The 56,615-nt window shown below is 64.5% G+C and carries 52 protein-coding genes and 1 tRNA gene (1 of these 53 running past the window's edge); 26 read left to right on the forward strand and 27 right to left on the reverse strand.

Annotated elements, in window-relative coordinates; translation table 11 throughout:
- The 6 genes from AC1DHL_RS16785 to AC1DHL_RS16810 form a co-directional block, all read right to left on the reverse strand.
- Positions 1-542, reverse strand: a 542-nt coding sequence (locus tag AC1DHL_RS16785; protein WP_478162696.1) for a UxaA family hydrolase, incomplete at its 3' end; no start/stop codon positions are given.
- 12 nt (positions 543-554) lie between these two features.
- Entirely contained in the window at positions 555-1,565 is a 1,011-nt protein-coding gene (locus tag AC1DHL_RS16790; protein ID WP_478162697.1) for a lactonase family protein, read from the reverse strand.
- A gap of 2 nt (positions 1,566-1,567) precedes the next feature.
- On the reverse strand, positions 1,568-2,920 hold the full coding sequence (locus AC1DHL_RS16795; protein ID WP_478105371.1) for a TRAP transporter large permease: 1,353 nt from the start codon (positions 2,918-2,920) through the stop codon (positions 1,568-1,570).
- On the reverse strand, positions 2,911-3,405 hold the full coding sequence (locus tag AC1DHL_RS16800; RefSeq protein WP_478105369.1) for a TRAP transporter small permease: 495 nt from the start codon (positions 3,403-3,405) through the stop codon (positions 2,911-2,913). Before AC1DHL_RS16800 ends, AC1DHL_RS16795 begins: the two co-directional genes overlap by 10 nt.
- 10 nt (positions 3,406-3,415) lie before the next feature.
- Positions 3,416-4,402 (reverse strand): TRAP transporter substrate-binding protein, encoded by a 987-nt coding sequence (locus AC1DHL_RS16805; RefSeq protein WP_478105367.1) that lies wholly within the window; start codon positions 4,400-4,402, stop codon positions 3,416-3,418.
- Between the two features lie 81 nt (positions 4,403-4,483).
- Positions 4,484-5,320 (reverse strand): NAD-dependent epimerase/dehydratase family protein, encoded by an 837-nt coding sequence (locus AC1DHL_RS16810; protein ID WP_478162698.1) that lies wholly within the window; start codon positions 5,318-5,320, stop codon positions 4,484-4,486.
- A 163-nt stretch (positions 5,321-5,483) separates the two neighbouring features.
- Here AC1DHL_RS16810 and AC1DHL_RS16815 point away from each other — a divergent pair, with 163 nt between their 5' ends.
- Positions 5,484-6,335, forward strand: coding sequence for a FadR/GntR family transcriptional regulator (locus AC1DHL_RS16815; RefSeq protein WP_478105363.1), 852 nt, complete (start codon positions 5,484-5,486; stop codon positions 6,333-6,335).
- A 104-nt stretch (positions 6,336-6,439) separates the two neighbouring features.
- On the opposite strand, the gene AC1DHL_RS16820 is transcribed toward AC1DHL_RS16815, so the two are convergent.
- Together AC1DHL_RS16820 and AC1DHL_RS16825 are read right to left on the reverse strand one after the other, a co-directional pair.
- Entirely contained in the window at positions 6,440-8,677 is a 2,238-nt protein-coding gene (locus AC1DHL_RS16820) for a glycoside hydrolase family 28 protein (protein ID WP_478162699.1), read from the reverse strand.
- A gap of 104 nt (positions 8,678-8,781) precedes the next feature.
- Positions 8,782-10,791 (reverse strand): glycoside hydrolase family 28 protein, encoded by a 2,010-nt coding sequence (locus tag AC1DHL_RS16825; RefSeq protein ID WP_478162819.1) that lies wholly within the window; start codon positions 10,789-10,791, stop codon positions 8,782-8,784.
- A gap of 519 nt (positions 10,792-11,310) precedes the next feature.
- On the opposite strand from AC1DHL_RS16825, the gene AC1DHL_RS16830 reads away from it, so the two are divergent.
- The 3 genes from AC1DHL_RS16830 to AC1DHL_RS16840 are packed head-to-tail and all read left to right on the forward strand — an operon-like array spanning position 11,311 to position 14,689.
- On the forward strand, positions 11,311-12,285 hold the full coding sequence (locus AC1DHL_RS16830; protein ID WP_478162700.1) for a Bug family tripartite tricarboxylate transporter substrate binding protein: 975 nt from the start codon (positions 11,311-11,313) through the stop codon (positions 12,283-12,285).
- A 32-nt stretch (positions 12,286-12,317) separates the two neighbouring features.
- Positions 12,318-13,229 carry a 5-dehydro-4-deoxyglucarate dehydratase gene (gene kdgD, locus AC1DHL_RS16835; protein WP_478162701.1) on the forward strand — a complete coding sequence of 304 codons (912 nt, stop codon included), beginning with the start codon at positions 12,318-12,320 and terminating at the stop codon, positions 13,227-13,229.
- Positions 13,230-13,252: 23 nt separating this feature from the next.
- Positions 13,253-14,689, forward strand: coding sequence for an aldehyde dehydrogenase family protein (locus AC1DHL_RS16840; RefSeq protein ID WP_478105353.1), 1,437 nt, complete (start codon positions 13,253-13,255; stop codon positions 14,687-14,689).
- On the opposite strand, the gene mog is transcribed toward AC1DHL_RS16840, so the two are convergent.
- Both mog and yjgA read right to left on the reverse strand, forming a co-directional pair.
- Positions 14,674-15,285 (reverse strand): molybdopterin adenylyltransferase, encoded by a 612-nt coding sequence (gene mog / locus AC1DHL_RS16845; protein ID WP_478105351.1) that lies wholly within the window; start codon positions 15,283-15,285, stop codon positions 14,674-14,676. The genes AC1DHL_RS16840 and mog overlap by 16 nt on opposite strands.
- Entirely contained in the window at positions 15,282-15,938 is a 657-nt protein-coding gene (yjgA, locus tag AC1DHL_RS16850; protein ID WP_478105349.1) for a ribosome biogenesis factor YjgA, read from the reverse strand. Before yjgA ends, mog begins: the two co-directional genes overlap by 4 nt.
- Before the next feature lie 58 nt (positions 15,939-15,996).
- Here yjgA and pmbA point away from each other — a divergent pair, with 58 nt between their 5' ends.
- From pmbA to AC1DHL_RS16870, 4 genes are all read left to right on the forward strand, one after another.
- Positions 15,997-17,367 (forward strand): metalloprotease PmbA, encoded by a 1,371-nt coding sequence (gene pmbA, locus AC1DHL_RS16855; RefSeq protein WP_478162702.1) that lies wholly within the window; start codon positions 15,997-15,999, stop codon positions 17,365-17,367.
- 92 nt (positions 17,368-17,459) lie between these two features.
- Entirely contained in the window at positions 17,460-18,119 is a 660-nt protein-coding gene (locus AC1DHL_RS16860; RefSeq protein WP_478105379.1) for an energy-coupling factor ABC transporter ATP-binding protein, read from the forward strand.
- Positions 18,112-18,705 (forward strand): energy-coupling factor transporter transmembrane component T family protein, encoded by a 594-nt coding sequence (locus tag AC1DHL_RS16865; RefSeq protein ID WP_478162703.1) that lies wholly within the window; start codon positions 18,112-18,114, stop codon positions 18,703-18,705. Before AC1DHL_RS16860 ends, AC1DHL_RS16865 begins: the two co-directional genes overlap by 8 nt.
- Before the next feature lie 39 nt (positions 18,706-18,744).
- A complete protein-coding gene (locus tag AC1DHL_RS16870; protein ID WP_478105343.1) occupies positions 18,745-19,338 on the forward strand; it encodes a biotin transporter BioY in 594 nt (197 codons plus the stop codon).
- A 10-nt stretch (positions 19,339-19,348) separates the two neighbouring features.
- On the opposite strand, the gene AC1DHL_RS16875 is transcribed toward AC1DHL_RS16870, so the two are convergent.
- The 10 genes from AC1DHL_RS16875 to nirB form a co-directional block, all read right to left on the reverse strand.
- Positions 19,349-19,813 (reverse strand): DUF6314 family protein, encoded by a 465-nt coding sequence (locus AC1DHL_RS16875; protein WP_478105377.1) that lies wholly within the window; start codon positions 19,811-19,813, stop codon positions 19,349-19,351.
- 1 nt (position 19,814) lies between these two features.
- Positions 19,815-20,270 carry an NUDIX domain-containing protein gene (locus AC1DHL_RS16880; RefSeq protein WP_478105341.1) on the reverse strand — a complete coding sequence of 152 codons (456 nt, stop codon included), beginning with the start codon at positions 20,268-20,270 and terminating at the stop codon, positions 19,815-19,817.
- Positions 20,271-20,272: 2 nt separating this feature from the next.
- Positions 20,273-20,722 (reverse strand): GatB/YqeY domain-containing protein, encoded by a 450-nt coding sequence (locus AC1DHL_RS16885; protein ID WP_478105339.1) that lies wholly within the window; start codon positions 20,720-20,722, stop codon positions 20,273-20,275.
- A gap of 107 nt (positions 20,723-20,829) precedes the next feature.
- On the reverse strand, positions 20,830-21,042 hold the full coding sequence (rpsU, locus tag AC1DHL_RS16890) for a 30S ribosomal protein S21 (RefSeq protein ID WP_007833691.1): 213 nt from the start codon (positions 21,040-21,042) through the stop codon (positions 20,830-20,832).
- Positions 21,043-21,142: 100 nt separating this feature from the next.
- A complete protein-coding gene (locus tag AC1DHL_RS16895; protein ID WP_478162704.1) occupies positions 21,143-22,381 on the reverse strand; it encodes a BaiN/RdsA family NAD(P)/FAD-dependent oxidoreductase in 1,239 nt (412 codons plus the stop codon).
- A 37-nt stretch (positions 22,382-22,418) separates the two neighbouring features.
- Positions 22,419-23,207 (reverse strand): uroporphyrinogen-III C-methyltransferase, encoded by a 789-nt coding sequence (cobA, locus tag AC1DHL_RS16900; RefSeq protein WP_478105335.1) that lies wholly within the window; start codon positions 23,205-23,207, stop codon positions 22,419-22,421.
- Entirely contained in the window at positions 23,204-24,145 is a 942-nt protein-coding gene (gene ybiB, locus AC1DHL_RS16905) for a DNA-binding protein YbiB (protein WP_478162705.1), read from the reverse strand. Before ybiB ends, cobA begins: the two co-directional genes overlap by 4 nt.
- 95 nt (positions 24,146-24,240) lie before the next feature.
- Positions 24,241-27,045, reverse strand: a complete 2,805-nt coding sequence (locus AC1DHL_RS16910; RefSeq protein WP_478162706.1) for a nitrate reductase — start codon at positions 27,043-27,045, stop codon at positions 24,241-24,243.
- A gap of 9 nt (positions 27,046-27,054) precedes the next feature.
- The gene (gene nirD / locus AC1DHL_RS16915; RefSeq protein ID WP_478105329.1) at positions 27,055-27,435 is read right to left on the reverse strand and encodes a nitrite reductase small subunit NirD; all 381 of its coding nucleotides are present in this window, start codon (positions 27,433-27,435) and stop codon (positions 27,055-27,057) included.
- Between the two features lie 13 nt (positions 27,436-27,448).
- Positions 27,449-29,914 carry a nitrite reductase large subunit NirB gene (nirB, locus tag AC1DHL_RS16920; RefSeq protein WP_478162707.1) on the reverse strand — a complete coding sequence of 822 codons (2,466 nt, stop codon included), beginning with the start codon at positions 29,912-29,914 and terminating at the stop codon, positions 27,449-27,451.
- 64 nt (positions 29,915-29,978) lie between these two features.
- On the opposite strand from nirB, the gene AC1DHL_RS16925 reads away from it, so the two are divergent.
- The gene (locus tag AC1DHL_RS16925) at positions 29,979-31,685 is read left to right on the forward strand and encodes a bifunctional protein-serine/threonine kinase/phosphatase (RefSeq protein ID WP_478162708.1); all 1,707 of its coding nucleotides are present in this window, start codon (positions 29,979-29,981) and stop codon (positions 31,683-31,685) included.
- Positions 31,686-31,798: 113 nt separating this feature from the next.
- Here the strand turns inward: AC1DHL_RS16925 and AC1DHL_RS16930 are convergent, their stop codons facing one another.
- A complete protein-coding gene (locus tag AC1DHL_RS16930) occupies positions 31,799-33,076 on the reverse strand; it encodes an MFS transporter (protein WP_478162709.1) in 1,278 nt (425 codons plus the stop codon).
- Positions 33,077-33,330: 254 nt separating this feature from the next.
- On the opposite strand from AC1DHL_RS16930, the gene AC1DHL_RS16935 reads away from it, so the two are divergent.
- Positions 33,331-34,611 carry an ANTAR domain-containing protein gene (locus AC1DHL_RS16935; protein ID WP_478162710.1) on the forward strand — a complete coding sequence of 427 codons (1,281 nt, stop codon included), beginning with the start codon at positions 33,331-33,333 and terminating at the stop codon, positions 34,609-34,611.
- A gap of 32 nt (positions 34,612-34,643) precedes the next feature.
- On the opposite strand, the gene AC1DHL_RS16940 is transcribed toward AC1DHL_RS16935, so the two are convergent.
- From AC1DHL_RS16940 to AC1DHL_RS16955, 4 genes are all read right to left on the reverse strand, one after another.
- Positions 34,644-35,453: an ABC transporter ATP-binding protein gene (locus tag AC1DHL_RS16940; RefSeq protein WP_478162711.1), complete on the reverse strand. Its 810-nt coding sequence runs from the start codon at positions 35,451-35,453 to the stop codon at positions 34,644-34,646.
- On the reverse strand, positions 35,450-36,361 hold the full coding sequence (gene ntrB / locus AC1DHL_RS16945) for a nitrate ABC transporter permease (RefSeq protein ID WP_478162712.1): 912 nt from the start codon (positions 36,359-36,361) through the stop codon (positions 35,450-35,452). The genes AC1DHL_RS16940 and ntrB overlap by 4 nt, the downstream gene beginning before the upstream one ends.
- A gap of 10 nt (positions 36,362-36,371) precedes the next feature.
- Positions 36,372-37,616, reverse strand: coding sequence for a CmpA/NrtA family ABC transporter substrate-binding protein (locus AC1DHL_RS16950; RefSeq protein WP_478162713.1), 1,245 nt, complete (start codon positions 37,614-37,616; stop codon positions 36,372-36,374).
- A 338-nt stretch (positions 37,617-37,954) separates the two neighbouring features.
- On the reverse strand, positions 37,955-39,235 hold the full coding sequence (locus AC1DHL_RS16955) for a nitrate- and nitrite sensing domain-containing protein (protein WP_478162714.1): 1,281 nt from the start codon (positions 39,233-39,235) through the stop codon (positions 37,955-37,957).
- Between the two features lie 57 nt (positions 39,236-39,292).
- On the opposite strand from AC1DHL_RS16955, the gene tsaD reads away from it, so the two are divergent.
- Positions 39,293-40,342 (forward strand): tRNA (adenosine(37)-N6)-threonylcarbamoyltransferase complex transferase subunit TsaD, encoded by a 1,050-nt coding sequence (gene tsaD / locus AC1DHL_RS16960; protein ID WP_478105311.1) that lies wholly within the window; start codon positions 39,293-39,295, stop codon positions 40,340-40,342.
- On the opposite strand, the gene AC1DHL_RS16965 is transcribed toward tsaD, so the two are convergent.
- Both AC1DHL_RS16965 and AC1DHL_RS16970 read right to left on the reverse strand, forming a co-directional pair.
- Entirely contained in the window at positions 40,290-41,027 is a 738-nt protein-coding gene (locus AC1DHL_RS16965; protein ID WP_478162715.1) for an alpha/beta hydrolase, read from the reverse strand. The two genes, tsaD and AC1DHL_RS16965, sit on opposite strands and share 53 nt — an antisense overlap.
- 254 nt (positions 41,028-41,281) lie before the next feature.
- On the reverse strand, positions 41,282-41,653 hold the full coding sequence (locus AC1DHL_RS16970; protein WP_478162716.1) for an Hsp20/alpha crystallin family protein: 372 nt from the start codon (positions 41,651-41,653) through the stop codon (positions 41,282-41,284).
- A gap of 123 nt (positions 41,654-41,776) precedes the next feature.
- On the opposite strand from AC1DHL_RS16970, the gene AC1DHL_RS16975 reads away from it, so the two are divergent.
- From AC1DHL_RS16975 to nuoG, 15 genes are all read left to right on the forward strand, one after another.
- Entirely contained in the window at positions 41,777-43,057 is a 1,281-nt protein-coding gene (locus AC1DHL_RS16975; protein WP_478162717.1) for a branched-chain amino acid ABC transporter substrate-binding protein, read from the forward strand.
- A 107-nt stretch (positions 43,058-43,164) separates the two neighbouring features.
- A complete protein-coding gene (locus AC1DHL_RS16980; protein WP_478162718.1) occupies positions 43,165-44,355 on the forward strand; it encodes a pyridoxal phosphate-dependent aminotransferase in 1,191 nt (396 codons plus the stop codon).
- Between the two features lie 183 nt (positions 44,356-44,538).
- Complete coding sequence (gene rpsO, locus AC1DHL_RS16985; protein ID WP_007837783.1) at positions 44,539-44,805, forward strand: 30S ribosomal protein S15; 267 nt, start codon at positions 44,539-44,541, stop codon at positions 44,803-44,805.
- 219 nt (positions 44,806-45,024) lie between these two features.
- A complete protein-coding gene (gene pnp, locus AC1DHL_RS16990) occupies positions 45,025-47,316 on the forward strand; it encodes a polyribonucleotide nucleotidyltransferase (protein ID WP_478103541.1) in 2,292 nt (763 codons plus the stop codon).
- A gap of 86 nt (positions 47,317-47,402) precedes the next feature.
- A complete protein-coding gene (locus AC1DHL_RS16995) occupies positions 47,403-48,401 on the forward strand; it encodes an NAD(P)H-quinone oxidoreductase (protein ID WP_478103540.1) in 999 nt (332 codons plus the stop codon).
- 11 nt (positions 48,402-48,412) lie between these two features.
- Entirely contained in the window at positions 48,413-49,159 is a 747-nt protein-coding gene (gene tpiA, locus AC1DHL_RS17000) for a triose-phosphate isomerase (RefSeq protein WP_478162719.1), read from the forward strand.
- A gap of 38 nt (positions 49,160-49,197) precedes the next feature.
- Positions 49,198-49,632 (forward strand): preprotein translocase subunit SecG, encoded by a 435-nt coding sequence (gene secG / locus AC1DHL_RS17005; protein WP_478103537.1) that lies wholly within the window; start codon positions 49,198-49,200, stop codon positions 49,630-49,632.
- A 121-nt stretch (positions 49,633-49,753) separates the two neighbouring features.
- Positions 49,754-49,838: transfer RNA gene (locus AC1DHL_RS17010), tRNA-Leu, on the forward strand.
- 58 nt (positions 49,839-49,896) lie between these two features.
- On the forward strand, positions 49,897-50,256 hold the full coding sequence (locus AC1DHL_RS17015) for an NADH-quinone oxidoreductase subunit A (protein ID WP_478103536.1): 360 nt from the start codon (positions 49,897-49,899) through the stop codon (positions 50,254-50,256).
- 15 nt (positions 50,257-50,271) lie between these two features.
- Positions 50,272-50,751, forward strand: a complete 480-nt coding sequence (locus AC1DHL_RS17020) for a NuoB/complex I 20 kDa subunit family protein (protein ID WP_012748606.1) — start codon at positions 50,272-50,274, stop codon at positions 50,749-50,751.
- A gap of 11 nt (positions 50,752-50,762) precedes the next feature.
- Entirely contained in the window at positions 50,763-51,371 is a 609-nt protein-coding gene (locus AC1DHL_RS17025) for an NADH-quinone oxidoreductase subunit C (protein ID WP_478103534.1), read from the forward strand.
- The gene (locus tag AC1DHL_RS17030; RefSeq protein ID WP_478103533.1) at positions 51,371-52,624 is read left to right on the forward strand and encodes an NADH-quinone oxidoreductase subunit D; all 1,254 of its coding nucleotides are present in this window, start codon (positions 51,371-51,373) and stop codon (positions 52,622-52,624) included. The genes AC1DHL_RS17025 and AC1DHL_RS17030 overlap by 1 nt, the downstream gene beginning before the upstream one ends.
- 8 nt (positions 52,625-52,632) lie before the next feature.
- Entirely contained in the window at positions 52,633-53,163 is a 531-nt protein-coding gene (locus tag AC1DHL_RS17035) for an NADH-quinone oxidoreductase subunit NuoE family protein (RefSeq protein ID WP_478103532.1), read from the forward strand.
- The gene (nuoF, locus tag AC1DHL_RS17040; protein ID WP_478162720.1) at positions 53,163-54,503 is read left to right on the forward strand and encodes an NADH-quinone oxidoreductase subunit NuoF; all 1,341 of its coding nucleotides are present in this window, start codon (positions 53,163-53,165) and stop codon (positions 54,501-54,503) included. Before AC1DHL_RS17035 ends, nuoF begins: the two co-directional genes overlap by 1 nt.
- Before the next feature lie 22 nt (positions 54,504-54,525).
- A protein-coding gene (gene nuoG / locus AC1DHL_RS17045; protein ID WP_478162721.1) for an NADH-quinone oxidoreductase subunit NuoG crosses the window boundary here: on the forward strand, positions 54,526-56,615 show its 5' portion. The gene runs 61 nt beyond the window's last position; the window shows 2,090 of its 2,151 coding nt (coding positions 1-2,090); the start codon lies at positions 54,526-54,528; the stop codon falls past the right edge of the window.

A 56,615-nucleotide genomic window follows, 5' to 3' on the forward strand; every position in this document is an offset into this window, starting at 1 on the left:
GCGTCGATGGCCACGCCACAGCCGTAGGTGTGCTCCAGCGCCACGACGTCATCGACGTTGGGAAACTTCGGCAGCAGTTCGGCCTTGATGCGTTGCACCGCGAACTCGGTGACGCCCGCCACGCACTGCACGGTCTGCGTGATCGCGAGGATGTTGCGCGAGCCGACCGAACCGTCCGGATTGCGAAAGCCCTCGAAGGTGTAGCCCTCCAGCGGCGGCATCTCGGGCGGCTTGACGGTCGCGATCGGCAAGCCTTCGAGTTCGCGCGCCGCGGGCATCTTGAGCAGTCGCTCGTGCACCCAACTGCCGGCGGCGATGTCCTTCAGCGCATACCCGATGGTGACGTTGTAGCGACGGACTTCACCACCTTCCGGAATGTCGACGAGCGCGACCTTGTGCGCCTGAGGGACCTTCTCGCGCAGTGTCAGTCCGGAAGGGAAAACGGTGCCGGCGGGCAAGCCGCCGTCATTGGCCACGATCGCGACGTTGTCGCGATCGTGCATGGTGATGTAGAGCGGTGGACGATCGGTCGTGGATGACATGTAGGTTCTCGATCAACTGTCGAGCATGATGCTCTCGACCCAGTTGGGTCCGCGGCCGGCGGGATATTCGGCGAGGGCGTGCAGCGAGCCGGCCTGCGTGTCGATCTCGTACAGGCGCAGTTGGTGCGAACGCTGGCCGGCTGCGATCAGAAAGCGGCCGTCGGGCGTGATGTTGAAGCCGCGCGGCTGCGATTCGGTCGGCACGTGGCCGATGAGCGTGAGCGCACCGCTCGCGGCGTCGACCTTGAAGGCGGCGATCGTGTCGGAGCGTCGTTCGCTGCTGTAGAGAAAGCGGCCGTCGGGCGTGAGGTGCAGGTCGGACGCCCACGGGTCACCGCTGAAGCCGGGCGGCAATGAACTGATGGTCTGCAGCGTGCGCAGCGTGCCGCTGGCCGAATCGAACGCGAGAACGTCGATGGCTGCATCAAGCTCGTTGAGCAGGTAGACGAAGCGCGAGTCGCCGCTGAAGACGAAATGGCGGGGGCTGGCCGACGCATGCGGTTGCAGCGTCGGCGGTGTGTTGGGGGTCAGTTGACCGGTGGCTGCATCGAAGCGAAGCTGCACGACGACACCGGCGCCCAGCGTGCTCGCGAAGACGAAGCGGTTCGACGGATCAGCCTGGATCGCATGCGCGTTCGGGCCGGTCGGCAGCACTTGCTGCGTCGCCTGCACGACGCCGTTCGCGTCGATGGTGTTGACGGCAATCTGGTTGCCGCCGTAAGAGGCGCTGAACAGATAGCGGCCTTCGCGGTCGGTCGCGATGTACGCCATGCTGTGCGGCAGCGCCGCGGCGCCGAGTGACGTGAGCTGGCCACTCTTGGGATCGATCGCGAAACTCAATGCCTCGCGAGGTTCCGATCGCCGCGCCGCATAGAGGCGGCGGCGATCGGGGCTCAATGCGAGCGGCATCACCTCCCCGCCGACCGGCACGTTCTGCACCGGAACGAGCGCCCGTTGGCGCGGGTCCAGGTGCAGCACGCTGATGTCGCCGCTCTCGGCGTTGGAAACGTAGACGCAGAACATCGTCAGAACACCGGGTGGCCGTTGATGATCGCCGGCAGCCAGGTCGAGAACGAAGGCACATACGTGACCAGCGTGATCGCGATGAAGATCGCCAGGTAGTAGGGCCACGCTGTCTTGGTGGCCTCCCCGATGGAGATCTTCCCGATGGCGCAACCGATGAACTGCACGGTGCCCACCGGCGGGTGCACGAGGCCCAGCGCGCAGTTGAGCAGCAGCATCATCCCGAACTGCACCGGGCCCACGCCCATCTGGATGGCCAGCGGCAGGAACAGCGGCGTGGTGATCAGGATGTGCGCGGCCATGTCCAGGAACACACCCAGGAAGATCTGGATGATGTTGATGTACAGCAGCATGATCCACGGCGTCGTGGTCGCAGCCAGCAGCGCGGCTTCGATCGTGTCGGGGATCTCCAGGTACGCCATCTGGTAGCGCAGCATGTTCGACACGCCGATCAGCAGCAGGATCACGCCCGTCGTCTTCGAGGCCTTGGCCAGCGACTTGAGCAGCTTCTGCCTCGTCATCGTGCGATAGACGATGACGGTCAGGATCAGCGAATAGGTCACTGCGATCGCCGCAGCCTCGGTGGCCGTGGTGATGCCCTCCATCACGCAGAACAGGATGATGAAGATCACCATCAGCCCCGGAATCGCCGCGATGAAGGTGCGCACCACGGTGCCCCAGCCCGGAAAGCGCTCGACCATCGTGCTGCCGTCCGCACGCTTCGGATAGCCGTACTTGGCGGCTTGCCAGTAGGCTGCGACCAGCATGCAGACCATGATCCAGAAGACCGGGATCAGACCCGCGAACATCAGGTCGCCGATCGACACGCCCTTGATGACGTGCCCGGCGATCTCGCCCACAGCGGCTTGCGCTGCGAAGGCGTAGATGATCATGTTGTGCGACGTCGGCATCAGCGCGCCCGAGAGCGATGCGTGCGTGGTGACGTTGACCGCGTAGGCAGCGCTGTAGCCCTCCTTCTTCATGACCGGGATCAGCACGCCGCCCATGGCCGAGGTGTCGGCGACCGGCGAGCCCGAGACGCCGCCGAACAGCGTCGACGCCACCACGTTGGCCAGGCCGAGACCACCCTTCCAGTGGCCGACGAGACTGCGCGCGAACGCGACGATCTTGTCCGCGATGCCGCCGTGCAGCATCAGCTCGCCCGAGAAGATGAAGAAGGGGATGGCCAGGAACGAGAACACGTTCATGCCCGAGACCATCATCTGGATCGCCGTCTCGAAGGGCAGGCCCTCGTAGGCAAAGGTCAGGAGGCAGCTCAACCCGATCGCGAAGGCGACGGGCATCCCGAGGACCAGGAACACCAGGAAACCGAGAGACAGCAGCGTCAATGCCATGATGGGACGACCTCGTGGCCGGAAAATTGGGAAACGAGGTGCTCGAGGGAGAACAGCGTGATGAGCACGCCTGCGGCGAGAACCGGCAAGTAGCGAACCGCTTCGGACATGCCGAGCGTGGGAATGGTGGTGTCACGTGTGGACACAGCCATTTCCACGCCGCCGAAGAACAGGGCAACGGCGAAGGCGATGGTCAGGACGTAGACGACGACCTTGCACCAGAACTGCCCCTTGGGGGGCAGGGCCTTCACCAGCGAATCCAGGCCGATGTGCCCGGCGTCCCGCACTCCTGCGGAAGCGCCGAACATGGCGACCGAGACCACCAGCAGCAGTGCCACTTGTTCTACATAAGCGGGTGCGTCATTGAAGGCGTAGCGAAGCACCACGCCGTAGACGACCACGCTCAGCAGGCCCACCAGGCAGATGCACGCGAAGTACATCGCCCAGCGCGACAGCCTCGCGTTCAGTTGGGTTAGCAAGGTCATCGCGGAAACGTCACTTGGTGTCGACGATTTCCTGTACCAGCGCCTTCAGCTCGGGCGTGGTGGCGAACTTGTCCCAGACAGGCTTCTCGACCGCGACAAACCCCTTGCGGTCGATCTCGGATGCCGGGACGATCTTTGCGCCGCCCTTGATGACTGCTGCCTTGGCGTCCTTCTCACGCGGTTCCCAGAGCTTCACGTAGTAGGGGATGGATTCCTTGGCGGCCTTGCGGATCTGGGCTTGCTCTTCCTTCGGCAGGGTGTCCCAGATCTTCTTGGAGAACACCAGCACTTCGGGCGTCATCACGTGCATGGTTTCGGAGTACACGGGAGCGGCCTCGAAGTGCTTGGCCTCTTCGTACGACGGGTAGTTGTTCTCGGCGGCATCCACCAGGCCGGTCTTGAGGCCGGTGTAGACCTCGGCGATCGGCATCGGCGTCGGCGATGCGCCGGTTGCGCTCACCAGGCTCACCATCAGGTCGGAAGGTTGCACGCGAATCTTCACGCCCTTCATGTCGGCCACATTCTTGATCGGCTTCTTGGCATACACAGAGCGCGCCCCGCTCTCGTAGAAGGCGAGGCCGACGAATCCGGCTTTGTCGAAGGCGGCGAGGATCTTGTCGCCGGTCGGGCCGTACATCACCTTGCGGAAATGGTCGATGTCGCGGAACAGGAAGGGCAGCGACGGAATGACCGACTCGGGCACGATGCCGTGGAACGAGGCGCTGCTGACGCGCACCATGTCGAGCGCGCCGATCTTGACCTGTTCAACCGTGTCCTTCTCGGAGCCCAGCGAGCTGTCGGCAAAGATCTTGATCTTGTCCTTGCCGTCGGTTGCTGCCGACAACTGGTCGCTCATGTACTTGACCGCCATGTTGGTCGGGAAATCCTTCGCGTGGACTTCCGCGGAACGGAAATCGCGTGCCTGCGCGTGCACGGCGGCGAGCGAAAGAACGGCGGTGGCGATGACGCTGAGAAGCTTGCGGTTTGGAGTCTTCATGTCTCTTCCTCTGTTTGTGATCAAGGTCTGGAAAAAATGCGAACTTGCGGGTTTCTGGCTTACTGACTTACTTACTCGAAATCAAAAGGGTCCCTGGGCGGTGAAGGCGCCGCCCTGGTAGATGGCGTTCGGATCGGTGGGCGCGACCGGAGGCTGCGCCTCGACCTTGTCGCGGAACACCTCGGAGCTGTCCTTTGGCACGAAGCCGAGCCTTGCGGCTGCAGCGCTGTTGTCCCACCACACGTCACGGTTGGCCGACACGCCGTAGACGACGAGGTGCCCCACGTCAGGCGTGAAGAGCGACTTCTCGATCAGGTTGGTGAGGTCACCGTAGCTGAGCCAGGTGCTCATCATTCGGCGATTGGCGGGTTCCGGGAACGAGGAGCCGATGCGGATGCTCACGGTCTCGATGGCCCAGCGGTCGAAGTAGAACTGCGCCACGTCCTCGCCGAAGGACTTCGACAGGCCGTAGTAGCCGTCGGGCCGGCGCAGTGCGTGCGTGTCGAGGTGCTCGGTCTGCTTGTAGAAGCCGATCACGTGGTTGGAACTGGCGAACACGACGCGCTTCACGCCGTGCTTGCGCGCTGCCTCGTAGATGTGGAAGACACCCTTGATGTTGGCTTCGAGGATCTCCTCGAAAGGCCGCTCGACCGAGACGCCGCCCAGGTGAACGATGGCGTCGCAGCCGGCGACGAGCGCATCGACGGCGGCCTTGTCTGCCAGGTTGCAGGGGACGGTTTCCTCGAAGGAACCTTGCGCGGTTGCGAGCGTAGCGACGTCAGACAAGCGCAGCACGTCGGCATAGGGGCGAAGCCGCTCGCGCAGCACTTTGCCCAGACCGCCGGCGGCGCCTGTCAGCAACAGGCGACCGAGTTTGGGTGAGGGCCTTCTGGATTCAGGGCCGGAATTCGTTTGCATGGAAGCGTCCTCAGCGGATTTGCGTGAATTGAAATCGGGAACGATTACGCGGTAAGCGAGACCGGCACGGGTAGCGCCGGTTGTCGAATTGCGCAATGATCATAGGTTTGAGGAGATGTAACTTATATGTTGTCGTACAACGCAATCGGATTATGATCGTGCCATGCAACCGTTGACTCCGGGTAATCCCTTGGTTCAGGCTTCGCCTGTCACATCGGTCGGCAGTGCGGGCACTGTCTTGCCCGGTGACGCCTTCGTGGGGCGACCACGGCAGCGATCCCGCGGCCTGGCGCACACGCTGGTTGAAGACCTCACGGTGAAGATTCGCGACGGCGCGCTGCGTCCGGGCGACAAGCTTCCGACAGAGTCCGAAATCATGCAGGCCTTCGGCGTCAGTCGCACCGTGGTCCGAGAGGCGTTGTCGAAATTGCAGGCGGCCGGCTTGGTCGAGACCCATCACGGCGTCGGCACCTTCGTGCTGCAGCCGCGTGCGGGCGGGATGTTCCGCCTCGAGCCGGGCGACGTCGCGACTTCGGTGGACGTCCTGGCGGTGCTCGAATTCCGCATCAGTCTCGAGACGGAATCTGCCGGCCTGGCAGCGACACGTCGCACGGATGAGCAACTGCTCGCGATGCGCGAGGCGCTCGACGAATTTCAAACCAACATGGCGCAGGCGGGCAACACCGTCCCGGCTGACTTCCGCTTTCATCTGCAGATCGCGCAGGCGACGGGCAACCCGTACTTCGCGGACATCATGGCGCACCTGGGGACCGCGATCATCCCGCGAACCCGCATCAACGCCATCCGCAAGCATGAGCAGGGCGGGGAATACCTGAGCCGCGTCAATCGGGAGCACGAGGAGATCTACGCAGCGATTGCCCGCCAGGACCCCGACTCTGCACGCGCGGCCATGCGCATCCACCTGACCAACAGCCGAGAGCGCCTGCGCATCGCCCAGGAGGCCGCGAAGAGCGGTGCAGAAGGCGCGCAAGCGGAGAGCCCGGCCCCCCTCTGAATTCCGACACGGCAAGACAAGTTCTTGCCAAGTTGTATGACAACCTGATACGCAAATGGCCGACCGGCGAATGCCGGTCGGCCATTGTCATGGGGCGTTCGCGCTCAGGGTGCCCAGTGGGTCCCGAACGGATTCGATGCGCCGATGGCCGGGAAATCGACAAAGGCCTGGCTGCAGTCGAGCACTTGATCCGGCTTGACCTTTTCCGTGGCTTCACCGTTGAGCACGATCCGGTTGGCGGTCGACGCGAAGATCGGCAGGTTGACGCCGTCCAGCGTCAGGTTGGCGTCCGATGCGGTCACCGCGATCTGCGACGGCGTGTCCGCAACCACATCCTTCATCGTCATGACCAGCGGGTAGGCGGGCAGGTAGCCTGTCGGATAGGCGGTGGTCGGCGTGAAGTAGCCGCCGGTGTTCGCGGCAAAGCCTTGCAGCTTGACGTTCCCTTCGCCGAGGATGCGCACATTGCTCAACTCGATGTCGTGGAAGTTCGGCACCTTCGGGCCGCCGGCCGGAAGCGCCTTGGTGCTGTAGTAGGGCGTGAACAGCAGGGCATTCTGCGCATTCTGGATACAGATGTTCTTGTACGAGATGTTGCTCACCTCGCCGCCGCGTGCGTAGTCGGACTTGATGCGCAGCCCTTCTTCCGAATTCACGAACGAGTTGTCGTAGACCTGGACGTTGGTCACGCCCGCGTTGGTCTCGCTGCCGATCGAGATGCCGTGGCCCCAGTAGATGTGGTTGTGCGCGATGACGATACCGTAGGCGCGATCACTGCGCTTGCCGCGGTTGCCGTCGATGCCGAAGCCCACCGCGTTGGGGTTGTTGCTGCCCTTGAGGGCGATGTCGTCATCCCCGGTGCTGACGTAGTTGTAGGCAAAGACGAAGTTCTTCAGGTAACCGTCGAAGGACATCTTGCTGGCCGATGCGGTCGTGCTTCCCGTCGTCAGGGCGTTCGACTTGGCGCTCGATGCCGAGCCTGGATCGAAGGCATCGGTGTTCTTGACGTTGTCTGCGTTGAAGGTCTGGCCCGTGTACAGCGGATTGCCGTTGCCCGCCGGGTTGGCGAAGGCCGCCAGCGTCGGCGTCTGCACCTTGACGCCCCAGATCGTCAGGCCGTCCACGCCGCTCGGCACCACATGGAAGTTGGCGCTGTTGTTCAGGCTGACCTTGTAGAGCGTCAGGTTCTTCGCGTAGTTGAACACCATCATCCGGAAGTTCGACTGCGAACCGAAACCCGTGGTGCCGTTCTGCACCATGTTGCCAAGGTAGGCCAGGTCCCACCAGGTCATGTTGCGGGTCGACGACTTCGAATCGACAACGGTCCCGCCGTTGTCGCAGGGGGTGCCGTCGGCCGCCTTGGTGCCGGCAGCGAAGTTGACGTAGGTGTTGGAGCAGCTCAGGTCGACCTTCATCAGTGGATAGAGCGGGTTGGATGTCACGATCTCCGCATAAGCGCGGCTGTCGATGCTGCCTTCGCCGACGACGGCCGAGTTGACCGTGTAGTCGCCGCCGATCAGCGGGAGGCAGTTGCCCGAACTGCCCGCCTTCGTTGCGCTGACCGCGGTGTTCGCACAATAGGTGGTAGGCAAGCCGGTCGTTGCGTTCTTGGGCATGTAGGCCATGACGTCGCGCGTCGCGTACAAGGTGGCGCCCTTGTCGATCCACAGCGTCACGCCCGAGGGCAGCGTCAGCGGTCCCGAGATGAAGCCATTGCCGGGGCCGCTCTTGTTGGCGACCAGGCGGACGGCGAACTGGGGTGCCTTGTACTGTGGCTTGGCGAGTTCTTCGCCCGATGCGCCAGCGATATTGATGTTCGGCAGCGCGGCGGCCTTCTGGTCGGCGGTTGCCGTGGCGTCGGCCGCCAGGATGGCGGAGCCGACGGCTGTGTTGACCGCGGCGCCGCAGGCATCGAGGGCGGCCTGGATGCGTGCCTGGTCAGGATTGGCCGTGGCGACGTTGACGGCAACAGCCACGCCCGGGGTGGACGGGTCGGCCTCCGGCGGCAGGGCGCCGTCCGGACGACGGACGAGCGTGTTGCTCGCTTCCAGCGTGGCGCAGACCTGCGCGTCGGTCGGCAGGGTCGGTTCGGCAGGCAGGTCGGAGTCGAAGGTCGTGGTGCCCACCTGGAAGACCTTGGGCTTGGTCGGATTCGCCGATTGCGACGAGTCGACGGATTGAGCGGCCGTGGGCGTGGTCGCGGGGCTGCTCGCCGACGGCAAGAATGCACCGCCGCTGCTGCCGCCTCCGCCGCAGGCCGCAAGCACGGCCGCCGCTGCGAGCGGCAGCATCCAGCGTGTGATCGGCTGCAGGGCGGCCGTCTTTGATTTTTGCAATGTCATGGGGCTACCTTTTTGAAGAAGGCCGGCCTGAGCGCGTTCGGCGGTCCGCGTCGAATCGACGCGGCGCTTCCCGGCACTGACCAGCGGGGACGGAACGCTTTGTCTCAACGCGGGTCGGTGACGGTCGTGTTGTACGCCTTGCCTGCAATCAACGTGTTCGTGAGCGTGATGTCGTGCACGTTGTAGGCGTAGATCGGACCCGGCACGGTGGCACTCGCGGGACCCGCCGCCATGGGGCTGCCGAAATCGCAGTCGACGATGCTCACCCCCTGAATGGCAGGCACGGCAGGCGTCGGAGCGGGGCCGTTGTAGTCGAAGGCCACCGGGCCCTGTGCCACGATGGCCTGGAAGCATGAACCGGTGCTGCCAGCCAGCGTCACGTTCTTCGCGACGACGTTGGAGATGTTGATGTTCTGCAGCAATGCCGGACGCGTGCGGATGGCATCCTTCGACGGCTGGTAGTCGCAGTCGAAAGTGATGATCCCGCCCTGCGAGGCCGAGGGGTTGCTGTTCGCCGGTGTGCTCACCCCGATGGGGACATTGCCGTTGATGGGGCTTCCCGGCAGCAGGCTGCTGCCGTAACCCGCGCCAGTGAGACTGACGCCATTGGGGAGCGTCACGCCGTCCACGTAGAAGTCCTTGACGAAGCCGCCCCGGTTCATGTTGGTCTTGATCCGGATCGCGATGTTGAGCGAGTTCGTGGCCCAGAACTCATTGAGCATGGCGAGATTGCGGCAATAGATCTTCTCGACGCCGCCGCCCATTTCGCTGCCCAGCGTGATGCCGCCGTGGCCGCTGTTCATGGTGCAGTTCTGGATGACGTGGTTTTTCGCGGAGCCGTATTCGTTGTCGAGGTTCTTGCCCGACTTGATCGCGATGCAGTCGTCGCCGGTGTTGAACACGACGTCCTCGCACAGCACGTTGTCGCAGGCGTCGGGATCGAAGCCGTCGTTGTTGGGGCCGATGCTGTTGACGGTGACCTTGCGGATCACCACGTTCGTGCAGTCGGTGGGCTTGTGCTGCCAGAAAGGCGTGTTCTGCGTCTGGTAGCCCTCCATCAGCACGTTGGTGCAGCCCAGGAATTCGACCATGCACGGGCGCAGGTAGTGACCCTTGCCGAAGATCCGCTGCTCGATCGGCACACCGGCTTCCGACAGCGCCGGAAGGTAGTTCTGGTCTTGCTGCCATGGTGTGACCGGATTGGTCAGCAGGGTGTAGAGCGCATCGGAAATGCCCGGCGCCGCGGTGCGGAGGTCGACGTTGAGGGTGTTGTTGCTGGCCTGCGATGGGGTCGTGGTGGCATTGACAAAGCCATAGGCGCCGCTGGTGCCCTTGAAAGTCCACCAGCAGGTGCTGGTGTTGCCTGTGCCCGTGAAGGGCGTCATGGCCTGCCCGTTGAAGACGGACGTGTCGCCTTCGCCGGTGACGGCGATGTTCTTCTCGTTTCGCGCGTAGATGGGTGCGCCGAAGTTCAGGCAATCGTTTGCCTGCCAGCGGCCGTAGAACAGCTTTCCGTTGGTACCGCAATCGATCGGACCGTCCTTGGCATAGTCGGCCGGATCGGGGCTGAAATAGATCGTGCAGTTCTGGCTCAGGTGGAAGTTGACATTGCTCTTCAGCACGATCGGGCCGGCGCAATACCACGTCCCCGATGGAACGACGACGCGGCCACCGCCGGCGGCGTTGCACGCCGCAATGGCGGCCAGGAAGGCCGGTCGCGAATCGAAAGAACTCGGCGCGTGCGTCGTGTCGGCGCCGACGCTGAGCAGCGACTTGGTCGGGTCGGTGTAGGGGCTGGGCGCCGGCACCGTGCTGCACGGCTGCGCGCCGTAGTCGGTGACCAGGAAGTCGCGGCTGGCAAACATCGATTGGTTGACGCCCTTGAGCGAGTCGATGATCTGCGTGCCGAGGCCGGCTGGCCCCCAGATCGGATCGGCTGGTGGCTCGACCGGCGCCGGATTCGTCGGCGGGGTGGTGGTGCCCGTCGGAGTTGATCCCGATGCGGGCGGGAAGAATCCCGTGCCGTTGCCACCGCCGCCGCAGGCGCTCAGCAACGTGGCGCCGGCCGACGCGCTGGCCATTGCGATGAACGCCCGTCGTCCGGGCGATCGCATGCCTTGTGGCGTGGACGCCGGCGCGATCGATTCCGTCAATTCAGTGCGAAGCTTTTTCATGGATCTCCTGTCGTTTCGTGGTGATGCGAGGTGGTGGGGAAGTGCAGCCGCAAGCCGTTCGCTTGAGCGGAAGAAGGAAGCTGACGGGGAAACGGAGGCGGCCGGCTATCGGCGGCAGGGGCCGAGAGGTGGCGATCTGAGCGGCGCGTGCCGGCTGGCGAGAAGGAATCGGCCCATTGATGTCTCCGTCTGTAGTTATTAGTTATCGGTTGTCCTACAAGTGGAGGCGATTATTTGCACAAGTCAGAAGGCTGTCAACGGGATCGACGACGAGCGGCCTGAGGGCAAACCCGGGTGTGTTTCGGGGGAAGAAGGGAGTATTTGGCGTCCCTTGTGACTTGTCCGACGATTCGGAGGGCTGGACACGGCCTTCAACAAGTTATACGATAACCGATGACGACCGGAATGACGGCTTCGCCATCGCGTCGCTCGCATCCATTCCCACCGGAGACATAAGACATGGCCCTGAATCGACGTGATCTCATGATCGGCGCCCTCGGCGGCGGCCTGATGGCCGCCGGCGGCGCGCAGGCCGCTGATACCTGGCCCTCAAAGCCCATCCGCATCGTCGTTCCCTACCCGCCGGGGGGGTCGTCGGACATCATTGCCCGCTCCGTCAGCCAGCCCCTGTCCGTGGCGCTGAAGCAGTCGGTCATCGTCGAGAACAGGGCAGGCGCCAACGGCAACCTGGGCGCCGACCTGGTCGCGAAAGCGCCCGGCGACGGCTACACGCTGCTGCTGTGCGATGTGGGGGCGCTGGCGATCAGTCCCTCGGTCTACACGAAGCTGTCCTTCGACCCGTCGAAGGACCTGCGCGGCGTGACCATGCTCGCCTATTCGCCGCACCTGCTCGTGGTGCATCCCTCGGTGCCGGCCAACAACCTCAAGGAACTGGTCGCGCTGTCGAAGAAGACGGAACTGAATTTCGCCGTGACCGCCACCGGCAGTGCGCCGCACCTCGCCGGCGTAGCGCTCGAACGCGCAAGCGGCGCGCGCTGGCAGTACGTGCCTTACAAGGGCGGCGTACAGGCCGTGCAGGACACAGTCGGCGGCCAGACCCAGGTGCTGATGAACGGCATGCTCGCGACGCTGCCTCATGTGCAGAGCGGCAAGCTCAAGGTGCTGGGCGTCTCCAAGGCGACGCGCATGCCGCTGATCGGCGAAGTACCGACCATCGCCGAGCAGGGCGTGCCCGGCTTCGAATCCGGCACCTGGCAGGGCGTGCTCGCCCCGCGCGGCACACCGGATGCGCTGGTACAGCGTCTCAACAAGGAACTGATCACGATCATCCGTTCCGCCGACATCCGCTCACGCCTGGCCGCACAAGGCGCGGAAGTCGTGACCATGACCCCTGCCGAGCAGGAGCAGTTCTTCGAAAAAGAGCGCTCGCGCTGGGCCACGGTCGTTTCTGCAGCCCAGATCAAGCTCGACTGATCGGGATTTCTTTTTCCTCCCACCTCACTCACATGAACCCCCAAGAACTCAAATCCATCATGGGCTCCGGCCTGCTGTCGTTTCCGCTGACCGACTTCGACGCGAACGGCGATTTCGACAAGAAGGGCTACGTCGAGCGCCTCGAATGGCTGGCGCCCTACGGTGCCAGCGCGCTCTTCGCCGCAGGCGGCACCGGCGAGTTCTTCTCGCTGACAGGCGACGAGTTCCCCGAAATCATCAAGACGGCCGTCGAGACCTGCCGCGGCAAGGTGCCGATCATCGCGGGCGCGGGCGGTCCGACCCGCTTTGCCATCCAGTGCGCGCAGGCGGCCGAGAAGGCCGGTGCGCACGGTGTGCTGCTGCTGCCGCACTACCTCACCGAGGCGGGCCAGGAAGGCCTGGCCGCACACGTCGAAGCCGTGTGCAAGAGCGTGAAGTTCGGCGTGATCGTCTACAACCGCGGCGCCAGCAAGCTCTTTCCCGACACGCTCGAAAAGCTGGCCGAACGTTGCCCGAACCTGGTCGGCTTCAAGGACGGCATCGGCAACATCGAACTCATGAGTTCGATCCATCTGCGCATGGGCGACCGCTTTGCGTATCTGGGTGGTCTACCGACCGCGGAGGTCTACGCCGCGGCCTACAAGGCACTGGGCACGCCGGTGTATTCCTCGGCCGTCTTCAATTTCATTCCGAAGACCGCGATGGCGTTCTACGAGGCGGTTGCAAAGGACGACATGGCGACGCAACATCGCTTGCTCAAGGACTTTTTCATGCCCTACCTCGAGATTCGCAACAAGGGCCAGGGCTACGCCGTGAGCATCGTGAAGGCCGGCGCGAAGATCGTCGGACATGACGCCGGCCCGGTGCGCACGCCGCTGACCGATCTGAAGTCCGACGAATACGAAGCGCTCGCCGCGTTGATCGCAAAGCTCGGCCCGCAGTAAACATAACCATCAAGGTGCCTGCCATGCAGAATTTCGACAACCTCATCAACGGCGAATGGCTGGCCGGCGCCAGCTATAGCGCGAACACCAACCCGAGCAACCTGGCCGACGTGCTGGGCCAGTACACGCAGGGCGACGCGACCCACGTGGACGCTGCGGTCGCGGCTGCCACTGCAGCTTTCCCCGCCTGGTCCACCGGCGGCATCCAGGCGCGCTCCGAAGCGCTCGACAAGATCGGCAACGAGATCCTTGCGCGCAAGGAAGAACTCGGCACCCTGCTCGCCCGCGAAGAAGGCAAGACCAAGGCCGAAGGCATCGGCGAAGCCACCCGTGCCGGCCAGATCTTCAAGTTCTTCGCCGGCGAATGCCTCCGCCTGTCGGGCGAAGTGATTCCCTCGGTGCGCCCCGGCATCGGTGTCGAGATCACACGCGAACCGGTGGGCGTCGTCGGGCTCATCACGCCTTGGAACTTTCCGATCGCGATTCCCGCATGGAAGATCGCCCCGGCGCTGGCCTTCGGCAACTGCGTGGTGCTCAAGCCCGCCGATCTGGTGCCCGGCTGCGCCTGGGCGCTGGCGGAGATCATCAGCCGCTCGGGGATCCCGGCGGGGGTGTTCAATCTGGTGATGGGTCGCGGCAGCGTGATCGGCGATGCGCTGGTCAACCACCCGGGCATCCATGCCATCAGCTTTACCGGTTCGGTCGGCGTCGGCCGTCACATTGCCGTGCAGTGCGCGACAAAGCACAAGAAGGTGCAGTTGGAGATGGGCGGAAAGAACCCGCAGGTCGTGCTGGACGACGCCGACCTGAACCAGGCGGTCGAGCTCAGTGTGCAGAGCGCGTTCTATTCCACTGGCCAACGTTGCACGGCGTCCAGCCGGCTGATCGTCACCGAGGGCATCTATCCCAAGTTCATCGAGGCGATGAAGGCCCGCATGGCGAAGATCAAGGTCGGCGATGCGCTGGCGCAGGGCACCGACATCGGCCCGGTCTCCAGCGAGAGCCAGCTGCGCCAGGACCTGGACTACATCGATATCGGCCAGTCCGAAGGCGCTACGCTCGCCGCGGGCGGTGATCGGCTCAAGCTCGACACCGAAGGCTTCTACATGTCGCCGGCGCTGTTCAGCGAATCTGTGGCGTCGATGCGCATCAACAAGGAAGAGATCTTCGGGCCGGTGGCGAGCGTCATCCGGGTGAAGAACTACGAGGAAGCGCTGGCGACGGCCAACGACACCGAGTTCGGCCTGTCGGCGGGCATCGCGACCACGAGCCTGAAGTACGCGACGCACTTCAAGCGCCACAGCCAGGCGGGGATGGTGATGGTGAACCTGCCGACCGCGGGGGTGGACTACCACGTGCCGTTCGGCGGTCGCAAGGGATCGAGCTACGGCCCGCGCGAGCAGGGCCGCTACGCGCAGGAGTTCTTCACCACGGTGAAGACTGCCTATACGTTGGCCTGACGGGGCGGACGGATTGCGGTCTTGGGGCGGAACGCCTTGCAGACTGCGTCGTTCGTTTCCAGATAGGGGCCGCCGATCAGGTCGACGCAATAGGGCACTGCCGCGAAGATGCCCGGCACTGCCTGCGATCCGTCGGCATTCTTCAGCCCTTCGAGCGTCTCGGCGATCGATTTGGGCTGGCCCGGCAGGTTGATGATCAGGCTCCGGTCGCGGATCACCGCGACCTGCCGGGAAAGAATGGCCGTCGGCACGAAGCGCAGGCTGATCTGACGCATCTGTTCGCCGAAGCCCGGCATTTCCTTGTGGGCCACGGCGAGCGTGGCTTCCGGCGTCACGTCGCGCAGGGCCGGCCCCGTTCCGCCGGTCGTGAGGACCAGCGAACATCCTGCGTCGACCAATTCGATCAGCGCCGCGCTGACGCCGGCTTTTTCGTCGGGAATCAGGCGCGACTCGAAGGTGATGGGGTTGCGCAGCGCGCCCTGCAGCCATTCCTTCAACGCGGGCAGGCCTTTGTCTTCGTAGACGCCGCTCGATGCGCGGTCGCTGATCGAGACGATGCCGATGCGGACCGGGTCGAAAACGGGGGAAGTGGTCACGAATCTTCCTCGCGCACCTGTTCGGCAGCCTCGGCGGCGTGGTCGGCGGTGCCGTGCACGCGCAACTGCTCGCGAACGATCTGGAAGACATCCCGGTAGGCCTTGGCTTGGCGAGGCGCTTCGCCGGGCGGGCCGGCCTTGATGTCCTTGCGCGCCTGGCGCACGAGGGCACGAAGCTGCTGGGCGTCGGTGCCGGGATGGGTTTCGATCCAGCCGCCCAGGGCGTCGTCGTCGGCGATCAGGCGGTCGCGCCAGCGCTCGGCTTCGTGCAGGGCGGCGGTTTCTGCGGCGGGGGCGCGGTTTTGTTCGTCCAGCGCGGCGCGAATCGCGTCGATCGCCGAGGCATCCAGGCCGCGCATCAGCTTGCCGATGAACTGCATCTGGCGACGCTTGCCCTCGAAATTGGTGATTCGCTTGGCATCTTCGACCGCGTCCTTGAGCTTGTCGCTCAAATCAAGCTTGTCGAAGAGACCGGCGCGCAGCGTCAGCAGGTCTTCACCCAGTGCCTGGAGTTCGGCGCTTTCGCGTTTGAGATCGGTCTTGCTCGCCGCGTCGGTGCCTTTGAGCTCGCGCTTGAGCTCGAGGTCGAGTTCGCTGCCTTCGGCGACGAACTGGCCGCGGACGAAGTAGCCTTTTTTGGGTTTGCGGGACATAGATGCAATCGTTGGCCGCACCATGGAGAACGGAGGGCGCAAGTATCATAGCCAACACATGACCACACCATCTTCGCGCGCCGATTCCGGCTTCGCCTATAGCCGCTCCTTCTTCGAAAACCTGGTCGACTCGGCCTTGGCGCACGCCAAGAAGCTCGGGGCGACGGATGCCGGCGCCGAGGCCTCCGAGGGCTGCGGCCTGAGCGTCTCGGTGCGCAAGGGGGAACTCGAAAACGTCGAGCGCAACCGCGACAAGTCGCTGGGCGTCACCGTCTATGTCGGACACCGGCGCGGAAACGCCAGCACTTCCGATTTCTCCGACACGGCCGTGGCGCAGACCGTCCAGGCGGCCTACGACATCGCCCGCTTCACGGCCGAAGACCCCGTCAGCGGGCTGCCTGACGAGGCCGACATCGCCAAGGAACACCCCGACCTCGATCTGTTCCATCCCTGGGACATCACCAGCGAGCGGGCTGCCACGCTTGCGCTGGAGTGCGAAGCCGCCGCCCTGACGACGGACAAGCGCATCACCAACAGCGAAGGGGCGGGCGTCTCGGCGCAGCAGAGCCATTTCTTCAGCGCCCACACGAGGGGATTTCGCGGCGGCTACGCCAGTTCGCGCCATTCGATTTCGGTAGCACCGATCGCCGGCAAGGGCGACGACATGCAGCGTGACGCCTGGTACAGCTCCATGCGTTCCGCCGACGAACTCGCGAGCCCGCAGGCCGTCGGGCGCTATGCCGCCGAACGCGCACTGAGCCGCCTGAAGTCGCGCAAGATCAAAACGACCCAGTGCCCGGTGCTGTTCGAGTCCCCGCTGGCAGCCGGTCTGCTCGGTGGGCTGGTGCAGGCGACCAGCGGCGGTGCGTTGTACCGCAAGAGCACCTTCCTGCTCGATTCGCTGGGCAAGCCCGTGCTGCCCTCGCACATCGATGTTGTCGAGGATCCCCACGTCCTGCGCGGCAAGGGCAGTTCGCCCTTCGACGATGAAGGCGTGATCACGCGCCAGCGCAAGCTGGTCGATGCCGGGCGGTTGGAGGGGTATTTCCTGAGCACCTATTCGGCCCGCAAGCTGGGCATGAAGACCACCGGAAATGCCGGCGGGTCGCACAACCTCACGCTGACGTCCCGACTCACGCAGAAGGAGGACGATCTCGAATCGATGCTCGCCAGACTCGGCACGGGGCTGTTCGTGATCGAACTGATGGGGCAGGGCGTGAACTACGTGACCGGCGACTACTCGCGCGGCGCGAGCGGGTTCTGGGTCGAAAAGGGCAAGATCGCCTTCCCGGTGCAGGAAATCACCATCGCCGGCAACCTCAAGGAAATGTTGATGGGCATCGAGGCCGTCGGTGCCGACGCCTACAACTACGGCGCCAAGACGACCGGTTCGCTGCTCATCAACCGGATGAAGGTGGCGGGGAGCTGAGCTTGGCGCTTGGTGATGCCTGCCCAGCGGGACGGGCGACCCTGTCCGAAGGCGGCGCGAATGGCGGTATCCGCATCGAGGGCGTCACGCTGATGCGTGGCCATCAGCGGGTCTTCGAAGGTCTGACGCTGAACCTCCAGGAATCAAGAATTGGCTTGATCGGCGACAACGGCGCCGGGAAGAGTAGCCTCTTTCGCCTGATCAGCGGGCTCGACCAGCCAAAGCAGGGCCGCGTTGTCGTCCCCGGCCGCGAATCGCCGGGGCACGTCGGGCTGATGTTCCAGAACCCCGACGACCAGATCATCTTTCCGACCGTGGCCGAGGAACTGACCTTCAGCCTCACGGCGCTTGGAGAAACGCGCCAGGCGGCGCGGCAGCGGGTGCTCGACTTCCTTGCCGGGCGTGGGTTGTCGGCCTGGGCCGGGCGCGCCGTCGGCGAACTGAGCCAGGGCCAGCGGCAGCAGGTGTGTCTGCTGGCTCTGCAGATCAGTGAACCGGCCACGCTGCTCCTCGACGAACCCTTCTCGAGCCTCGATCTGCCGAGTCAGGCGCGGCTCGCCGCGCAGCTCGAAGCGTCTCCGCAGCAGATCATCGTATCGACCCATCTGCTCGAGCACGTGCATGGTTTCGAGCGTGTGCTGTGGCTGGATGAGGGTCGTGTGCGCGCCGACGGTCCGGGGCGCGAGGTCTGCGAAGCGTACGCGGCCTACGTGCGCGAGCGCGCCGAGGCGGATCGGGGCAGCCATGCGTAGCCTCTATTCGGCGCAGAGCACCTGGATGCATGCGGTCCCGGCATGGGTCAAGCTCGCGGTGCTGTCGGTCTGCGGCACGATGCTGGTGCTGGTCGAGCGGCCTGTGTACCTGTTCGCCGCCTGCGCGGTGGTGCTGTTGGTCTTCGCCTCGCTCGGGACCCCCGCGTGGCGCCGGGTGCGCATGCTGGGCGGCGTGGCCATTGCCGGGGGGCTGATCGTCATCTTTCACTGGGCGCTTGGCACAACCGTGCAAGGTGTAGTGAGCGCCTTGCGGCTCGCGAGCGCGGCCACGCTCGCGCTGATGCTCACGCTGACTACGCGCTTCGAGGACTTGCTGGCGGTGATGGAGGCCGTCATGCGCCCTTTGAAGCGTTTCGGCGTACCGACCGAGCGTGTCGCGCTCGGCTTGGGCCTGATGCTGCGCTTCGCCGAGAACTTCTACGTTCAATGGCAGCGGCTCGACGATGCCCACCGCGCCCGCACCGGCCGCGGCGGCGGTCTGCGACTGCTGGCGCCGCTGACCATCCGCACCCTCCAGACCGCAGATCGCGTGGCCGATGCCTTGGCGGCGCGACTCGGCAGGTGAGCCATCGAACTCTCTCGAAATCCACTTCCATCAAACTTTATGACCGCAACAACTCCTGCCACCTCATCTTCTCGCTCCCTCGCCTACGTCGCGCTGTTCGCAGCGCTGATGGCGGTGCTTGGCCTGATTCCGAAAATTGACCTGCCGTTTGGCGTGCCCATCACGCTGCAGTCGCTCGGTGTGATGCTGGCGGGCTGCCTGCTCGGGCCGCGCCGGGGGTTTCTCGCGATCGCGCTGTTCCTGCTCGCGGTGGCGCTGGGCCTGCCTCTGTTGCCGGGCGGGCGTGGCGGCTTCTCAGTGTTCGTCGGCGCGACGTCGGGCTTCCTGTTCGGCTGGATGTTTGGCGCTTTCATTTGCGGCCTGCTGATGCGACTGCTGGTGCCTCGCCTGCGCAGCACCACGGGTACCGGCGTGCTTGCAGTCACCTTCTTTTCTTCGGTGATCGGTGGGATCGCTGTGGTCTATGCCTTCGGTATCGTGGGACTTTCATGGGTCGCGCACATGTCGCTGTCGCAGGCGGCGTTGGCCATGCTGATCTTCATTCCTGGCGACCTGGTCAAGTGCGGCATCTGCGCCATGGTCGTGCAGACCGTGATGCGCGGCATGCCGAGTTGGCGGCTCGGGCGTGATTGACGCGAATGCGCTAGCGGACTGCGCGCCGTTTGAATACGGTGGTTGAAACGTAGTCCTTGCGCGGGCCGCGTACCGTGTGGCAGATGACGAAGGTCCCGTCGGCCAGAAAGCGGTAGTCGCTGTCGTAGACGTCGGGCGCGCACAGGTGCGTGGCCGAGCCGGCGAGCGCATCGCGATCGCGGATGAGCTCGATACGGTGGAAGAGCCTGGGCGGCTCTTCGGCGAAGAACACCAGGAAGCCGTGTGGGGCGCGCTCGAAGCGATATTCGCGGTGCGCGTCGAACCCCTTGCCGTCCGAAAGCTGGACGCGGCCTTCTTCGCGGTATCCCAGCGTGTTGGGGTCGTGACGCCTGAACTCGGCGATGCCCGTCATCGTTGCCTGGCTTTCGATGGTTCGCCTCAGATCCCAGGCACCTTCCAGCCCATCGAAGAGGGCGTCCACACCGCCCCAACGGGTCCGCAGGTCCTTGGTCACACTACGCAAGGGCGAGGCGCTGCCGGACTTTGGTGATCGTCCGGACGTAGGGCTCTGCGAACGAATCGAGCGGCGCGTCGTGCGACAACCAGCTGAAGCTGAAGATGAGCCCGTCTTCTTCCGGGCTCCCCGAGGCAACGTGGTCGAAGGTCTCAGGCAACACCCCTTGCGAGCGCAGCAGGAATAGGTGCCACAGCTGGGGATGCCGGTGCCTGTTGCCTTCGATGCCGGCTTCGCAAAAGCGGTCGATGGTCCCGAGCGAAAGTAAATCGCCGGTGTAGTTAATGCCGGACTCTTCCAGCAATTCGCGGCGCACGGCGTCTTCCGGCGCTTCGCCGGGCTCGATGGTGCCCTTGGGCAACTGCATGCCCCGGTCCTCGGGATGGTGGAAGACCAGGAGCCGGCCCCGATCGTCCACCAGGCAGGCGCAGGCCTTGAGGACGGGACGCACTGTCACGCTCAGGCGCCCGAGAGCGCGGCCTTCACGGCAGCGCTGACCTGGCCCATGTCGGCCTTGCCTGCAAGGCGCGTCTTGACCACGCCCATGACCTTGCCCATGTCGCCCGGGCCCTTGGCGCCGAGTTCGGCAACGATGGCTTTCACTTCAACGGCCACTTCGTCGGCGCTCATGCGCAGTGGCAGGTAGACCTCCAGCACCTTGATCTCGGCGGCTTCCTTGTCGGCGAGATCGGTGCGGCCGCCCTGCGTGAACGCGGCGACCGAGTCCTTGCGCTGCTTCACCAGCTTGTCGACGATCGCGACCACGGCGGCATCGTCGAGCTCCACGCGCTCGTCGACTTCCTTCTGCTTCATGGCTGCAAGCAGCAGGCGGATGGTGCCCAGGCGCTCTGAGTCCTTGGCGCGCATCGCGGTCTTCATGTCTTCGGTGATCTGGTCCTTGAGACTCATGGCTGGCTTTCGTTGGCGGTCAAAAAACAAAAAGCCGCGGCAGGTATTCCTGGCGCGGCTCGGAAGCGGCTGAACCGGACGCTGGCATGGGCCAGCGCTGCGGGTGATCAGTACAGCTTCTTGGGGAGCTGCATGCTGCGCACGCGCTTGTAGTGGCGCTTGACGGCGGCTGCCTTCTTGCGCTTGCGCTCGGCGGTCGGCTTTTCGTAGAACTCGCGGGCACGCAGGTCGGTCAGCAGGCCGAGCTTTTCGATGGTGCGCTTGAAGCGGCGCAGCGCGACGTCGAACGGCTCGTTTTCTTTTACGCGGATGGTGGTCATTTAAAAAATTGGGTCTGTTGAATTTGGCCTGGGGAAGATCGGGCCCCTGGCCGGGGTTCCTCAACTGAAAATGGAGTAGGCCGTTGAGGGGAGGCCAAAGTTAGCCGGGCATTATAGCGTCAGCTTTGTGATCCAGCGCCAGTGCCTGCGCGCAGGCATGCGCACTGGCCCAGGCCCACTGAAAGTTGTATCCGCCCAGCCAGCCGGTGACATCGACCACTTCGCCGATGAAATACAACCCAGGCTGCTTCGATTCCATGGTTTGCGACGAGAGATCGCGCGTGTCGACACCACCCGCCGTGACTTCGGCCTTTTTGTAACCTTCCGTTCCGCTTGGTGTGATTTGCCAGCGGGCGATCCGGTCGGCCAGCGCCGCCAGTGCGCGATCGGCGGCTTCATTGATGGGGCGTTGCAGGGCCGGGTCCTGGTCGACCCACGCGTCCGCAAGGCGCGAGGGCACCAGCGTGGAAAGTTCATTGCCGATTCGCTTGCGCGACCGTTGCTTGGCTTCAGCGAGGGCGCCGGCGACATCGATGCCCGGCGCGAAATCGATCGTGAGTGGTGCGCCGGCGCGCCAGTAGGTCGAAATCTGCAGCACGGCCGGACCGGACAGTCCGCGATGCGTGAAGAGCAGGTCTTCGACGAAGCTCATGCGTTCCTTCTTGCTGCCGGTTTCGATCCGCACGGGCAAGGCGAGGCCGGCCAGTCCGGCATAGGGCTCCCAACCTTCGCCACCGAAAGTGAGCGGAACCAGCGCGGGCCGGGGCGTGACCACGCGCAGGCCGAACTGCGTCGCGATCCGGTACCCGAAGTCGCTGGCGCCGATCTGGGGGATGGAAAGCCCGCCGGTAGCGATCACGAGTCGTGGCGCGCGCACTGCGCCGCGACGGGTCTCGATCTGGTAGCCGCCATCGTCGGTGTGGGCGATGGCGCCGGCGCCGCACGGTTGCCAATGCGCGACGCCTCCGGCGCTGCACTCGGCCAGCAGCATGTCGATGATCTGCTGCGACGGGCCGTCACAGAAGAGCTGACCCTTGTGCTTTTCGTGAAAGGCAATGCCGTGCCCCTGGACGAGATCGATGAACTGCTGCGGCCCATAGCGGGAAAGGGCGGAGCGGCAGAAGTTGGGGTTGTCGCCGATGAAGTGCCGCTGTGGCGCACGCACGTCCAGATCGCGATTAGTGAAGTTGGCGCGTCCGCCGCCGGAAATCCGAATCTTCTCGGCGATGCGCTCGTTGTGGTCGAGGAGCAGCACCTTCAGGCCGCGCTGGCCCGCCAGGGCGGCGCAGAACAGGCCGGCAGCGCCCGCACCGATGACGATGGCGTCGAACGAACTCAACGCCCGCCGCCTGCGATCTGAATGGATTCGACCGCCATCAAGTGCCGAAGCGGGTCACTGAAGTCCCGACCGCAGCCAGGCCCTGCAACACATCGCCCACGACGATCACGGACGGGCTCGCGAGGCCGGCGTTGGCGAGGTCCGAACGCAGGCAGGCCAGCGTGGTCGTGATGTGCCTTTGCTGCGGCAGGCTCGCGTGCTGGATCACCGCCACCGGCGTTTCGGCGGGGAGGCCGTGAAGCAACTCGTTCTGGATGTGCGCAACGCCCGTGACGCCCATGTAGATCACGAGCGTGAGGCGCGCATCGCGCGCCGTGGTGGCGAGCTGGCGCCAGTCGGTCGGGTGCTCACCGGCTGAATGCCCCGTCTTCGCGTGGCCGGTGACGAACACCACGCCCTGTGCGTGGTCGCGGTGCGTGAGCGGCACGCCGAGCGCGGTGACAGCGGCCAGTCCGGCCGTGATGCCGTTGACGACGCGCGCCTCGATGCCGGCTTCTCGCAGGTGCTCGACCTCTTCGCCGCCGCGTCCGAAGATGAAGGGGTCGCCACCCTTGAGGCGTACGACGGTCTCGCCTTCGTGAACGGCAGTGATCATGAGCCGCTCGATGAACGCTTGCGGCGTGCTCCGGCAACCGCCGCGCTTGCCGACATGCACGATGCGTGCGCCAGGTCGCGCATAGGCCAGGATCTCTTCGTTGACCAGGTCGTCGACCAGCAGCACTGTCGCTGCCTGGATGGCCTTGACCGCCTTGATGGTGAGCAGTTCAGGATCACCGGGGCCTGCGCCGACCAGGGTGCAACTGCCGTGATGGGAAGGGGTGCTCATGGGGTCTCCGTCTCTGGCGTCTTTTGCGCCGCCTGTGCCAGCTGTGCCAATTGCACGATCTGCGCCACCTGTTGCGCGATGGCGTCCGGCACCGGCGCTTCGCCGACCAGTACGCGGCGCGTGTAGGCCGTCGTGGTTGCGATGTCGATTTCGGTGGGCAGGCCAGGCACCTCGGTTTGCGTGCCAGGCTGCTGCGCCTGCAACGCGATGTGCCGGCCGTGCACGAATCCGTCGACCTGCGCGGTGCGGCGCGGGTCGGCTGCGCTCTCGCCCTCCAGACCGCGTGAGAGCAGGGCGGTCATGCCCATCAGTTCGAAGGTCGCGGCCATGGATCGCGAGTATTCAGGGTGTGTGTAGCTGCCGACCACCACGCACTCGCCCACGCTCGGTTGCATCAGCTTGACCACGCTGTGGCCGGGATTGCGCAGGCCGACGACACGGCGCACGTCGAGGAGTCGCTTGAGGCCGGGCGACAGCAGTTCTGTGGGCGCGAAGACGACCTCGCCATTGCCGATGGGCCGGATGGCCCGCAGCGCGGGCACATCCAGCGCTGCGAGCACGTTGGAAGCCAGGACGCGCGTCGATTCCGTGGCCGCGCCATGCACCACGACTGGCAGGCCTTCGCGCGCCAACAGCAAGGCGAGCAGCGGCGTGAGCACCGGTAGCCGACGCGCGCCGTTGTAGCTGGGCAGCACCACCAGCGGCCGGTCGGTCGCCGGAAAGCGATCGAGGCGGGCATGCGTCGCGTCGAGGAAGCCCGCCATTTCTTCCGGCGTCTCGCCCTTGATGCGCATCGCGAGGCAGAAGGCGCCCACCTCCAGATCGGTCACCGTGCCGTCGAGCACCTGGCCGAAGAGGTCGCGGGCTTGCTCACGGTCGAGCGGCTTCGCACCGCGCGCGCCGCGACCGATTTCCTTGATGTATTGGCTGATTCCCATAGGTGGCCGGATTGTCCCGCATGACTTATGCCGCAATGGGGGTGCGCTTATGCCCCGTTGCGCAGGTGGGTTTATCGCTGTCGCCGCGTGGAGGCTCATGACGCCGCCGCCAGCACCGACCCGGAGGCCGCGCGCACCATGCGTTTGAGTTCGGGAATGCAAGACCCGCAGTTGGTGCCGCATTTCAGTGCGCCCTGCAGGCCGGCGAGTCGCTCGACCTCCGAGCCGGCGGAGGATGCAAGATGCTCTCCGATGGCGGTTTGCGTGATGCCGAAGCAACTGCAGATGACTTTGCCGCGAGCCGCCACACCGCCGGGCGGTGCCGAGCCGGGCCGCAGCAGTTGCCGGCCGTAGGCTTGAGCCGGCAGCCGGTCCTGCAGCAATGCCTTGATCCAGACCTCCGCCCGGGTGTCGCCACCGAGCAGGAATCCTTCGAGGTAGGCGTCCGCGCCGTTGCGCGCCAGGCGTACCGCGCGGCGCTGTCCGCGCTTTGCATCGGCATAGCGCAGGGTGTCGGCGCTGGTGAGCGCGAGCAGCGCTTCCATGCGCGAAAGGACAGCGTCAGGCGGCGCCTCGTACGCCGCGGCGCGGAACAGCACGCCCGTGCGGTCGGGCCCCGCGCCGTCGAGCGCGGCACCGGTGCCGAAGGGCACGCAACTCGCGAACGGAAAAGACGACATCAGGCCGCGAAGTTCGGCGGCGACGACCAGCGCCGCGTCCTGCGGCAGCCATGCGGCGGCAAGCAGTGTCCAGGGCAACTCGGCCTTGAGGATCTTGACCGCCGCGTGCTTGAGCTCCGGCTGCTTCGAGTCGGGGCAGAAGCTCGCCGTCGTCAGCGCGTTCACGCCCGCAAGCCGTGTGCCGGTGCTGGACGAGCCGCTCAGGTATTCGCCGCCCCAGTGCATTGCAATGAATGCCTGGCTCAGGCCCACCTCGGCGCTGGTCGCGACGGGCACCACGATCGAGCCCCGGCGCGATGTCACGTGCACGAGATCGCCCTCGGCCAGTTGGCGGCGGGCCATGTCCTGTGGATGCATCTGCACGGTCGGCTCCGCAACGTGGCCGAAGAGCCTGCCCAGCGTGCCGGTGCGGCTCATCCCGTGCCACTGATCGCGCAGGCGGCCGGTGTTGAGCGAGAAGGGGTAGCGCGCCTCGCGGGCCTCGGTCACCGGCTTGTAGGGCGTGTCGACGAAGCGGGCGCGGCCATCGGGCGTCGGAAAGATGCCGTCCTCATAGAGCCGTGCGCTGCCCTCGGTCTCGCCTTCGCGCAGAGGCCATTGCTGCGGCGTGGCTTCGAGCATCGCGTAGCTCATGCCGGTGATGTCGAGGTCACGGCCGCGGGTGGTCTCGCGGTGTTCGTTCCAGACCGATTCGGCGTCGGCGTAGGGAAAGAGTGTGCTGCCTGTGCGCCCCAGGCGTTCCTCGAGGCGGCGCGCGAACGCCACGCCGATGCGCCAGTCGTCGCGTGCTTCGCCCGGCGCCGCGACGGCCGGCCGCACCCGGGATATGCGCCGCTCGCTGTTGGTGACGGTGCCTTCCTTCTCGCCCCAGGTGGTGGCCGGCAGCAGCAGGTCGGCAAAGTCGCAGGTGGCAGTCGTCGCGAACGCTTCCTGCACCACGACGAACTCGCAGCGCTCGAGCGCGCGGCGCACGGTCGCCTGGTCGGGCATCGATTGCGCCGGGTTGGTGCAGGCGATCCAGAGCGCGCGGATTTCGCCGTCGGCGGCGGCCTGGAACATCTCGACCGCGGTCTTGCCCGGCCGATCCGGCACGTCGTCGACGCCCCACAGCGCAGCCACCTCGGCGCGATGCTGCGGATTGGCGAGGTCGCGATGAGCGGAAAGCAGATTGGCCAAGCCGCCGACTTCGCGCCCGCCCATGGCGTTGGGCTGGCCGGTGAGCGAGAAGGGCCCGGCGCCGGGTTTGCCGATCTGCGCGGTCGCCAGGTGCAGGTTGATCAGCGCTGCGTTCTTCGCGGTGCCGGACGAGGACTGGTTCAGGCCCTGGCAATAGAGGCTCAGCGTCGCGGCGGAGGTCGCAAAAAGACGGGCTGCCTGCAACAGATCGTCCTTGGAGATGCCGCAGACTTGCGCCACGCGATCGGGCGTGCAGTCGCGTACCGTGGCCTTGAGCGCATCGAAGCCGCTGGTGTGATCGGCGATGTACCGCGCATCGGTCCAGCCTTCCCAGAGCATCAGGTGCAGCATGCCGTTGAAGAGCATCACGTCGGTGCCCGGCTGGATCGGCAGGAACAGGTCGGCTATCTCCACCGTGTCGGTGCGGCGGGGATCGGCCACGACGATCTTCATCGCCGGGTTGGCCGTCTTCGCGTCTTCGATGCGCCGGAACAAGATCGGATGCGCCCAGGCCGTGTTGCTGCCGACGATGAACAGGCACTCGGCGTGCTTCAGGTCGTCATAGCACGCGGGCGGTGCATCGGCGCCGAGCGTCTTCTTGTAGCCGGCGACCGCGCTGCTCATGCACAAGCGCGAGTTGGTGTCGATGTTGTTGGTGCCGATGAGGCCCTTGGCGAGCTTGTTGAAGACGTAGTAGTCCTCCGTCAGCAACTGTCCCGACACGTAGAAGCCCACCGCATCGGGGCCGCTTTCGCCGATCACCTGCGCAAACTTCTCCACCGCCACATCGAGCGCGCCATCCCAGCTGATGGGTTCGGGCGCACCGCCGCGCGTGGCGCGCTGCAACGGCCGCAGCAGACGCGTCTGCATGGTGACCGCGGCACTGGCCGTCAAGTGCAGTGTCGAGCCCTTGGTGCACAGGCGGCCGAAGTTTGCGGGATGCGCGGGGTCGCCGCGCACGCTGGTGATCTGCGCGCCATCGGATTCGATGATCACGCCGCAGCCCACGCCACAGTAGGGGCAGGTCGAGCGTGTTTCGTTCATGGCGGCTCCTCAGGCCTCGACGGTTCGCCTGGGACCGGCCGCGGGACGAGAGAGATCGGTGGCGTGCGATTCGAGTTCGCCCGCATCGAGGTGCACTACGCCGTCGGCAACTTTCACCGCGAAGCGCGGCGTGCAGCCTTCGTCCGGCGACTTCGCGCAGCCGTCGTCGAGACCGATGGCCCAGTTGTGCAGGGGACAGGCCACGCTGGTGCCGAACACGATGCCCTGGCTCAGCGGACCGCCCTTGTGCGGGCAGCGGTCGAGCAATGCGAAGACCTGGTTCTCGGAATTGCGGAACACCGCGACATCGAGGCCCTCGGCACGGCTGACGCGACGCGCGCCGAGCACGGGGATGTCGTCGACGCGGCAGATCACTTTCCATTCACTCATGATTTCCTTTCCTTCAGGCCGTCTGCGCGGCAGCGGCAGTGGGCTCGACGACGGCCACGGGCTTGAACTGCCGCACGTCCACGGATGCCTGGCTCGACTCGAACCACGGATCGGGTTCGCCGTCCAGCGCGAACTGGAGCCGCTCCCACAGGGTCTTGCGGCCCTCCGCGTCCTCGAGGATCTTCTTCTTCACGTAGTCGAGGCCGACGCGTCCGATGTAGTGCACCGTGCGCTCCAGGTACCAGCCTTCCTCGCGGTAGAGCTGCAGGAACGCGCCCGCGTACTCCATCACTTCCTCGGACGTCTTCACCTTCACGAGGAACTGCGCGACCTCGGTCTTGATGCCTCCGTTGCCGCCCACGTAGATTTCCCAGCCCGAATCGACGCCGATCACCCCGACGTCCTTGATGCCCGATTCAGCGCAATTGCGCGGGCAGCCCGACACCGCGAGCTTCACCTTGTGCGGTGCGTACATCGCCCACAGCGCGCGCTCCAGGTCCTTGCCCATCTGCGTCGAGTCCTGCGTACCGAAGCGGCACCACTCGCTGCCCACGCAGGTCTTCACCGTGCGCAGCGACTTGGCGTAGGCAAAGCCGGACGGCATGCCGATGTCCTTCCAGACGTTCTCCAGGTCTTCCTTCTTCACGCCGAGCAGGTCGATGCGCTGGCCGCCCGTGACCTTGACGGTGGGAATCTTGTACTTGTCGGCCGCGTCGGCGATGCGGCGCAGTTCATCGGGCGTGGTGTGGCCTCCCCACATGCGCGGGATCACGGAATAGGTGCCATCGCGCTGGATGTTGGCATGGCTGCGCTCGTTGACGAAGCGGCTCTGCGGATCGTCCTTCGCCTCCTTGGGCCAGGTCGAGATCAGGTAGTAGTTGATCGCCGGGCGGCAGGTCGCGCAGCCGTTGGGCGTGCGCCAGCCGAGGTTGCGATACACCTCGTCGTGCGTGAGGTAGTGCTCCTTGCGGATCGCATTGCGCACGTCCTGGTGGCTGACGTCGGTGCAGGCGCAGACGGCCTTCTTCTTGGGCGTGGCGGAGTAGTCGCCGCCGGCCGTGAACATCAGGATCTGCTCGACCAGTCCGGTGCACGAGCCGCACGATGCGCTGGCCTTGGTGTGCTTCTTGACCTCTTCGAGCGTGAAGAGTCCCTTGTCCTTGATCGCCTTGCAGATGGTGCCCTTGCTGACGCCATTGCAGCCGCAGACCTCGGCATCGTCCGGCATCGACGCGGCCTTGCTGTGGCCTTCGTGGCCGGTGTCGCCGATGTTGGATTCGCCGAACATCAGCTTGTCGCGGATGTCGTGCACGCTGCGGCCGTCACGCAGCAACTTGAAGTACCAGCTTCCGTCGACCGTGTCGCCGTAGAGGCAGGCGCCGACCAGCTTGTCGTCCTTGATCACCAGCTTCTTGTAGACGCCACCGAAGGGATCGCTCATCACGATCTCCTCGGTGCCTTCGCCACCCATGAACTCGCCGGCGGAGAAGAGGTCGATGCCCGTGACCTTGAGCTTCGTCGAGGTCAGCGAGCCCATGTAGCGGCCGATGCCGAATTGAGCCAGGTGATTCGCCGCGACCTTGGCCTGCTCGAAAAGCGGCGCAACCAGCCCGTAGGCGATGCCGCGATGCGCCGCGCATTCGCCGACCGAGTAGATGCGCGCATCGGTCACGGTCTGCATGGTGTCGGTGACGACAATGCCGCGGTTGATGTGCAGGCGCATCTTCTCGGCCAGCTCGGTGTTGGGACGGATGCCGACGGCCATGACCACCAGGTCGGCGGCGACCTCGGTGCCGTCCTTGAAGCGAATGGCGGAGACCCTTCCTTGTTCGTTGCCCACGAGTTCCTGGGTTTGCGCGCCGATGAGGAACTTCAGGCCGCGGTCTTCGAGCGACTTCTGCAGCAGCTTGCCGGCCACGTCGTCCAGTTGCCGCTCCATGAGCCACGGCATGACGTGCACCACGGTGACGTTCATGCCGCGCAGCATGAGGCCATTGGCCGCTTCGAGACCCAGCAGTCCACCGCCGATGACGACCGCGTTCTTGTGCGTGCGTGCCGTCTCGATCATGTAGTCGGTGTCGGCGATGTCGCGATAGGCGATCACGCCTTTCAGATCCTTGCCGGGGACCGGCAGCATGAAGGGATTGGAGCCGGTGCACATCAGCAGGCGGTCATAGGCCGCTTCGGTGCCGTCCTCGGCGCGAACGATCCGCTTGACGCGATCGACTTCTGCGACTTTCTTGCCGGCATGAAGGGTGATGTTGTTCTCGGCGTACCACTCCCAGCTGTTGAGAACGATCTCGTCGACCGTTTGCTCACCCGCGAGCACCGGCGACAGCAGGATGCGGTTGTAGTTCGGATGCGGCTCCGCGCCGAATACGGTGATGTCGTAGAGGTCGGGCTCGATCTTGAGCAGTTCCTCGATCGTGCGCACGCCGGCCATGCCGTTGCCGACCATCACGAGTTTCATTTTCTTCATGGGGTGGGACCTTTCGTGGATTCAATCAAGCGAGGGACCCAAGGCGCGCGTGGAGAATCGCGCCATGAGCTTTGAAGTGGACATTGGCTACAGCAGCCAGCGCGGGCCGCGCGAGGTCAACGAGGACTTCGCCGGCGCGGTGCATGCGCCGCAGGGCGAGGAAGCACGCGGGCTGATTGCGGCCATAGCCGACGGTGTGTCCACCGGTGGACGCGGACTCGAGGCCGCGCAGACCACCGTGATGGGACTGCTGGGTGACTACTTCGCCACGCCCGACACCTGGGAGCCGACGGCGGCGCTGGACCGGCTGATCGGCGCGCAGAACGCATGGCTTGCCGATCACAACCGCCGCCGCCAGGGTGGCGGCACCGCGCTCACCACGTTGACCGCGCTGGTGCTGCATGGACAGAGCTACACGCTCGCGCACGTCGGCGACACCCGCGCCTGGCGAGTGCGCCAGGACGTCGAACCCATGCCGCTGACGCAGGACCATGCCTTCGAGCACCCCGACCTGCGCAGCCGGCTGACGCGCGCGATCGGTCTCGACGACCAGGTGCGCGTCGACTACGTGCAGGGCGATGTGCGCGTCGGCGACTGCTTCGTGCTCAGCTCCGACGGCGTGCACGGTGTGCTCAAGGCGCAGCATCTGGCGGCCCTCGCGCTGCAGGGCAATGCGGGAGAGGCCAGCCATGCGCTGGTTCAGGCCGCGCTGGCGGCAGGGTCGCGCGACAACGCCACTGCGCTGGTGATTCGCGTCATCGGGCTGGATGCCCGTCAGCTGGACGATGAAATGGGCGACGTGCGTCGGCTGGCTCCGCCGCCGCTGCTGAAGGTGGGTGACGTGCTCGACGGCTACGTGATTACCGCGCGAGTAGCCGATACCGGCGTGCATGTGCTCTATCAGGCGCGTCGACCGGAGACCCGAGCCCTGGTCACCCTCAAGACCTTGCATCCGTCGCGGGCCGGCGATCCACAGGAGCGCGCGATGCTGGCACACGAAGCCTGGCTGGGACTTCGCGTCAACGCTCGCGCCGACAGCGGCTTCGTGCGCGTTCACGAGCGTGCGGAGGATGCCAGCGCGCTCTATACCGTGTTCGATTGGCATGGCGGCCGCACGCTCGAGCAGATGCAGAAGGATGGCCGGCGCGGCGCTGTGGCAGAGGTCGTGGCCGCGGCCATCGAAGTGACCCGCGCGCTGGGTCGGCTGCACCGCCACGGCGTGGTGCATCGCGACATCAAGCCGGGCAACCTGCACCTTGGCGACGATGGGCGCTGGCGCATCCTCGACCTGGGTGTTGCGCTGTCCGGGCGCGAGAGCGCGGCGCAGCGCGAACTGCATGCCGGCACGCCCAGCTATATCAATCCCGAGCAGTGGGAAGACGAGGGTGCCGACGCGGCAAGCGATCTGTTCGCGTTGGGCGTCACGCTCTACCAGTGGCTTGCCGGGCGCTTGCCCTATGGCGAGATCGAGCCCTATCAGGCTGCGCGCTACCGGCGCGACCCGGCCGCGCTGTCGCGTATCCGGCCGGATGTGCCGATGTGGCTCGACCATCTGGTGCGCAAGGCTGTCGCGCGCGATCCGCGGCAGCGTTTCGAGACGGCCGAGGAGTTGCTGCTCGCGCTCGAGCGGGGCGCGTCTCGTCCCGTCAGTGCGCCGAGCGCCACGCCGCTGGTTCGCCGCGACCCGGCTGCGCTCTACAAGATCGCGCTGGGTGTTTCGCTGCTGCTCAATGTGTTGTTGGTGGTGTGGCTGCTCTTCTTGCCGAAATAGGCACACCCCCAGGGTCGCGCACTTCGTGTCGCTCTCCACCCCCTTGCAGGGGGCAATACCGGCGGCCCGGCGGAGCCGGTTCCGCGGTATTCCTGGAACTAGGACTTGCGGGGTCATGCGTTGCGGGCCTTGGGGGCTTTGGTGGTGCTGGGGCGGCGAGGTGTGACCGGCGGCTGTGCGGCATCGCGGGCGCGGCCGCCTTTTTCGGCCCAGGTGCGGGTCCAGCGGATTTGCATCACGCGCATGACGCCGAGCATGACGAGCGACAGTGCGGCGAAGAAGACGAAGCCCCAGGCATAGCTGCCGAGATATTGCTTCGACAAGCCCATCGCGTTGGGTACCAGGCCACCGCCGAGCGCGCCGATCTCGCCGATCATCGAGCCGGCCACCGCGGTGCTTGCCGGCCAGCGGAGCGGCACGAGTTGGAAGAGTGCGCCATTGCCAGCACCCAGTGCGGCGAAGCAGGTGATCAGCAGGAGCGTGGTGAGCGTCAACGATGCCGACGACGCGCCGACCAGCACCAGGCCGATCGCCACCACGAGCAGGACCAATGTCAGCGTGTTGACGCCGCCCCAGCGGTCGGAGATCCAGCCGCCGATCACGCGTACGGCGGCACCCATGAAGGCGGCCAGCATGGTCAACTGTCCGGCCTGCACCTTGCTCACGCCGAACTGGTCGTAGTAGTAGGAGGGCAGGAAGGTCGTGAGGCCGATGAAGCCGCCGAAAGTCACGCCGTAGATCAGGCTGAACACCCATCCGTCCTTCTCGAACAGGCAGGCGATGTGTTCGCGGAAGCTGGCATGGCTGTCGATGTCGGGCGGCTCCTTGGCGAACACGATCATCACGATCATCGGCACGAGGATCGCGATGGCTGCCACACCGTACACGCTCTGCCAGCCCAGCCATTGGGCGAGTGGCGGAGCCACCAGCACCGACACCGCGGTACCGACGTTGCCCGCACCCACCAGTCCCATGGCGAGGCCCTTGTGCTGCGGCGGGAACCAGCCCGACCCCAGCGAGAGCGCGACGCCGAAGCTCGCGCCCGCGATGCCCAGGAGCACCCCCATCGCGAGCAGATCGTTGAAGCTGTGCACCATGAAGAAGCCGAACAGCATTGCGACGGCAATGAGCCCCATCTCGACCAACGTCGCATGCTTGCGGCCGATGTATTGCGACAGGATGCCCAGCGGGAAGCGCATCAGCGCACCGGCAATGATCGGCACCGACAGCATCAGGCCCTTCTGCGCCGGCGAGAGGTTGAAGCTTTCGCCGATGAACGGTGCCATCGCACCGTTGAGCACCCAGATGCAGCACGAGAAGGCGAAGTACAGAAAGGCCGCGAACAACGTCGGGCCGTGGCCTGAGCGAAGGAAGGTCTTGAAGCTGGACATGGCTTTCAATGCGAAATGCCGCGGCGCGGCCGTTGGCGGGCCGTGTCATCGGACGGGGTTGGGGCGGTGTGCCGGCAGCGAACGCTGACGGCGTGAGGGGTGTGCCCGGCGGTTGCAAGACCGGGCGGCGTGCAGGTGTCTGCCGCTTCACCAAAGCGGTGCTTCGTTACACCGCGAGCCATGTCACGCAAGAGCTGTGCCACCGCGCGACGGCGCCGCTGGCCTATGCTTCCGGTTGCTGTTTGAAGCTCGCCGTGAACCCTCTTCTTGTCGTCCTGCCCCACGAAGCCACCGACCTTGCATTGCCCGAGGTGCTGCAGCGCGCACTGGCTGGCATCGATGCTTCGGCCGTTGCGCGTGCGACGTCCCTCACGATGGCGTCGCAGGCCCAGTTGCTCGTGCCTCGGGAGATCGTGATCTGCGTGAAAGTGGCGGCGCAGGATCTTTTCGATGTGCTGCAAGCCTGGTCGGGCACGCCGCCGTGTCCGCTGAGCCTCGTCTCCGCACCGCTGGATCGCCAGTCGCACGAGAAACTCGCGGCGCTCGGCGTGCACGCATGGGAGTCGATCGAGGCGCTGACTGCGCAGTCCCTCGATGCGTTGCTGGGCCGCGCGCACGCGCGCTGGCAGCGGGAGAGAGGACTGCGCACCGAACTGGATGCACTGCGCACGCGCCTGGACGAACGCAAGTGGATCGATCGCGCCAAGGGCCTCTTGATGTCCGCACGCGGCATCGATGAGGACGAGGCCTTCGGTCTGCTGCGCGGCGCGGCCATGCATGCCAACCTGCGCCTCGGCGAAGTCTCCCGATCCGTGGTCGAGGCTTCGCGATGGGCCGATGCGATCAATCGCGCCGGGCAGTTGCGCATGCTGTCGCAGCGGCTGGTCCGCGTGGCGGCGCAGGCGCTGGCGGGCATCGACGCGCGGCGCGCGCGTGTCTTGCGCACGCAATCGGCCGAGCGGGTGCAGGACAACCTGGATCATCTGGCCGCACTCGAACTGGACGAGGCCGGTGCGCGGAGCCTGTCGGATGTGCGCCTGGCCTGGAAAGGGCTGGAGGCGGCACTCGCCGCGCGCCTCGCGCCGCGAGCGTTGATGGATATCGATGCACGTGCCTGCGAACTGCTCTCTGCCGCCGAGGCCCTGACAGGTGCACTGGAGGCCTCCGGCGCGCGACGCGCGCTGCGCATCGTCAACATCTGCGGGCGCCAACGCATGCGCGCGCAACGGCTCGCAAAGGACGCGTTGCTGGCGTCGACCTTGTCGCAAGAAGCCACGCGCGATCGCCTGGCGCCGACGATGGATGCGTTCGAGTCCGCATTGCTGGAACTCGAGCGCGCGCCCTTGAGTTCACCCGAGATCCGGACCGCTTTGGTGGCCGCGCGGGACGAGTGGCTGCAACTGGTGCGCGGCGTGCGCGACGTCGAGAGCGCCGAAGGGCGCGCCGCGCTGGTGCGTTCCAGCGATGCGCTGGTCGACACCTTCGACCAACTCACTGCCTCGTACGAACACAGCCTGCAGGTCATCATGTCCTGACTCCGGCGTGAGTGGTTCGCCGCCGTGTCGACTCAGGCGGCAACCTTCTCCACGTGCGCCTGGCGCGTGTAGAGAAAGTCGATGACGGCCTTGCGCGCATGCACGTAAACCGGGTCTTCGGCCAGTTCGACGCGATTGCGCGGGCGTGGGATGTCGACTGCCAGCACTTCGCCGACGGTCGCGGCAGGCCCGTTGGTCAGCATCACGATGCGGTCGGACAGCAGCACTGCTTCGTCCACATCGTGCGTGACCATGACGACCGTGCTGTGCGTCTTCTGCACGATGGCGAGCAATTCGTCCTGCAGCTTGGCGCGCGTCAGCGCATCGAGCGCGCCAAAGGGCTCGTCCATCAGCAGCACCTTGGGTTCCATCGAGAGCGCGCGGGCGATGCCCACGCGTTGCTTCATGCCGCCGGAGATCTCGCCGGGGCGCTTTTGTGCGGCCGCACTCAGACCAACCAACGCGAGCGCCGCTTCGGTGCGTGCCTTGAGTTGCGCCTTCCCTTCGGTCGACGCGAACACGCGCTCGACAGCGAGGTATACGTTCTCGTAGCAGGTCAGCCAAGGCAGCAGCGAATGATTCTGGAACACCACTGCACGCTCAGGTCCCGGACCTTTGATCTCGCGGTGGGCGCACACCAGGGCGCCTTGCGTGGGCGCAGCGAGGCCGGCGATGAGGTTCAGCAGCGTCGACTTGCCGCAGCCCGAGTGCCCGATCAGCGTGATGAACTCGCCCTTGGCCACGCTGAGGTTGATGTCGCGCAATGCGAGGAAGCTGCCCTTCGCCGTCTTGAATCGCTGCTCGACGCCCTGGATCTCGATGTACTTTTTGTCATCATTCATGACTTCACCTCTTCGAACGTGAATGCCGTGGCGATCTTGATGAGCGCAAACTCGAGCACGAGGCCGACGATGCCGATGACGAAGATCGCGATGATGATGTTGGCGACGTTGAGGTTGTTCCACTCGTCCCACACCCAGAAGCCGATGCCGACACCGCCAGTCAGCATCTCCGCCGCGACGATCACAAGCCACGCAGTGCCGACGGCGAGCCGCACGCCGGTCAACATGTAGGGCAGCACGGCGGGGAAAAGGATCTTGGTGAAGATCTTCCATTCGCTGAGGTTCAGCACTTTCGCGACGTTCATGTAGTCGCTCGGCACGCGCTGCACGCCCACGGCGGTGTTGATGATCATCGGCCAGATCGAGCAGATGAAGATCGTCCAGATCGCCGCCGGATTGGCACCCTTGAACACCAGCAGACCGATCGGCAGCCAGGCCAGCGGGGAGACCGGGCGCAGCAGGCTGATCAGCGGATTGAACATGCGCGAGAGGAATTCGAAGCGGCCAATCGCAAAGCCCGCGGGAATGCCCACCGCCGCCGCGAGACCGAAGCCGAGCGCGACGCGTTGCAGCGACGACAGCACGTTCCAGCCCACGCCTTGGTCGTTGGGGCCCTTGCTGTAGAACGGATCGCTGAACACCGTCACTGCCTGCTGCCAGGTTGTGAGCGGCGAGGGAAAGCCGGTGGTGCTCTTCATCGCGACCAGTTCCCATATCAGGATCAGCAGCGCGATGCCGAGTACCGGCGGCAGAACGCGCAACCACAGCGCGTTGAAGTCGCGTGGTGCGCGAGGCTCGGGTTCGGCCTGTCGGGCAAGGGCCACGGGCTTGGTCGCGACAAGGCTCTTCGCAGTGGCCGGCGCAGCGGGACGGGCATCGAGAGGGGAATGAAAGACAGCGCTCACCATGACGGCCTCCTCAGGCGTGGACCTTGAACGAATCGGCGTACTGCCTGGGGTTCTTGCCGTCCCACACGACGCCGTCAATCAGCTTGCTGGTGCGCATCGCGTCCTTGGGAAGCGGCGTGTTCGTGGCGGCCGCGGCTTGCTTGTAGATGTCGATGCGGTTGATCTGCGTCGCGACCTGCAGATAGTCGGGATGCTCCTTCAGGAGGCCCCAGCGCTTGTGTTGTGTGAGGAACCACATGCCATCCGACAGATACGGAAAGTTCACCGAACCATCGTTGAAGAACTTCATGTAGTTCGGATCGTCGCAACTCTTGCCGAGCCCGTTGGTGTAGCGGCCCAGGATGCGTTGGTTGATGGCATCGACGCTGGTGTTGACGTAGCTCTTGTCCGCGATAGTCTCGGCCATCTTGTTCTTGTTCTGCAGGCCGGTGTCGATCCACTTGCCAGCCTCCAGGATGGCCGCGGTCACGGCGCGCGCGGTGTTGGGGTACTTCTTGACGAAGTCGCCCGTCGTGCCGAGCACTTTTTCCGGGTGGTCCTTCCAGATGTCCTGCGTGGTCACGGCCGTGATGCCGATGCCGTCCATGATCGCGCGCTGGCCCCACGGCTCGCCGACGCAATAGCCGTCCATGTTGCCGACACGCATGTTCGCGACCATCTGGGGCGGCGGCACGGTGATGACCTTGGCGTCCTTCAGCGGATTGATGCCGTTGGCCGCCATCCAGTAGTACAGCCACATCGCGTGCGTGCCGGTGGGGAAGGTCTGCGCGAAGGTGTATTCGCCCTTGTCGGCGGCCATCACCTTGGCCAGCGAGGCGCCGTCGACGGCACCCTTGTCGGCCAGCTTCTTCGACAGTGTGATGGCCTGGCCGTTGTTGTTGAGCGTCATCAGGACGGCCATGTCTTTCTTCGGGCCGCCAATGCCCAGATGCACGCCGTAGACGAGGCCGTAGAGCACGTGGGCAAAGTCGAGCTCGCCGTTCACGAGCTTGTCGCGCACGCCGGCCCAGCTTGCTTCCTTGCTGGGTACGATCTTCACGCCGTACTTCTTGTCGATGCCAAGTACCGAGGCCATGACGACGCTGGCGCAATCAGTAAGGGGAATGAAGCCGATCTTCACTTCCTCCTTCTCGGGCTTGTCGGAACCCTGGGCCCAGACCGCCGCGCGCAACGCGGGGTCCAGCCCCACCACGCCTGCGGCAGCGGCCCGCAGCACGCGTCGGCGATTCAGTTTGGGTGTGAGCGAATCGGTCATGGGGCGAACTCCGAAAGGAAAGACAAGAAAGACAAGCGCAAAAAACAAAAAAGGCGTCCTCACCGCGCAAGAGCTGCTCGAAAACGAGCCCTCGCGGGTGGGGACGCCTTTGTCCGGTTCGGTGGGCCGTATCCGCCGTTGGATGCTGCCTGCCTGAAGACCTTCGTTGGTCTATGGCCAGCAGGAATGCAAGCGACGTGCCAGCGTTGACGGACGTTGAACTGCTATGAAAAACATAGCTTCAGAACCAGGCCTGGCTTTGGATTGACGCCGATAGGACATTTTGACCGGGTGCGGCACGATCATTGTGCGTCGCACCATTCCAGATCAGGCGCCGCTCACGAGGCCGCGTCGCGGGGCAGGTACTCGGCCACCGACAGCACCGATTCGGCCACCTCGACCAGACGCCGGCCCTGGTTCATGGCAGTCTGCCGCAGCATCTTGTGCGCTTCCTGCTCGCTGATGCCGCGATGTGCCATCAGGAGGCCCTTGGCGCGCTCGACGAGCTTGCGCTCATTGAGCGCTGCGCGCACGGTCTCCAGTTCGTCGCCCATCGCCTGCAGGCGGCGCGACTGCTCCTGAACCATGTCGAGGATCGAACGTTCGAGTTGGCGACCATAGAGCGCCGCGCCGCCGGGCGGCTGTGAGTGGGTCGTTGAGTCTGGCGTCGGCTCGTCGAAAAAGGCTGCGGGCGAATCGGTGTCGTCGGCCATTTTCAACAGCAGTGCTTCATGCGCCTGCAATTCGGATCGCGCCCGCGCCGTCTTGTGCGCGCAAATTCGTTGCAACTCGGCGGCGAGTCGCTCCTCGACCCCCTGCATCGCGTCGATGCGCCGGGTGCTGCAGTCGAACCAGGTCTGGCTCAGTTCGGGATCGAGCGCCACGCCCGCCGGCGCGGCACACGCAATGCGGCGCAAGCGCTCCTGTTCCGCAATCTGCTCTGGCGACTGGCTTGCGCGCCAAAGGCAGGCCAGGCTCTCGGCGGAAAACTCGACGAAGACCTGGAAGCAGCGCTCCTGCGAATCGATCAGGTGCAGCCACTGCTGCTGTCGCGTGCTGTCGTTGCACCCCGAAGCAAATGCTGCGGCGCCGCAGGCGCGCTCCTGGCCGGCGAATTCCTTGCCCTGCATGAAATTGAAGAGCGCCACGAGCACGCGCGAGACCTCCGGATCGGTCGCGCCATCGGCCGCCTCGAACACCACCGCGAGCAGTCCGGCGATGAGCTTGACGAAAGCGGCTGTCGACTCGGCAGCGTCCAACTCCAGCGCGCCGATTCGGCGGCGCAGTTCGGGGAGCGCATCCAGCCCGGGGAGCACCCAGGCAATCCGGCTGAAAAGGCGAGTGCCATTGCCGATCCGGGCGATGTCTGCTTCCAGGTGTCCGAAGCTTTGGCGCACCGCCGTCTCCAATTGCAGGCATTCGACGATCTGCTTGCTCCGCTGTGCGGCGAAGCGTTGACCTCGCGAGGCCAGCCACACGTTCGAGATACCGCGTTCGCGCTGCAAGGCATGCACCAGTCGTCCGATGCTTCCGACCAGTTCGCCGGTGCGGGTCAGTTGTTCCAGCCCGTCGATTTCGCAACGCAGGGCGGCAACCAGGAAACTCAGGCCGGATTTCATCGAAGGGCTTGCAGCAACATCCGTGCCCCGAAAACGGGCGGCACCTACACTCGCAGCATGTTTGTATTGGGTATCGAATCGTCCTGCGACGAAACCGGCGTGGCCTTGGTCGAGAGCGGCGCGAGCGGGCTGCCGCGTCTCGCAGCGCACGCGCTGCACAGCCAGATCGCGATGCACCAGGCCTACGGCGGCGTCGTTCCGGAACTGGCGAGCCGCGATCACATCCGGCGCGTGCTCCCCCTCGCGGAGACCGTCTTCGAGCAGGCCGGCCAACGGTTGGCGGATGTGGACGTCGTCGCCTATACCCGAGGGCCTGGCCTGGCGGGGGCCTTGCTGGTCGGCGCGGGAGTGGCCTGCGCGCTCGGCGCGGCGCTGGACAAGCCGGTGCTGGGCGTGCACCACCTTGAAGGGCATCTGCTGTCGCCCTTCCTCAGCGCCGATCCGCCGGAATTCCCCTTCGTCGCGCTGCTCGTGTCCGGCGGCCACACGCAACTGATGCGCGTCGACGGTGTAGGGAGGTATGAGCTTCTGGGCGAAACGATCGACGACGCGGCCGGCGAGGCCTTCGACAAAAGCGCCAAGTTGATGGGATTGCCCTATCCGGGCGGCCCGTGGCTCGCCAAGCTGGCCGAGCAGGGCGATGCCGCGGCTTTCAAGCTCCCGCGCCCCTTGTTGCACAGCGGCGACCTGGATTTTTCTTTTGCGGGGCTGAAGACAGCGGTGCTCACTCAGGCCCGCAAGCTCGGCGATGAGATCGAATCACGAAAGGCCGACCTCGCGGCGTCGACCCAGGCCGCGATCGTCGAGGTGCTGTTGAAAAAGTCGCTGGCAGCGATCGAGCAGACGGGGCTGGATCGTCTGGTGGTGGCAGGGGGTGTCGGCGCCAACCGGTCGCTGCGCGAGCAACTCAATGCCGCATGCGCCAAGCGCGGGGTGCGCGTGCACTATCCCGAATTGCACTTGTGCACCGACAACGGCGCCATGATCGCGATGGCCGCCGCGATGCGCCTCCAGGCGGGCATCCAGAGCCCGACCGAGCGCTATGCCTTCGACGTCAAGCCGCGATGGCCGCTGGCGTCGCTGAATGCCGCGTCGGAACCCGCCTAGGCGCCTTCCTGGATTGCTGCGGCAGCGGCAGCACGTCGAGCATCTTGCGCCAGAGCTGGGACCATTGCGGCCAGTCGTGACCGCCTTCGGTGGTGAAGACATGACCGGACGGAAGCGCATCGGCCAGCAGCTGGTGGTTGGCCGCGAATCGGTCGCCGAGGCCGAATCCCAGGTACAGCGGGGGGAGCGTCTCAGGGCGCGCCGGCGACGCGTACTGCTGGAGCCAGGGCCACAGCTTGCGGTCGACCTCCTGGTCGGGCGGCGGGCCCTCGGGGGCCTTCCATGCGCGCAAGCCACCGGCCTTGTGGATTTCCGCACCGATCGGGCGCCGACCGAGATAGGGCGCCAAGGCCACGATCCCGTCGACCGTGCCCGGTTTGGCCAGTTCATGAATCAAGGCGCCGAAGCCGCCGATCGAAATGCCGACCAGCCAGATCTTCCGGTATCCGACCGCACGCTGAGGCTCGATCACGTCTTGTTGTAGCCGCTCGATGAAAGTCTGGTCGTAGTAATACGACACATCGGCGTCCACCAGCAAGGAATCCGCCGCGAGATCGCGTTCCTGCACGGCGCTGACAAAGCCCTCGCGCTCGAATTCCTCCGGCTTCAGAAATGCGCCCGGGAGGAACACCAGGAGGGTGTCCGATCGGGCATCGACGTCTGCAAGCTTCAAGTGCGTTTTCATGGTGCTTGTGTGAGCGCCTTCGGGCGGGCCGCCTGGGCAAACCGCACGCCTTAAAAGCGCGAATTGATACAAAGGCCTTGAAAAATACGTCACAGAACGTGACGTATTGCGCACCGATTGTGGGTCAGAAATACGTTAGGTCGGCAACCAAAAGTTACCGACCCGTCTATTCACCCCACTTTGCCTGCTTCGGTCCCCGGCAACCGGAAAGTCGCCGGGGGAGCCGTGAAGCGTCCCGAAGCCGATTCGGTCGATCAGTTGATGGCGAGTTGCGCCACGTTGCTGACCGGAACCAGCTTGCCCAGCTTGAGGGTCAGCACGCCGTTTTCGAGCTTGGCTTCGCTCGCGGCAACGTCGATGTCCTGCGGCAACTCGTAGGCAGCCTTGATCTGACGCTTGGCTTCGGCTTTGCTCTCGATTCGAACCACGGCACCTTCGATGCCGATCGTCAGGTCGTCGCGCGACAGGCCTGGGACATCGAGGGTCAAGGTCCAGGTCTTTTCGTCCTGTTCGACATTGAGCGAGCGTTGTGCGCCGGAGAAGGCTTCGTTGACGAAGCGCTCCAGGCTGCGATCGTACGAACGCGGAACAAAGCGGGCGGTCCGGATGGCGGGTGCAAAAAACATGATGAAGACTCCTGAGCGAAACGATGAGGACAAGAATGTGTGTCCCGTACACTGCGCGGCGTTTCAACAAGACGAGTGCCGCATGCCACCTCATCTAGGCATCGCGAAGGGAGTTTCAAGACGATGATTTCCAGCTTTATTTGGCGACGCCGGGCCTTGAAATTCGCGGCTCTGGCGCTAGGTGCCGGCGTGCTTTCGCCGCTGCAGGCGAAGACGCAGACGCCAATCCGCCTTGCGCTGATCGAGAGCATGAGCGGCCCTTTCGCCAATACGGGTGAAGCGGTGTTCCGCAACCTGCTGTGGGCGGTCGAGCGCGTCAATGCACGCGGGGGGGTGAGGCTGCCCGGCGGCGCGCGCCTCCTGCAACTGGATCGCTACGACAGCAAGGGACAGAACGAAGAAGCGCTGTCCGCGCTGCGCGCCGCGATGGACGACGGCGCGCGCATCGTGATGCAGGGCAACTCTTCGGCGACTGCCGCGGCACTGATCGACGCGATCGAGAAGAACAACGAGCGCGATCCGTCGAAGCGTGTCCTCTTCCTCAACTACTCGGCCGTCGACCCCATCCTCACCAACGAGCGCTGCAGCTTCTGGCACTTCCGCTTCGACGCGCATGCCGACATGCGCGTGACCGCGCTGATGCAGGTGCTCAAGGACGACAAGGCGCTCCAGCGCGTCTATCTGATCGGCCAGGATTACAGCTTCGGCCAGGCGGTGCTGCGCGAATCACGGCGCCAGCTTGCCGAGTTGCGGCCCGACGTGCAGATCGTCGGCGACGAGCTGCATCCGATGGGCAAAGTCAAGGATTTCGCCCCTTATGCGAGCAAGATCCTCGCCAGTGGGGCGCAGGCGGTGATCACGGGCAACTGGGGCAACGACCTCACGCTGCTCGTGAAGGCGGCGCGCGAGGCAGGCTTCAACGGCACCTTCTACACCTTCTACGGCAATGCGCTGGGGGCGCCGGCGGCGATTGGCGACGCCGGCATCGGCCGCGTCGTCGCGGTGGCCGACTGGCTGCCGAACGTGCAGACACCGCAGTCGGAGGCCTTCTACAAGTCCTTCCGCGCGCGCTTTCCCAAGCCTTCCGAGGACTACGTGCACATGCGCATGCAGTTGATGATCGAGGCGCTGGCCCAGGCGATCGAGCGTGCCGGCAGCACCGACACCGTGGCGGTCGCCCGTGCGCTTGAAAAGGCCCATGTCACGCTCGCGGGCCAGAGCGGACACATGCGCGCTGAAGACCACCAGTTCCAGCAGACGCTGGTGGTCGGCGTGATGGACAGGCAAGGCGCGCCCGGCGTGAAGTTCGACGTGGAAGGTTCCGGCTACGGCTTTCGCGTCGTGAAGACCATTCCAGCCAGCAAGGCCGAGATGCCCACGAGCTGCAAGATGCAGCGCCCCTGAAGCCCACCCCCTGCCGGGGGCAACACCAGCGGCCCGGCAAAGCCGGTTCCGCGGTGTTTCCCGAATGAGCTGCTACTGTTTCACCTCCAGCGCCAGCGGTGGCGAAGTTGAATTGCAAAGGAACAAGATCGATGCGCCAAGCCATCCACAACCTCGAAGCCTCCAAGATCCGCGAAGTCGCGAATGCCGGCCTGGGCCGCGGCGACGTCCTGGCGTTCTGGTTCGGCGAAAGTGACGAAGTCACGCCCGGCGTGATTCGCCAGGCGGCCATCGAATCGCTGCAGCGTGGCGAGACCTTCTACGCCCACAACCTGGGTTTGCCTGAACTGCGCGAGGCAGTCGCCGGATACATGAGCGGTCTGCATCCGAAGATCGAGTCGTCCCGCATCGCGATCACCTCGGGCGGCGTCAACGCGTTGATGCTTGCCGTGCAGGCGCTGGTCGATGCAGGAGACGAGGTCGTCGCCATCACCCCCGTATGGCCGAATCTCACTGCGCAGCCGGCCATCCTCGGCGCACGCGTGCGTCGCGTTTCCCTCGTGCCCAAGGCCGGGCAATGGACCCTCGACCTCGATGCGCTGCGCGCCGCGATCACGCCGGCCACCAAGCTGCTCATCGTCAATGCGCCCAACAACCCTACCGGCTGGACGCTGACGCGCGCGGAGCAACAAGCAATCCTCGACCACTGCCGGTCGACCGGAACCTGGATCCTTTCCGACGAGGTCTACGAGCGTCTTTACTACGACGAAACCCCGAATCGGTGCGCGCCGAGCTTTCTCGACGTGGCTGCGCCCGACGACCGCCTCGTTGTCGCTCACAGCTTCTCCAAGAGCTTCCTGATGACCGGCTGGCGGCTCGGCTGGCTGGTATTGCCGCCGGCTCTGATGGATGGCATGGGCAAGCTGATCGAATTCAACACTTCGTGCGCGAGCGTGTTCACGCAGCGCGCCGGCGTCGCGGCCCTGGCGCACACCGAGGAAATCACCCCGCGAATCGTCGCGCACCTGAAATCCTGTCGAGACACGCTGGTGCCGTTGCTCGCCGCCGTCCCCGGCGTGCAGGTGGCACCCGCCCGTGGCGGCATGTATGCCTTCTTCAAGCTCGAAGGTTTCGACGATTCGCTGGAAGTCGCCAAACGCCTCGTCGCCGAGGCCGGCCTCGGCCTGGCCCCCGGCAACGCCTTCGCCCCCGAGGCCCAAGGCTGGCTCCGCTGGTGCTTCGCTTCCAAGGACAAAGAACGCCTGGTCGAAGGGGTAAACCGCCTCAAACGCTGGCTGGGGCCCGAACGAAAGTCGTGAAACACCGCGGAACCGGCTTAGCCGGGCCGCTGGTGTTGCCCCCGGCGGGGGTGGGCGCCCGACACGAAGTGCGGGCAACCTGGGGGCGAGCTATAATCCCAAGGCTTTGCATACCGCAAGGCGCACGGTGTGTGCAGTTCCAGCGCTCACCGCAAGTCAAACATCCCGGAACAGGAAAACCAAATGATCGCAGCCTCCATCAAGGCCGAAGTTGTCAAGGACAACGCCCGCGCCGCCAACGACACCGGCAGCCCCGAAGTGCAAGTCGCACTGCTGACCGCCCGCATCAACGAACTCACCCCGCACTTCAAGACGCACGCCAAGGACCACCACGGTCGTCGCGGCCTGCTGCGCATGGTGAGCCGCCGCCGCAAGCTGTTGGACTACCTGAAGTCCAAAGACGCCGACCGTTACACCGCGCTGATCGCCAAGCTGGGTCTGCGCAAGTAAAACCGAATCGCATGCAAGAACGCCTGGGTTAGTCCGCTAGCTCAGGCGTTTTTTACTTCGCGAATCGTTTCTGGAGTGCCGAACAGAGCGAAGCTGTGTCATTCCAACGAAGTTCCGCCGAACTTCTCTGGAATGGCATCGTGTTCTGAAAAGCGCTCCGTCCCTGCGGGGACTCGTGACCACCACGCGTCGACCCGCCGATAAAAACAGGAGCTAAAGATGAGCCTCTTCAACAAAGTCACCAAGTCCTTCCAGTGGGGCGGCAAGACCGTCGTCATGGAAACCGGCGAAATCGCCCGTCAGGCCACCGGTGCCGTCACCGTGGACATCGACGGCACGGTCGTGCTGGCGACCGTGGTTGCGTCCAAGTCGGCCAAGCCCGGCCAGGACTTCTTCCCCCTGACCGTCGACTACATCGAGAAGACCTATGCCGCCGGCAAGATCCCCGGCAGCTTCTTCAAGCGCGAAGCCAAGCCCAGCGAGCACGAAACGCTCACGTCGCGCCTGATCGATCGTCCGATCCGCCCGCTGTTCCCCGAGGGTTTCCTGAACGAAGTTCACGTGGTCATCCACACGCTGTCGCTCAACCCTGAAGTCGACGCCGACATCGCCGCCATGATCGCTACGAGTGCCGCACTGTCGGTCTCCGGCATTCCCTTCAGCGGCCCGATCGGCGCCGCGCGCGTCGGCTACATCAATGGCCAGTACGTGCTGAACCCCGGCCAGACCGCGCGCAAGGATTCGCAGATGGACTTGGTCGTCGCTGGTACCGAGGCGGCCGTGCTGATGGTCGAATCCGAAGCCCTGCAGTTGAGCGAAGAAATCATGCTCGGCGGCGTGGTGTTCGGTCATGAACAGGCCAACATCGCGATCAACGCCATCCATGAACTCGTGCGTGACGCCGGCAAGCCCGTTTGGGACTGGCAACCGCCCGCAGAAGACGAAGCCTTCGTCGCCAAGGTCAAGGGCCTGGCCGAAGAAAAGCTGCGCGCTGTCTACCAGATCCGCAGCAAGCAAGCCCGCACCCAGGCGCTGCGCGAAGCCAACGCGAGCGTGATGGAAGCGCTCAAGGAAAGCGGCGAGCCTTTCGATGCCGGCAAGGTCAACGACCTCCTGTTCGCCATTGAATCGAAGATCGTGCGCGGCCAGATCCTGGCCGGCGAACCCCGCATCGATGGTCGCGACACGCGCACCGTGCGCCCGATCGAAATCCGCAACAGCGTGCTGCCGCGTACCCATGGTTCGGCACTGTTCACGCGCGGTGAAACCCAGGCGCTAGTCGTGACCACGCTCGGCACCGAACGCGATGCGCAACGCATCGACGCGCTGGCCGGCGAATACGAAGACCGCTTCCTGTTCCACTACAACATGCCTCCCTTCGCGACCGGCGAAGTGGGCCGCATGGGCTCCACCAAACGCCGCGAAATCGGACATGGGCGCCTCGCCAAGCGCGCACTCGTCGCCTGCCTGCCGAGCAAGGAAGAGTTCCCCTACACGATCCGCGTCGTTTCCGAAATCACCGAGTCCAACGGTTCTTCGTCGATGGCATCGGTCTGCGGCGGCTGCCTCTCGATGATGGACGCCGGCGTGCCCATGAAGGCGCACGTCGCCGGTATTGCCATGGGCCTGATCAAGGAAGACAACCGCTTCGCCGTGCTGACCGACATCCTGGGCGATGAAGATCATCTGGGCGACATGGACTTCAAGGTGGCCGGCACGACCAACGGCATCACCGCGCTGCAGATGGACATCAAGATCCAGGGCATCACCAAGGAAATCATGCAGGTGGCACTGGCACAGGCCAAGGAAGCCCGCATGCACATCCTCGGCAAGATGCAGGAAGCGATGGGCGAGGCGAAGGCTGAAGTCTCCAGCTTCGCGCCGCGCCTGTTCACGATGAAGATCAACCCCGAGAAGATCCGCGACGTGATCGGCAAAGGTGGTTCCGTGATCCGTGCGCTGACCGAAGAAACCGGCACGCAGATCAACATCGACGAAGACGGCACCATCACCATTGCCTCGACCGATCCGGCCAAGGCCGAAGAGGCCAAGAAGCGCATCGAGCAGATCACGGCGGAAGTCGAAATCGGCAAGGTCTACGAAGGCCCGGTCACCAAGATCCTCGATTTCGGCGCGCTGATCAACCTGCTGCCCGGCAAGGACGGCCTGCTGCACATCAGCCAGATTGCGCACGAGCGCGTCGAGAAGGTGACCGACTACCTGAGCGAAGGCCAGATCGTGAAGGTCAAGGTCCTCGAGACCGACGAAAAGGGTCGCGTCAAGCTGTCGATGAAGGCGCTGACCGAGCGTCCGGCCGGCATGGAATTCACCGAGCGTCCCCCGCGTGAAGACCGTGGCGATCGTCGCGAGCGTTCGGACCGTGGCGATCGTCCGCCGCGTGGCGATCGTGCGCCGCGCTTCGAGAACAACGAACGTGGCGGCGAGCAGGCTGAGCAATTGGCTGAACAGCTGCCGCTTCAAGAGTCCAATCGCGGCGACCACCAGCCCTGACGAGGTGCGATGGCAGCGCAAGCCGCCGTCGTGCTTCCGGATCGAGCGATGCCTGCCTGTCGGCGCGCACTCCAGTCGGAAAGATCATGAAAGCCATTGAGATCTCATCGTTCGGCACCCCCGAGGTGCTTCGCGTGGTCGAGCGTCCGGCGCCCGTTGCGGGCGAAGGTGAGCTACTGATTCGCGTGGCCGCTAGCGGCGTGAATCGCCCCGATGTGCTCCAGCGCATGGGCCACTATCCGGTGCCCCCGGGCGCGTCGGACCTGCCCGGCCTCGAGGTCGCGGGCGAGATCGTGTCGGGCGACGAAAAGGCGCTGGCTGACGCTGGCTTCAAGATCGGGGATCACGTCTGTGCGCTGATCGCCGGCGGCGGCTATGCGGAACTGTGCGTGGCGCCCGTGGCGCAATGCCTTCCGGTGCCCAAGGGCTGGAGCGACGTCGAGGCTGCCACGCTGCCCGAGACTTTCTTCACCGTCTGGAGCAACGTGTTCGAGCGCGGCCGTCTGCAGAAGGGTGAAACCCTTCTGATTCAAGGCGGTTCGAGCGGCATCGGCGTCACGGCGATCCAACTCGGCAAGGCGCTGGGAGCCACGGTGATCGTGACTGCGGGCAGCGACGAAAAATGCGGGGCCTGCAGAAAACTCGGCGCCGACCACGCGATCAATTACAAGACCGCCGATTTCGTCGAGGAGGTCAAGCGCCTCACCGGCGGCAAGGGTGTCGACGTGGTTCTCGACATGGTGGCGGGCAGCTACGTGACGCGGGAGATCGAATGCCTTGCTGAAGACGGCCGGCTAGTGATCATCGCGGTGCAGGGTGGCATCAAGAGCGAGTTCAACGCGGGTCTCGTCCTGCGCAGGCGGCTCACCATCACCGGATCCACGCTGCGTCCGCGGCCGGTCGCGTTCAAGGGCGCGATCGCCAAGGCATTGCGCGAGAAGGTCTGGCCGTTGCTTGAGAGCGGGGCAGTCAATCCGGTCATCCACAGCAGTTTTGCTGCGGGCGGTGAACCGAGCGGCGCCGCGCAGGCCCATGCCCTGATGGAATCCAACCAGCACATCGGCAAGATCGTGCTGACCTGGTGAGCAAGAGAGAAATGAAAAAGAAAAAGCTGATCGCGGGCAACTGGAAGATGAACGGCAGCCTCGCCGCCAACGAGGCGCTGGTGAAGGCATTGCGGCAGGGTGTCAGTGCGCCGGCATGTGACATTGCGGTATGCGTTCCTGCGCCGTATCTCGCGCAGGTTCAGTCGCTTGTCGCCGGTTCGTCGATTGCGCTCGGTGCGCAGGACGTATCGGCCCAGCCCCAGGGAGCCTTTACGGGCGAACAATCGGCTGCGATGCTGAAAGATTTCGGCGTGCGTTACGTCATCGTCGGCCATTCGGAGCGTCGTCAATACCACGGCGAAACGGACGAACTGGTTGCAGCAAAGACGTCTGTGGCACTGGGCAACGGCATCACGCCCATCGTCTGTGTCGGTGAAACGCTTGCACAGCGGGAGGCGGGACAGACCGAAGAGGTCGTCAAGCGTCAGCTCGCGGCCGTGATCCATGTCAATGGCCATTGCATCAGCGAGATTGTTGTGGCCTACGAGCCCGTCTGGGCCATCGGTACCGGAAAGACCGCCACGCCGGAGCAGGCGCAGGCAGTGCATGCGGTGCTGCGTGCGCAGCTTCACCATGCCGCGAGCGAACACGCGAGCGGCATCCGGATTCTTTACGGCGGAAGCATGAACGCCGCCAACGCGGCCGAATTGCTCGCGCAGCCTGACATCGATGGCGGACTGATTGGCGCCGCTTCGCTCAAAGCCCCCGATTTTCTGCAGATCATTGCCGCCGCGTGATGCGACGCGGCCGCCAAACAATTTAGGAGTTAGAACGAATGAATGTGGTCCTCAATATCCTGGTAGGTGTGCAGATGCTTACCGCGCTGGCCATGATCGGCCTTATCCTGGTTCAGCACGGCAAGGGCGCCGATATGGGCGCGGCCTTCGGTAGCGGAAGTGCCGGCAGCCTGTTCGGTGCCAGTGGGAGCGCGAACTTCCTGTCGCGAACCACTGCGGTGCTGGCTGTCGTGTTCTTTGCTTGCACGTTGCTGCTTGCCTATTTCGGTCACTCGCGACCCGTCGGTGGAGGCAGTCTGCTCGAGCGGGCCGCGGTCGGTGTACCCGCGCCCACGCCAGCTCCGACGCCTGCTGCTCCGGGCTCGCCAGCCGAGATTCCGTCCAGCAGCGCGCCTGCTGCACCAGCCACGAGCGCACCAAGTACGGCACCCGCTGCGCCTGCCTCGGGCGCCGGCCAGATCCCGAACAAATAAACCTGTTGCGATCTCTCAGTTGTCGAGTGAAAACGGTAGTTTTTCAGGGTAAACTCTAAAGCTGTTCCGGGAAAGCCAAAGCCCTCTTGGGTTCCTCATGCCATCCGGACAGACAAAAACCGCGGTCGTGGTGAAATTGGTAGACACGCTATCTTGAGGGGGTAGTGGCGAAAGCTGTGCGAGTTCGAGTCTCGCCGACCGCACCAAATCTCACTGGCAAGGATCATGCTCCTTGCCAGTGGCAAGCGGTGATAGAGCCCCCTGATGAACCTCGATTCCTACCTTCCCGTCCTGTTGTTCATCCTGGTCGGTGTCGGTGTCGGCGTCGCGCCGCAGGTTCTGGGCTACATCCTCGGGCCCAATCGGCCGGACGCTCAAAAGAATTCCCCTTACGAATGCGGCTTCGAAGCTTTCGAAGATGCCCGGATGAAGTTCGACGTTCGGTACTACCTCGTCGCCATCCTCTTCATCCTTTTTGATCTCGAAATCGCTTTTCTCTTTCCTTGGGCAATCGCGCTCAAGGAGATTGGCGCTGTCGGATTCTGGGCGATGATGATTTTTCTCGCCATCCTCGTCGTGGGTTTTGCCTACGAGTGGAAAAAGGGTGCGCTCGACTGGGAATGACAAGGAATCCCCAAAATGGCCATTGAAGGCGTCATGAAGGAAGGCTTCGTCACCACGACCTACGATTCGGTGGTGAACTGGGCCAAGACCGGATCACTGTGGCCCATGACCTTCGGTCTGGCCTGCTGTGCGGTGGAGATGATGCATGCGGGTGCTGCCCGCTACGACATCGACCGTTTTGGCATGTTGTTCCGCCCCAGTCCGCGCCAGTCCGACCTGATGATCGTGGCTGGAACGCTGTGCAACAAGATGGCGCCCGCGCTGCGCAAGGTCTACGACCAGATGCCCGAGCCGCGCTGGGTTCTCTCGATGGGGTCGTGCGCCAATGGCGGTGGCTATTACCACTACAGCTATTCGGTCGTGCGTGGATGTGACCGCATTGTGCCGGTCGACGTCTATGTTCCCGGTTGTCCGCCGACTGCGGAGGCTCTCTTGTATGGAGTGATTCAACTCCAGCAAAAGATTCGCCGTACCAATACGATCGCGCGCGCCTGATGCGAGAGACGATGACTGACTTTGCCATTTCTCCCGAGGCGCTCCAGATCCAGATTTCCGAAACCCTTGGCTCCAGGGCGAAGAGCGTCACGCTCGCGCTCGGCGAGGTAACGGTGGTCGTGGGTGCTGCAGACTACCTGGCGGTTGCGGCCTTGCTCCGTGATGCGCCGGGTTGTCGATTCGAGCAACTCATTGATCTTTGCGGCATGGACTATTCGGGCTACCGCGAGGGCGAATGGGAGGGCGAGCGGTTCTGCGTCGTGTCTCATCTGCTTTCGGTCAGCCTCAATCAGCGTGTCCGCCTCAAGGTGTTCGTGCCGAACGAGGACTTGCCAGTTGTCGATTCGCTGACGAGCGTCTGGAATGCAGCGGGCTGGTTCGAGCGCGAGGCCTTCGATCTCTACGGGATCGTCTTTGAAGGCCATGACGACCTGCGCCGCATCCTGACTGATTACGGTTTCATCGGACATCCGTTCCGCAAGGATTTCCCGGTTTCCGGTCACGTCGAGATGCGTTACGACGCGGAACAGAAGCGCGTGATCTATCAGCCGGTTTCGATCGAGCCGCGCGAGATCACGCCCAGAGTCATTCGCGAAGACAACTACGGCGGATTGCACTGATGGCCGAAATCAAGAACTACACGCTCAACTTCGGGCCCCAGCACCCTGCAGCGCACGGCGTGCTGCGCCTCGTGCTCGAGCTGGATGGCGAGGTCATTCAGCGCGCCGATCCACATATCGGGCTTCTTCATCGCGCCACTGAAAAGCTGGCCGAGTCGCGCACATTCATTCAGTCGTTGCCTTACATGGATCGTCTCGACTACGTGTCGATGATGAGCAACGAGCATGCCTACTGTCTCGCGATCGAGCGCCTTATGGGGCTCGAGGTGCCTATCCGTGCGCAATACATCCGCGTGATGTTCGCCGAGATCACGCGTTTGCTGAACCATCTGCTGTGGCTGGGTGCGCATGGTCTCGACTGCGGTGCGATGAACATGCTCATCTACTGCTTCCGCGAACGCGAAGACCTGTTCGACTTGTATGAGGCCGTGTCGGGTGCGCGCATGCACGCGGCTTACTTCCGTCCGGGCGGCGTCTATCGCGATCTGCCGGATGTGATGCCGCAATACAAGGCGAGCAAGATCAAGAATGCGAAGGCGATCGAGCGACTCAACGAGAACCGCCGCGGCTCTTTGCTGGATTTTGTCGACGACTTCTGCAAGCGTTTCCCCAAGATGGTCGACGAGTACGAGACGTTGCTCACCGACAACCGAATCTGGAAGCAGCGTACGGTCGGAATCGGCGTGGTCTCGCCCGAGCGGGCGCTGAACCTCGGCTTCACGGGCCCGATGCTGCGCGGCTCCGGCATCGAATGGGATCTGCGCAAGAAGCAGCCTTACGACGTGTATGACCGGGTGGATTTCGACGTTCCGGTCGGCAAGACCGGCGACTGCTATGACCGCTATCTGGTTCGGGTCGAGGAGATGCGCCAGGCCAATCGGATCATTCAGCAGTGCTCCGCGTGGCTTCGTGTGAACCCAGGCCCTGTGATCACCGACAACCACAAGGTTGCGGCACCCTCCCGCGAATCGATGAAGTCGAACATGGAGGAGTTGATTCACCATTTCAAGCTCTTCACCGAAGGCTTCCATGTGCCCGAGGGAGAGGCATACGCAGCCGTCGAACACCCCAAGGGCGAGTTCGGCATCTATCTCGTGAGTGATGGCGCGAACAAGCCCTATCGCCTCAAGATCCGTGCGCCAGGTTTCCCGCATCTCGCAGCGCTCGACGAGATGTCGCGCGGCCACATGATCGCCGACGCGGTCGCCGTGATCGGCACGATGGACATCGTGTTCGGCGAGATTGACAGGTGAGTGAATTCATGACTTCCGACACCACCCACAGCAACGATGCACCGCTGCCGGCTGCGACGCTGGAGCAATTTGCGCGCGAGGTTGCCAAGTACCCGCCGGCCGGCAAGCAGTCTGCAGTCATGGCTTGTCTCGCGATCGTTCAACAGGACGAGGGCTTCATCAGCGAAGCGCGCGAACGTGAGATCGCTGCATATCTCGGCATGGCGCCCATCGCCGTGCACGAGGTGACCACGTTCTACAACATGTACAACCAGCGGCCGGTGGGCAAGTTCAAGTTGAATGTCTGCACCAACCTTCCGTGCCAGCTCCGCGACGGTGCGGTGGCGCTTGCGCATCTCGAGAAGAAGCTTGGCATCCAGATGGGCGAGACCACGCCGGACGGGATGTTCACCCTGCAGCAAAGCGAATGCCTGGGGGCTTGCGCAGATTCGCCGGTGATGCTGGTCAACGATCGCACGATGTGCAGCTTCATGAGCAACGAGAAGCTGGATCAGCTGATCGACGGCTTGCGCAGCTCCACCACGAAGGGAACGCAATGATGTCGCCCGAACAAGTGCTGTCGCAGTTTCAGGCGACCGGCATCCAGACCTGCTTTCACGACCGCCACATCGAGCCACAGATCTATGCGGGCCTGAACGGCACCAACTGGCGGCTTGCCGACTACGAGGCGCGTGGTGGCTACAAGGCGCTGCGCAAGATCTTGAGCGAAGGCATGACGCCCGACCAGGTGATCGCCGAGGTCAAGGCCTCGGGTCTGCGTGGTCGCGGAGGCGCGGGCTTTCCGACCGGCCTCAAGTGGAGCTTCATGCCCCGTCAGTTCCCGGGTCAGAAATACCTCGTGTGCAATTCAGACGAGGGTGAACCGGGCACGTGCAAGGACCGGGACATCCTGCAGTTCAACCCGCACATCGTGATCGAAGGCATGGCCATTGCGGCTTACGCCATGGGCATCAGCGTGGGCTACAACTACATCCACGGCGAGATTTTCCGAACTTACGACCGCTTCGAGGAAGCCCTCGAGGAAGCGCGTGCCGCCGGCTATCTGGGCGACGGCATCATGGGCAGCGGCTACAACTTCCAGCTCCATGCTGCGCACGGTTTCGGCGCCTATATCTGCGGTGAGGAAACCGCGCTCCTCGAGTCGCTCGAAGGCAAGAAGGGGCAGCCGCGTTTCAAGCCTCCGTTCCCTGCGAGTTTCGGCCTCTACGGCAAGCCGACCACGATCAACAACACCGAGACCTTCGCGGCGGTGCCCTGGATCATCAACAACGGTGGAACTGCGTACCTCGAATGCGGCAAGCCCAACAATGGCGGCACCAAGATCTACTCGGTCAGCGGCGACGTCGAACTGCCTGGCAACTATGAAGTGCCGATGGGTACGCCGTTCTCGAAACTGCTCGAATTGGCGGGCGGTGTGCGCAAGGGTCGGCAGCTCAAAGCGGTGATTCCAGGCGGTTCGTCCGCTCCGGTTTTGCCGGCTTCGATCATGATGGAGTGCACGATGGACTACGACTCCATCGCCAAGGCCGGCTCGATGCTGGGCTCTGGTGCTGTCATCGTGATGGACGACAGCCGCTCGATGGTCGAGTCGCTCAAACGTCTGTCGTACTTCTACATGCACGAGTCCTGCGGTCAATGCACGCCGTGCCGAGAAGGCACCGGCTGGCTCTGGCGCGTCGTGGACCGGATTCACAATGGCCAAGGCAAGGCCTCGGACATGGATCTGCTGAATTCCGTCGCTGACAACATCCAGGGCCGCACGATTTGCGCGCTGGGCGATGCCGCTGCGATGCCCGTCCGGGCCATGATCAAGCACTTCCGCCATGAGTTCGAAGCCCTGATTCCGGGTTACGTCCCGAAGGCGCCCGTCAAGGCCTGAGCGCAAGAAGAACGCAACACATATGGTTGAAATCGAACTCGACGGCAAGAAGGTCGAAGTGACCGAAGGCAGCATGGTCATGCATGCGGCCGACAAGGCGGGCACCTACATCCCGCACTTCTGCTATCACAAGAAGCTGAGCATCGCGGCCAACTGCCGAATGTGTCTGGTCGACGTCGAAAAGGCGCCGAAGCCGATGCCAGCCTGCGCCACGCCGGTGACGCAGGGCATGATCGTCCGCACCAAGAGCGAGAAGGCCATCAAGGCCCAGCAGTCGGTGATGGAGTTCCTCCTCATCAACCATCCGCTGGATTGCCCGATCTGCGATCAGGGCGGCGAATGCCAGCTCCAGGATCTGGCCGTGGGCTACGGTGGTTCCTCGTCGCGCTACGAAGAAGAAAAGCGGGTTGTGTTCCACAAGGATGTCGGTCCGCTCATCAGCATGGAAGAGATGAGCCGGTGCATCCACTGCACGCGCTGCGTCCGTTTCGGCCAGGAAGTGGCTGGCGTGATGGAGCTCGGCATGTCGAACCGCGGCGAACATTCGGAAATCGAAACGTTCCTCGGCGACTCGGTGGATTCCGAGTTGTCGGGCAACATGATCGACATCTGCCCGGTCGGCGCGCTCACGAGCAAGCCTTTCCGGTACAGCGCCCGCACGTGGGAGTTGTCGCGCCGTAAATCGGTGAGCCCGCATGATTCGACTGGCGCCAACCTGATCGTCCAGGTCAAGAACAACCGCGTGATGCGCGTTGTGCCGCTCGAAAACGAAGAAGTCAACGAATGCTGGATCGCGGATCGCGACCGGTTCTCGTATGAAGCGCTGAACGGTTCCGAACGGCTCACGCAGCCCATGCTCAAGCAGGGCGGCCAGTGGCAGCAAGTCGACTGGCAGACGGCGCTGGAATACGTTGCCAACGGACTCAAGCAGATCAAGGCCGACCACGGTGCGCAGAGCATCGGAACGCTTGTCAGCCCGCACAGCACGCTTGAAGAGATGCATCTGGCGAAGCTGCTGACGCACGGCCTGGGCAGCGACAACATCGACTACCGTCTGCGCAATGCGGAATTCACGGCGTTCGAAGGTGTACGTTGGCTCGGAACCTCGATCGCATCGTTGTCGCTGCTGCAGCGCGCGCTCGTGATCGGTTCCAACTTGCGCAAGGATCATCCTCTGTTTGCACAACGCATCCGCCAGTCGGTGCGCAAAGGTGGTGTGCTCGGCGCGGTCACATCGCCTGAACTGCTTGCCGATGCCGATGCATGGGCCATGCCTGTCGCGAACGTCATTCGCGTTGCCCCCAGCGCTTGGGTGGACGCCCTGGCCGAGATTGCTGCAGCCGTTGCCGAAAGCACGGGCGCAACTGCGCCGGCCGGCACGAACGGTGCAGAAAGCGACGCTGCCAAATCGATCGCTGCGTCGCTGCTGGGCGGGGAGCGCAAAGCCATTCTGCTCGGCAATGCAGCTGCGCACCATGCGCAGGCAAGCACGCTGCTCGGACTGGCGAACTGGATTGGTTCGCAGACGGGCGCGAGCGTCGGTTTCCTGACCGAGGCTGCCAACACGGTCGGTGCTCAAGTCGTCGGGGCAATGCCCAAGGCAGGCGGCTTGAACGCAGGTCAGATGCTGGCTGGTGGACTCAAGGCTGCCTTGCTGCTCAACACCGAACCCGTGTTCGACTCGGCCGCAGGTACCGCTGCCGACGAGGGTCTTGCGCACGCGCAGATGGTCGTGACGCTGAGCCCCTTCAAGGCCAATCTCGAATTCAGCGACGTGTTGTTGCCGATCGCGCCTTTCACCGAAACGCCAGGTACCTTCGTCAATGCCGAAGGCCGCGTTCAGAGTTTCCACGCTGTGGTGAAGCCGTTGGGCGAAGCGCGGCCGGCCTGGAAAGTGCTGCGCGTGCTGGCGAATCTGCTGGGCCTTTCGGGTTTTGCATTCGAATCGACGAGCGAAGTGCTGGCGGATGCCGGGCTGCCGGGTCAAACGCTCACTGACAAGCTGAGCAACGCAACCTCTGCGCCTGTCGCCAGGGGTGTTGCAGCGGAAGCGGCTCCGGTGGTTGCAAGCATCTATCAGCTCGACTCCATCGTTCGCCGCGCGCCATCACT

This window comes from Variovorax sp. 10L426, assembly GCF_056395305.1.

Excerpts from the sequence above, each read along its gene's own strand:
- AC1DHL_RS16790 (WP_478162697.1), bottom strand. The coding sequence starts at position 1,565 with ATGTTCTGCGTCTACGTTTCCAACGCCGAGAGCGGCGACATCAGCGTG.
- AC1DHL_RS16795 (WP_478105371.1), bottom strand. The coding sequence starts at position 2,920 with ATGGCATTGACGCTGCTGTCTCTCGGTTTCCTGGTGTTCCTGGTCCTC.
- AC1DHL_RS16800 (WP_478105369.1), bottom strand. The coding sequence starts at position 3,405 with ATGACCTTGCTAACCCAACTGAACGCGAGGCTGTCGCGCTGGGCGATG.
- AC1DHL_RS16805 (WP_478105367.1), bottom strand. The coding sequence starts at position 4,402 with ATGAAGACTCCAAACCGCAAGCTTCTCAGCGTCATCGCCACCGCCGTT.
- AC1DHL_RS16810 (WP_478162698.1), bottom strand. The coding sequence starts at position 5,320 with ATGCAAACGAATTCCGGCCCTGAATCCAGAAGGCCCTCACCCAAACTC.
- AC1DHL_RS16815 (WP_478105363.1), top strand. The coding sequence starts at position 5,484 with ATGCAACCGTTGACTCCGGGTAATCCCTTGGTTCAGGCTTCGCCTGTC.
- AC1DHL_RS16820 (WP_478162699.1), bottom strand. The coding sequence starts at position 8,677 with ATGACATTGCAAAAATCAAAGACGGCCGCCCTGCAGCCGATCACACGC.
- AC1DHL_RS16825 (WP_478162819.1), bottom strand. The coding sequence starts at position 10,791 with ATGCGATCGCCCGGACGACGGGCGTTCATCGCAATGGCCAGCGCGTCG.
- AC1DHL_RS16830 (WP_478162700.1), top strand. The coding sequence starts at position 11,311 with ATGGCCCTGAATCGACGTGATCTCATGATCGGCGCCCTCGGCGGCGGC.
- kdgD (WP_478162701.1), top strand. The coding sequence starts at position 12,318 with ATGAACCCCCAAGAACTCAAATCCATCATGGGCTCCGGCCTGCTGTCG.
- AC1DHL_RS16840 (WP_478105353.1), top strand. The coding sequence starts at position 13,253 with ATGCAGAATTTCGACAACCTCATCAACGGCGAATGGCTGGCCGGCGCC.
- yjgA (WP_478105349.1), bottom strand. The coding sequence starts at position 15,938 with ATGTCCCGCAAACCCAAAAAAGGCTACTTCGTCCGCGGCCAGTTCGTC.
- pmbA (WP_478162702.1), top strand. The coding sequence starts at position 15,997 with ATGACCACACCATCTTCGCGCGCCGATTCCGGCTTCGCCTATAGCCGC.
- AC1DHL_RS16860 (WP_478105379.1), top strand. The coding sequence starts at position 17,460 with ATGCGTGGCCATCAGCGGGTCTTCGAAGGTCTGACGCTGAACCTCCAG.
- AC1DHL_RS16865 (WP_478162703.1), top strand. The coding sequence starts at position 18,112 with ATGCGTAGCCTCTATTCGGCGCAGAGCACCTGGATGCATGCGGTCCCG.
- AC1DHL_RS16870 (WP_478105343.1), top strand. The coding sequence starts at position 18,745 with ATGACCGCAACAACTCCTGCCACCTCATCTTCTCGCTCCCTCGCCTAC.
- AC1DHL_RS16885 (WP_478105339.1), bottom strand. The coding sequence starts at position 20,722 with ATGAGTCTCAAGGACCAGATCACCGAAGACATGAAGACCGCGATGCGC.
- rpsU (WP_007833691.1), bottom strand. The coding sequence starts at position 21,042 with ATGACCACCATCCGCGTAAAAGAAAACGAGCCGTTCGACGTCGCGCTG.
- cobA (WP_478105335.1), bottom strand. The coding sequence starts at position 23,207 with ATGAGCACCCCTTCCCATCACGGCAGTTGCACCCTGGTCGGCGCAGGC.
- ybiB (WP_478162705.1), bottom strand. The coding sequence starts at position 24,145 with ATGGGAATCAGCCAATACATCAAGGAAATCGGTCGCGGCGCGCGCGGT.
- AC1DHL_RS16910 (WP_478162706.1), bottom strand. The coding sequence starts at position 27,045 with ATGAACGAAACACGCTCGACCTGCCCCTACTGTGGCGTGGGCTGCGGC.
- nirD (WP_478105329.1), bottom strand. The coding sequence starts at position 27,435 with ATGAGTGAATGGAAAGTGATCTGCCGCGTCGACGACATCCCCGTGCTC.
- nirB (WP_478162707.1), bottom strand. The coding sequence starts at position 29,914 with ATGAAGAAAATGAAACTCGTGATGGTCGGCAACGGCATGGCCGGCGTG.
- AC1DHL_RS16925 (WP_478162708.1), top strand. The coding sequence starts at position 29,979 with ATGAGCTTTGAAGTGGACATTGGCTACAGCAGCCAGCGCGGGCCGCGC.
- AC1DHL_RS16930 (WP_478162709.1), bottom strand. The coding sequence starts at position 33,076 with ATGTCCAGCTTCAAGACCTTCCTTCGCTCAGGCCACGGCCCGACGTTG.
- AC1DHL_RS16940 (WP_478162711.1), bottom strand. The coding sequence starts at position 35,453 with ATGAATGATGACAAAAAGTACATCGAGATCCAGGGCGTCGAGCAGCGA.
- ntrB (WP_478162712.1), bottom strand. The coding sequence starts at position 36,361 with ATGGTGAGCGCTGTCTTTCATTCCCCTCTCGATGCCCGTCCCGCTGCG.
- AC1DHL_RS16950 (WP_478162713.1), bottom strand. The coding sequence starts at position 37,616 with ATGACCGATTCGCTCACACCCAAACTGAATCGCCGACGCGTGCTGCGG.
- AC1DHL_RS16955 (WP_478162714.1), bottom strand. The coding sequence starts at position 39,235 with ATGAAATCCGGCCTGAGTTTCCTGGTTGCCGCCCTGCGTTGCGAAATC.
- tsaD (WP_478105311.1), top strand. The coding sequence starts at position 39,293 with ATGTTTGTATTGGGTATCGAATCGTCCTGCGACGAAACCGGCGTGGCC.
- AC1DHL_RS16965 (WP_478162715.1), bottom strand. The coding sequence starts at position 41,027 with ATGAAAACGCACTTGAAGCTTGCAGACGTCGATGCCCGATCGGACACC.
- AC1DHL_RS16970 (WP_478162716.1), bottom strand. The coding sequence starts at position 41,653 with ATGTTTTTTGCACCCGCCATCCGGACCGCCCGCTTTGTTCCGCGTTCG.
- AC1DHL_RS16975 (WP_478162717.1), top strand. The coding sequence starts at position 41,777 with ATGATTTCCAGCTTTATTTGGCGACGCCGGGCCTTGAAATTCGCGGCT.
- rpsO (WP_007837783.1), top strand. The coding sequence starts at position 44,539 with ATGATCGCAGCCTCCATCAAGGCCGAAGTTGTCAAGGACAACGCCCGC.
- pnp (WP_478103541.1), top strand. The coding sequence starts at position 45,025 with ATGAGCCTCTTCAACAAAGTCACCAAGTCCTTCCAGTGGGGCGGCAAG.
- AC1DHL_RS16995 (WP_478103540.1), top strand. The coding sequence starts at position 47,403 with ATGAAAGCCATTGAGATCTCATCGTTCGGCACCCCCGAGGTGCTTCGC.
- tpiA (WP_478162719.1), top strand. The coding sequence starts at position 48,413 with ATGAAAAAGAAAAAGCTGATCGCGGGCAACTGGAAGATGAACGGCAGC.
- secG (WP_478103537.1), top strand. The coding sequence starts at position 49,198 with ATGAATGTGGTCCTCAATATCCTGGTAGGTGTGCAGATGCTTACCGCG.
- AC1DHL_RS17015 (WP_478103536.1), top strand. The coding sequence starts at position 49,897 with ATGAACCTCGATTCCTACCTTCCCGTCCTGTTGTTCATCCTGGTCGGT.
- AC1DHL_RS17020 (WP_012748606.1), top strand. The coding sequence starts at position 50,272 with ATGGCCATTGAAGGCGTCATGAAGGAAGGCTTCGTCACCACGACCTAC.
- AC1DHL_RS17025 (WP_478103534.1), top strand. The coding sequence starts at position 50,763 with ATGACTGACTTTGCCATTTCTCCCGAGGCGCTCCAGATCCAGATTTCC.
- AC1DHL_RS17030 (WP_478103533.1), top strand. The coding sequence starts at position 51,371 with ATGGCCGAAATCAAGAACTACACGCTCAACTTCGGGCCCCAGCACCCT.
- AC1DHL_RS17035 (WP_478103532.1), top strand. The coding sequence starts at position 52,633 with ATGACTTCCGACACCACCCACAGCAACGATGCACCGCTGCCGGCTGCG.
- nuoF (WP_478162720.1), top strand. The coding sequence starts at position 53,163 with ATGTCGCCCGAACAAGTGCTGTCGCAGTTTCAGGCGACCGGCATCCAG.